Here is a 57,671-nt window from a genome sequence, read left to right on the forward strand (position 1 = left end):
CACCGCTAAAGTAAACAAGTGGTATGCAGGTTTTGTAACCGTTAAAAAACCCTACCAGTTCGAGTTTCAGTCCATACAAAATATTTACCTGCATTCAGATTTTTCAGGCTACCAGGCCATAAAAGGTGATTATAAAAACATCTACATTCTTTCAGGCGTAGCTGTTTTATTATTGGTAATTGCCTGCGTGAATTTTGTGAACCTAAGCACCGCAAGGGCATTGCAGCGTTTAAAGGAAACCGGTGTAAGAAAAATATTAGGCGCACAGCGTAAGCAACTCGTTTTCCAGTTTCTCACGGAAGCTTTCCTGTACTTTTTAATTGCCACAGCGCTGGCAACTATTATTTACCGGTTATCATTGCCTTCGCTTGAACATTTCATTGACCACCATCTTGCACAAACATTCACTGCATCTTATCATTTATTCCTCTATTGTTATGGCGGTGTGTTGCTTGTAAGTATTATAACAGGCATTTATCCTGCATTGGTTTTATCTGCCTTTAAACCAGCAGCCACTATAAAAGGCGAGTTGCTGAGTAATAGCCGCGGCAGCCAGAACATGGTGAGAAAAAGCCTTGTGGTATTGCAGTTTTCCATGTCTGTTATAGTATTAATTGCTTTGATCGTGGTGCAGCAGCAGGTTTCATTTTTAAAGAATAAAGATGTGGGCTATGATGCAAAAAACCTCTTAAGCATTGGCCAGGTTTCATGGGCGGGGAAAGGGGAATCATTTAAGAATGAATTGCTGCAAAATCCTGCTGTGGAAGCTGCCAGCATTACTTCATGGTTGCCTACTGTAGGCGCTGGTTTCATGAGCTCAGAAGTAGAAAATCCAAGCCATCCCGGCAGTAATATTAACGTATGGTATATTAATGGCGATATTGATTTAGATAAAGTGATGGGGCTTCGTTTAATAAAAGGCCGCCTGCTCAACAAAACCTATAGTGCTGATATTTTAAACCCTGATTCGCTGATGAAAATAAGAGATTCTGCACTGTATGCAAATGCAGCTAATCAGCAGTCTTCATTAATTACTGCTTATACAGCAAAGGTGTTGCAGGTAAAAGATTTAGGTGTGCCGATAAGGCAGGCCCATACAACACCAGTTGGCATCATAAAAGATTTTAATAATGAATCGCTGAAAGAACCTATGAAACCAACTATTATTATTGCAGGGCCATCGCCCGAATATGGCGGCATGCTTATAAAAGTTAGGCCCGGGCAGGAAAAACAGGTAGCGATAGCTGTTTCAAAACTTTGGCGGCGGTTTTATCCTGATAAACTATTGGAGATAAAATGGGTGGATGATATGCTGGCTGCACAATACAAGGCCGAAAGCAGGCTGCAGCAACTCTTTTCTTTCTTCAGCGGGTTAAGCATGTTCCTTGCAGCATTGGGTGTTTTGGGATTGATAATACAAGCTACTGCCCAGCGCAAAAAAGAAATAGGCATACGCAAAGTTTTGGGTGCTTCCGTTCCAACAATTGTGCGATTGTCTTCCATTGATTTTGTAAAGCTGGTTTTGATTGCCGTGCTTATTGCATCACCGGTGGCCTGGTGGCTGATGAATAAATGGCTGCTTGATTTTGCTTACCGCATACACATCAGCGGATGGGTTTTTATAATAGCAGGCACTATTGCAGTTGTGATTGCTTTATTAACGATAAGTATTCAATCTGTAAGGGCGGCGATGGCTAATCCCATTAAAAGTTTGAGAACGGAATAACAGCCCATCCAAACCTTCCCGAAGAGAAGGCCTGGCAAGCCGCTAATTATATAAACAACATTCAATTAATCGCGCTTTTGAAAGCCCCTTCCTTTAGAATGGGCCGCTTGCAGCCTGAAGCGTACAGCTTATAATTAAAATACAATCACCGTTTTACCAATAGCTTTCCCGCTTTCCTGTAAGCGATGTGCAGCTTTAAGGTTATCAGCACTCAATCCATTAAAGGTTTTATTTAATGTTGTTTTTAAAGTGCTATTATCAAATAATGCTGCAGCTTTATTTAAGATGTGATGCTGTTCTATTATATCGTTTGTTTCAAAAGTAGAACGGGTGTACATAAACTCCCAGCTAAAGGTTACGCTTTTACTTTTTAATTTAGTTAAAGCAACCGGCTCTGCAGAACCCGTGATGGATGCAATATGCCCCTGTGGTTTTATCAGTTCCACCATCGCATCCCAGTAAGTATTGGTATTAACAAAGTCGAGGATAAAATCTACATATTTAAAACCGGCGTTACGTACTTCGCTCACGAGATCTTTATGGTTCACTACAATATCTGCTCCCTGTTGTTTACACCACTCAACCGTTTCAGGGCGTGAAGCCGTTGCAATAACCTGAAGGCCGGCTATTTTTTTGGCAATCTGTATAGCAATAGAGCCCACACCGCCGGCACCACCGATAATTAAAACGCTTTTGCCTTTATCGCTCTCATTAATCCGCATCCGGTCATATAGTGCTTCCCATGCCGTGAGCGTTGTAAGCGGCATGGCGGCGGCTTCTGCATCACTTAAACGGGCTGGCTTATGGCCAACAATCCTTTCATCTATTAACTGATATGCTGCGTTACTGCCAGGCTTATTAATATCACCGGCATAGTACACTTCATCACCCTTCTTAAATAACGTAACATTATTCCCAACAGCTTCTACAATACCCGAAGCATCCCACCCAATTATCTTTGGCGCATCAAGCACTTTGTCTTTGGCGCTGTTCTGTCTTATTTTAAAATCAACCGGGTTCACGCTAACCGCTTTAATTTTTACCAGCAGGTCATGCCCTGTTGGTTCCGGAACAGGTATTTCAAAATCAATAAAGCTATCTGCTGCTTCTATGGGTAATGATGTTGTAAAACCAACTGCTTTCATATTGAATATATTTTTAAGAATGAAAAAGTTTATTACACGCACTCAAATATAACGGCAGAAATTTATTCATTATTTACCAGGCTGCCCGGCCACAGCATTACAAACACTCATTTTATGCAATAGCTTACCTTTCGCTTTCAAAAAATTAAGCCGCTATGCAAAAAAAGGTTCAGCGTTATGCATCCATTACCGGACTTAAAAAAGAAGATATGGCCTATTACAAAGAATTGCATGTTGCCGTTTGGCCAGGCGTTTTAAAACAGATAAAACAAAGCAACATCCAGAACTATTCTATTTACCTGCAGGAAATTGATGGCAAACATTTCCTCTTTAGTTATTTTGAATATACAGGTGACGATTTTAATGCAGATATGAAACGAATGGCAGAAGATCCCGAAACCCAACGCTGGTGGAAAGAAACGGATCCCACTCAAATACCCCTGCCTGATGCCGCCGCCAAAGGGCAGATATGGAGTTTTATGGAAGAGGTTTTCCACCAGGATTAACTGCATCCTTCATTCAAAACAGGCTTACCTTTAAGTGATAAGCCTGTTTACAGCCGTAATAGTTTAGTTCTATAGTATTATCTTAAACGCCACTGCATATTTGCCGGTTGTTTTATTTTGAAGTGATGCCGGAATGCTCAGTGTTGTAGAATCGTCTTCTGTTTTATACCTGATTTTTTCTTTCGGTGCATCCAGCAAAACAATTTTGCTTTTTTTATTCAATGCGATGCCTTTTAAATTAATGGCAGATGGTAATACAACATCATCCGCTTTATCATCACTCAGCAGATATACGAAAATCGTTTTCTTATCTTTCGATTGCAGGTATAAAACATTACCATCTTCATAAGGCGCTAAGGGTTTTGTGGCATATACCGCTTCTCCATGCACTTTCATCCAGGCGCCAATTTCTTTTAAACGGCTGTAGGCCGTATCGCTGTAATCGCCCAGCGGTGAAGGGCCTATGTTCAGCAATAAATTGCCGCCTCTTGATATAATACGCAGTAATAAATGAATAATAGTATTGGTGGGTTTATAATGGTCATTTGGCACATAACTCCATGAATTGCCCATGGTAATACAGCTTTCCCAGGGATAAGGTAACGGCTCTTTCGGAACCGTTTGTTCAGGCGTAAGATAATTTTCAAACTCACCGCTTACAGTTCTGTCAACCACCATCAGGCCAGGCTGATAACTGCGCGCCATTTTAGCAATGCGGGCCATATCAATATCCTGGTCGTACACAATGCCACGCTGCCATTCAATACTCTTATCCACGGTTGACAACGGCCTTACCCAGCCGCCATCAAGCCAGAGCACATCCACTTTGCCATAGCCGGTCATCAGTTCCTGTATTTGATTATAGGTATAGTCTTTAAAAGCCTTCCACCTGTCGGGATATTTTGCCGGATCATAATTTACATTCCTGTCTTTTGGCGGAAAATAAGGCCACCAGTAATCCGGCGAATGCCAGTCGGGTTTGGAAAAATAAGCGCCCGTTAAGAAACCATCTTTGCGAAATGCGTCAAAAATTTCCTTGGTTACATTAGCCCTGGCGTTTGATGAAAAAGGAGTTTTGGGTGATGTAATCTTATAATCGGTTTGCCTGGTATCAAACATGCAAAAACCATCATGATGCTTGGTGGTAAATATAACATACTTCATGCCCGCCTCTTTTGCCGCGGCGGCCCATTTATCAGGATTAAAATTTACCGGGTTGAAGGTGGTTTGCAGGTTTTCATAAGCTTTCTTATATTCAAAATAGTTTTTTGAATAGGGCCCGTGGCGCTGCGTCCAGCCTTCATCTTCAGGACAAATGCTCCAGCTTTCCACCACGCCCCACTGGCTGTACGTGCCCCAGTGCATAAACAAACCGAATTTTAAATCCTGCCATGCTTCTATCTTTTGTTCAACCAACGTATCCGTTGGCTTTACATATTTTGTATTGAAATTATGTTCCTGCGCAGTGGCGGCAAACGCAAGCAAGAGCAGGCAGGCAAACAGGAGTAATTTTCTCATGATATATAAAGTTTGAAAACTCTAAATTATAACTGGCCTGATTTAAACCTTAATACTTCAAAAGTTTTTTTTGTTTCATCAAATAACTAAATGTTTTCTGCGGGAACATACAGTTTAAAAATTTTTAACGCTTATGATTAAGCTATACCGGCCTAATATTTTTTACTTCATACATAGTTGCCGATATTCGCGTTAGAATCAGCTCTTCGTTATGCGTCTTTCTTTCAACAATACAGAAACAGCATTTGCTTATAAATCCAATAAAGAATTGCAGGCCAGCCGCTTTATTTTTGGCACTATGAATTATCCCTGGTTTTCTGCACTTGGTGTGAGGGTTACACCCTTTTTAATGAAAACAGGTTTGCCCGTGCATGGTATTATCCGAAAAACCATATTTAAGCAGTTTGTAGGCGGCGAAACGCTGGAACAAACAGCAGATGTTGCAAAAAGATTAGGCGAATATGGCGTACAGGTAATTTTGGATTATGGCGTTGAAGCAAAAGAAGGCGAAGAAAATTTTGATCATGCAAGGGATGAATTTATCCGCGTGATCAACTATGCCGCCACGCAGCCGAATATTCCGTACATCAGCGTAAAAATTACCGGAATTGCCCGCTTTGAATTATTAAAAATAATGAACTCTGCCCCGCGTTTGCGCAGCGGCATTCACGATCATGAAGAAGAAGGAGCGGAATGGGAAAGGGTGCGGGAACGCATGTATGATATTTGCGAAGTGGCTGCCGAAAAGAATATAGGCGTTTTAATTGATGCGGAGGAAAGCTGGATACAGGACCCCATTGACCGGCTTTCTGTGGAAATGATGGAGATCTTCAACCGTGAAAAATGTATTGTATATAATACTATTCAGCTTTACCGGCACGACAGGCTCAACTTCCTGAGAATGTATCACAACATTGCCAGGCAAAGAGGGTTTATACTCGGTTTAAAAATTGTTCGCGGCGCTTATATGGAAAAGGAAAGAACAAGGGCGCAGCTAATGGCTTATCCGTCGCCTATTCAGCAGGATAAATCTTTCACCGACGGTGATTATAACACAGCCGTTGAATATTGTATTGATAACATTAATGATATAGCCACTATTATAGCCACGCATAACGAGTACAGCAACCTGCGTGCCGCGGAGTTAATGGATGAAAAGGGTATTCCTCATAATCATAAACATATACATTTTTCACAGCTCTACGGCATGAGTGATAATATAACCTTCAACCTGGCCAAAGCCGGTTATTCTGTGAGTAAATACCTGCCTTTTGGCCCCATACGCGATGTAATTCCTTACCTTATGCGCCGGGCGCAGGAAAACAGCAGCATTAATGGCCAAACCAGCCGCGAAGTAATTTTAACCCGCACCGAATTAAGGCGCCGGGCAAAAGCGGCCAGGGCAGCCAAACATACCGCCAAAGCGAAACCTGCGGTGTAGTATCACAAATACCCTTCAAATTTTTTATCGCACAGTGTATTATGTCTCTGTTCGTGCTTCACCCTGTTCAAAAAGAAGGCTTCTTAACAATTTCAAATCATAATTCTTTATTCTAATTACAAAGGGCCAATTATCTTCGCGCCCAATAAAGTTCTTGGAAAGGATGATTACGAGAAGAAATATCAGGGTTAAAGTAATGCAGGTTTTATACCAGCTTGACAGTACAGATAATATTTCCGACAATGAAGCTGTGAAAATTCTTGATACACGGCTCGATCAAACGCCCCGCCTCTTCACTTATCTCATTTATTTTCTTACTGAAGTTGCCCGCTACGCAGAAAAAAATGCGGCGATAAGGGCATCCAAACATCTTGCTACTGCAGAAGACAAAAATGTAAACATAAAACTTTCGGGCAATACGGTTTTGTGGGCTATCCTGGAAAATCATTCTTACATACAGGCGATGGCCAAATACAAATTCAGCTTCGACTCAACGGAAGAATTTGTGCGCAGCACGTATGAAACGCTTATTTCAACAGAAATATATAAACAATATATTCATTTGCAAAGCAGGGATATTAAAAGCGAAAGAGATATCCTTACCTATATTTTTTCTGACCTGATGCTGCCCGAAGAAAGTTTTGTGGCGCATATAGAAGAAAACTTCAGCAATTGGGATGATGATGCAGAAATGCTTAACACGCTGATGTTAAACCTGCTGCAAAAACCTGCTGCTTTAAGCCTGCAGCAAATGCCGGATGCAGAAAAGAAAACATTTGCAAAAGAATTGCTTCAAACAACCATCAATAAAAACGAGTATATCTCCGGTTTAATTAAAGCCAGGTTGAAAAACTGGGATCCGGAACGCATTGCTGTACTGGATATGATATTGATGCAGATGGGTGTTTGCGAGTTTTTATACTTTCCCACCATTCCGCCAAAAGTTACCATTAACGAATATATAGACCTGGCAAAAGATTACAGCACCGAGCAGAGCGGTCATTTTGTAAACGGTATTTTAGATGGTATTCATAAAGACCTGGTGGCGCAAAACAAGATTTTCAAAACAGATTTTAAATCAAAAAAGGCAAATTGAGAAAGCAGTACATTTGCCCTTTAGTATGAAATATTTATTTTTTCTTATTATAACAAGCGTTGCCATTGCATCGTGTAACAGCGCTGCAGAAAGCAGCTCAAAAAATATGGAAGCTTTGCTGAAAGATTCTTCAAAGTTTACCAGCATTCAATGGCAGGATACGGCTATTGATTTTGGTGCAAAAAAAATGGGCGAGGTGGTAAATATTACTTTCACCTGCAAAAACATTGGCGATAAACCTTTATATTTAATTACGGTGCGCCCAAGCTGCGGCTGCACAGTGGCCGATTATACAAAAGAACCGATAGCGCCGGGCCAGGAAGGTAAGATTGATGCACAATTCGACACAAAAAAAAGCCATCCGGGCGATGTGCGCAAAACAATATTCATAACGGCAAACAACAGTAACCGTGCACCGCAGTTCCTGGCATTTACAGGCACCATACTGGCCGATTCTTCAGCAAATAAATAATCTCAATTTTTTAATTAATAATTCCGAACAATGACACAGATGCTTACTGTTTTTTTAATGGCTTCGCCAGATGGTGGCCAGCCAAATTCAAGTTTTTCTTTAATAATGATGGGCGCTATTATTTTAGTGTTCTGGTTGTTTATGATCCGTCCGCAGGCTAAGAAAGCAAAAGATCAGAAGAAATTTATAGAAAACCTTCAGAAAGGAGATAAAATTGTAACCATAGCAGGTATTCATGGCACTATAAACAAAATAAATGAAGACAATACGCTGCAGCTTGAAACCAGCCCCGGCAGTTATATGAAGATTGAAAGGTCCGCCATCAGCATGGAATGGACAGCGCAGGTAAATAAATCAACCACAGACGCAGATAAGAAATAAATTAAGATATTTGCTTTTTTTAAATCCGGGGTTTGTAAAAATTCCGGATTTTTTATGTTCATAAAAAACGTGCATGCTTAAAATAGGATTAACCGGCGGAATGGGCAGTGGCAAAACCACCGTATCAAAAATATTCAGCGTACTGGGCATTCCTGTTTTCTATGCTGATGAAGCAGCCAAAACTATTATGAATGAAAATGCCGCTTTAAAAGAAGGCATTATTAATTTGTTTGGTAAAGAAGCATACACAAATAATATACTGAACAGGAAATACATCTCCGGCATTGTTTTTAATGATAAGTTCAAGCTGGAGCAACTGAATGCGCTTGTGCATCCCGTGACTATTGCCGCGGCAGATGAATGGGCAAACGCTCAATCATCTGCTTATATAATTAAAGAAGCGGCTTTGATGTTTGAATCGCCTGCTGCAGCCAATCTTGATTATATTATCGGCGTATATGCACCGCAACATCTGCGTTTGCAAAGAGTGATGGACCGCGACAATGTTTTGCGGGAAGCAGTGCTTGCCCGCATGAATAACCAGCTTGATGAAACCATTAAAATGAAACTTTGCGATTTTGTTATCATCAACGATGAGCAAACTGCTGTGTTGCCGCAGGTATTGGAGCTGCATAAAAAGTTTCTGGAGATGGCAGGGTGAGAATTGCCTAATGAATTTTTGAAAACGGCACATCGGCAATGGCATATTCTTTCCAGTCTTTATAATCAAAATGCCACCATTCATACTCATATACTTTAAACCCTTCTGCTTCCATTTTTGAGCGCAGCAAATCCCGCATTTTTCTCTGCGTTGCGGTGCCGCCGGTATAATCAGCGTAAGAGCGTTCCGTCATCTCATCATAATTCCCCGTCATTTCAATTTCTTTACCGGTTTTAAGGTCGTATAAACTCAGGTCAACAGCACAGCCGCGGTTATGCCTTGAACCGTTTTTAGGGTTGGCGACAAATTTCTTTTTGTCTTCGGGTGTTACATCCCAAAAAAGTTTAGTAATGCTCCAGGGCCGGTAGCCATCGAATACCACCAGGCCGTAACCCAATGGTTTTAATGCTGCATTTACCCGCACCAATGCCTCGGCAGCCGGTCTTTGCAAGAAAGCCCTTGCTTCTTTATACATAGGTCTCCCAACAAAATTATTGCTGGTGGCATAACGTATATCGAGATGGATGGTTGGGTCTAACTTAATAAGTTCAACCAAATCCGCTGGCCTGAAATTGCCTGTTTCCTGCGGCGGCTTTGTATGGCAGCTTTCAGCAGAAAGTGATACCACGCATATAAATGCTATAAAAATAAATTTCATACGAATAATTAAAACAGCTTAGCTGTGTCCTGTTTTACAACACCAGGAACAAAGATGCTTACAAAAGAACAGGTTTTTTTATAAATGGGAATTGTGGCATGTTTTTTAAGCATCGCTATCAAATGTTTGCGGAAAATGACGGCGATGTTAATATTTATATGCAGATGGCAGCTTCTGTATATTTTTGGCAATTGTAATTAAACTGGCTTTATGCTTTATATTCCTTCTCCGGGGCGGTATGAAAATATGCAATATAACAGGTGTGGCAAAAGCGGGATATTGCTGCCAGCTATTTCATTAAGCCTTTCGCACCACTTTGGCACGATTGATATTTTTGAAGACGGCAGGAAGATCATTCATCATGCTTTTGATAATGGCATTACACATTTTGACCTTGCCAATAACTATGGCCCTGCTGCCGGCAGCGCCGAAGAAAATTTTGGAAGAATACTGAAACAGGATTTTACAGGCAACCTCCGCGATGAATTACTTATATCCACCAAAGCCGGGTATGCTATGTGGGAAGGGCCTTATGGCAACTGGGGGTCCCGTAAACATTTAATGACAAGCTGCCATCATAGTTTAAAAAGAATGGGGCTTGAATATGTTGATATATTTTTCTCGCACCGCCCCGATCCTGAAACACCGGTTGAGGAAACAATGATGGCATTAGATCACATTGTGAGAAGCGGGAAAGCTTTATATGCAGGCATTTGCAATTATGATGCTGAACAGGCAAAGCAGGCGATTGACGTATTAAAAAGCCTGGGCACACCGTGTTTAATTCACCAGTCTGAATATTCAATGTTCATGCGCTGGAACGAAACGCACCTGCCGGAAGTGCTGGAAACAAATGGTGTGGGGCGCATCGCCTCTTCATCCAAAGGATTGCTTGTACACAAAAATTTAAAGGGTATTCCTGCAGTTGCAGGCAATGCAAAGCCCACCAACTTCTATATTAAAAAGCTAAACGAAATTGCAAGGAAACGCAACCAGTCGCTGGCACAAATGTCGCTGGCCTGGCTGCTGAAAGACAAAAAAATAACAAGCGCACTAATTAATGTAACCTCAAAAGAACAGTTGAACGATAACCTCTCCGCTCTCAATAACCTCCAGTTTGCCGAAGAAGAACTTGAGGCTATTGAAAAAGTTTTGGATTAACCTGCCCCTGCATTATATAACACGTATGAAGATTTTCGCAACAATTATTCTTAGCTGCTTTTCCGTCTTTGCATTAATGGCACAGCAACCTGCATTTAATCTTAATGAACAGAAAATAGATTCGCTTTTAAGCAAAACCTATCCTGCACATTTACCAGGCATTTCTATTGGTATTGTTGAAAATGGGAAAACAGTTTATAAAAAAAGTTATGGCATCAGTAATATAAGCACCGGCAACAAACTCACAGCTTCTTCTAATTTCAACATCTGTTCCTTAACAAAACAATTTACAGCAATAGCCATACTGCAACTGCAGCAAAAACATTTACTTTCCTTAAACAATAAAATCAGCAGGTTTTTTCCTGATATGAATAAGAAGCTGGCAGATGCAATTACGGTTAAGCAATTACTTACGCATACTTCGGGCATCCCCGACCATTATGCTTACATTAATACAGCAGGCATGCAGCATGCACATAATATTGATGTATATAACGCTGTTAAACATGCCGACAGCACTTATTTTATGCCGGGCACACAATTTCGTTACAGCAATACCGCTTATTGTTTGCTTGCGCTGATAATAGAAAAATTAAGCGGCCAAACTTATAATGATTATATGGCCGAATATGTGTTTAAACCCGCAGGAAATGCAACAAACGGTTATCTGGAATGAACAGGCAACAATACAAAACGAAGTAACCGGCTATGAACGAGACAGCCTTGATAATTTAATGCAATCGGGACCTGATGAACACGTATTTTTTTCAACTGAAGGCGATGGTGGTATTTATACTTCTGTTGATGATTATATTAAATGGTTCGCTGCTTTGCAATCCGGTAAAGTATTCAGTAAAACGATTGTTGATGAAGCACGTAACATTCAATTTTTGATTGCCACAAACAAAAAAACCGGCTATGGTTTTGGCTGGTTTACAGATACGCAGGAAACGCAATGCAAAGTATATCACAGTGGCGATAACGGCGGCTTCAGAACATACAGTTTCAGCATACCTTCCTTAAACTATCTTATTGTAATTTTCGCCAACCGCAATGATATTAATGTTGAACAAATTGTTCAGCAAATTGTAAACATGCAGTTCCCTTCATTAAAAAGCTTTACACCAATAGAAGTACTTACTTCATAAGCAGGCCCGGCGGCTTTTGCTATCATCCTAATCTTATCTTTTTGTTGAATCTCTACATTTAAAACCAATAGTATTTTTGCAACCGATGAGTAAAAAGAAAATAGCCCGTTCCGTACTTGATCTTGCTGCGGTAACGGAAGGTTCAACGCCGGAGCACAGTTTTAAGAAAAGCCTTAAGCTGGCGCAATACACAGAATCTTTAGGATATACACGTTACTGGCTGGCCGAACATCATAACATGGCAAGCATAGCCAGTTCGGCAACATCGGTATTAATAGGTTATATAGCAGGCGGCACAAAAACCATCCGCGTTGGTTCAGGCGGTATCATGCTGCCTAATCATTCTTCTTTAATTATTGCCGAACAATTTGGCACGCTGGGAAGTTTGTATCCCGGCAGGATTGATCTTGGCCTTGGCCGTGCGCCGGGCACAGACCAGTTAACTGCAATGGTTATACGCAAAAGCAACAACCTGCGGGCTGAAGATTTTCCGCAGCAGGTAATGGAATTAAAAACATATTTCTCCAAAGAAAACAGTACTGCCAAAGTAAGGGCCATTCCGGGTGAAGGCGTTGATATACCCATGTGGATATTAGGCTCCAGTACCGACAGTGCGCATCTTGCTGCTTACTTCGGGATGCCTTATGCTTTTGCCGGACATTTTGCACCGGCGCAAATGCTAACGGCTTTTAATATTTATAGAAATGAATTCAAGCCTTCGGAACAATTAAAAGAGCCTTATATAATGGCTTGCGTAAATGCCATTGCCGCTGATACAGATGATGAAGCCAATTATCTTGCCACATCGGCTTACCAGGCTTTTCTTGGCATCCTGCGCGATAAGCGGCAACTGCTTCAGCCACCAGTAAAAAATATGAACGATTTATGGACTGAGGTTGAAAAAGCGCATGTAATGCAAATGCTTTCAGGCTCATTTATCGGAAGCGCTTTAACCATTCGAAAAGACATTCAAGGTTTTGTTGCGCAAACCGGCGTTGATGAACTCATGTTCAATGCGCACATTTATGATTTTGATGCAAAAATGCATTCCTATAAACTGGTGAGTGAAGTAATGCAAAGTGCGTTTGAAGTATAAACCGGTTTATTATTTTTAGCCAGGATGCATTGCGGCCCTTTTGTCCGCTTTCTGATTACACACTGTACGATACCGTACAATCTTTTGCCGCACCCGTTTTTACAGGATATTAATTTTAAATAAGTTATACAATGGCATTGTGGTTGTAAATAGCATTGCACAATTATTACCCGCCAATTTGATGTTGCATTATGATAAGAAATTTTTTAAAAATAGCCTGGAGAAACCTTGCAAGAAATAAGGTTTATTCTATTATCAACATTACCGGTCTTGCCATTGGCCTCTCGTGTTTTTTGCTGATTACATTGTATGTAATGGATGAGCTGAGTTATGATACGTATTATCCTAATGCCAAAAACATTTATCGCATTAATACAGATATACATTTTGGCAGCTCCATCCAGCATACTTCGCAAACCAGCGATATGATGGGGCAACTGCTTAAAAAAGATTACCCGCAGGTAGAAAGTTATACGCGCATTTATGTAAATGATGGCCATAAGCTCATAAGAAAAGGAAATGATTTTATTGATGAAGCACGTGTGGCCAATGTTGATTCCACTTTTTTCGACATGTTCCGGTTGCCCGCTATTGCAGGAGATGTGCAACATGGACTGGATGAGCCGAATACTGTTATCGTAACCGCATCGGCTGCAAAAAAATATTTTGGAACCACCGATATTGTTGGTAAAACCATCGAAATAAGAAGCAGTAAAAATCCTTTCTATAAAATAACGGCTGTTATAAACGATGTTCCGCATAACACGCATTTTAATTTCGATTTCTTCTTTTCCATGAAGAATGTAGATTATAAATGGGGACAGGCTTCCAGCCATAATTTTCTTACCTATATACGTTTAAGGCCAGGCGCTGACCCCAAAGCCTTTGAAAAGAATTTTGATACCTATATAGAAAAATATGTGGTGCCTGATGCAAAAAGATTTATGAACATCAACACCATAGATGAGTTTAGAAGGGCAGGCAACAACCTCGAATATTCTTTGATGCCGGTTACAAAAATTCACCTGTATTCAGATCGCAGCTTCGAACTAACGCCGGGTGGTAATATTCAATATGTATATATCTTTTCTGCTGTTGCACTGTTTATTTTACTCATTGCCTGCATCAATTTTATGAACCTCACCACAGCCCGTTCTGCCAACCGCGCAAAGGAAGTGGGTATAAGAAAAATGTTGGGAACAGAAAGAAAGGGCCTTATATGGCAATTCCTTTTTGAATCAACAAGCATGGTTTTTATTTCGCTGATAATTGCTGTTGGGGTTGTATATGCAGTGCTGCCTTTGTTTAACAGTGTGGCCGATAAACAAATGAGCATTTCAGGTTTATTTTCGCCATATATATTGCCGCTTCTTATTGCATTGCCTTTTATTGTTGGCCTGATGGCAGGCAGTTATCCTGCATTTTTCCTGTCATCCTTCAAGCCGGTTGAAGTATTAAAAGGCAGGTTGAAACTGGGCAGCAAAAGCGGCGGCTTAAGAAGTGTGCTCGTGGTGTTTCAGTTTGCCACATCCATTATTTTGATTGTTGGAACAATTATTATATACGACCAACTGCATTACATTCAAACAAAAAATCTTGGTTATAATAAAGAAGAGGTTTTAATAATAGATAAAGTATATGCATTAAGTAACAACGCGGAGGCTTTTAAAAATGAAGTATTAAAAATGCCCGGTGTTATAAGTGCATCGCTCAGCAGTTATTTACCGGTTTCCGCTTCCTGGAGAAACAGCCATACTTTTTCGAGGGATGCCGTGCTGAATGCTGAAAATGGCATTGAAATACAGGACTGGAAAACCGACTATGATTATATACCCACCTTGGGCATGCAAATTATAAAGGGAAGAAATTTTTCACGGGATTTTGGCAGCGATTCTTCCGCAGTAATCATTAATGAAACCACGGCTAAATTTTTAGGATATGCCGATCCCGTGGGCAAAAAGCTTTACAGCTCTGATGCAGATAGTGATGGTAATACTTCAGCCTATACAATTATTGGCGTGGTTAAAAATTTCAATTTTGAATCGCTGCACCAGCAGGTGGGCCCGCTATGCTTTATGCTGGGCAACAACAATTATGCAAGTTCAGCCATATTTAAAGTGAATAGTTCAAATATTCAAAGCCTTATTGCACAAGTGGAAACCAAATGGAAAACCGTTGCATCCGGGCTGCCTTTCAGCTATCGTTTCTTAAACGAGTCATTCAATGAAATGTACCGTGAAGAACAGCGTGTGGGTAAAATTGCCATTACATTTTCCGCACTGGCAATCTTTATTGCCTGTCTTGGTTTATTTGGGCTTGCCACATTTATAGCAGAACAAAGAACAAAAGAAATAGGCATACGGAAAGTTTTAGGGGCGAGCGTTAATAGTGTTGTAAGCATGCTGGGTAAAGATTTTATAAAGCTGGTGGCCATTGCATTTGTATTCGCAGCGCCGCTTGCCTGGTGGGCCATGCATAACTGGCTCAATAATTTTGCCTATCGTATTAGTATTGAATGGTGGATGTTTGCTGCAGCAGGCGCTATTGCTTTATTAATTGCATTGATAACAGTGAGCTTCCAGTCAATAAGGGCAGCGCTGGCAAACCCGGTTGAGTCGTTGCGAACAGAGTAATATTTGGGAAGGTTCTAAACTTTTCCAAAGTTATAATGATGAATATTGAATAATAAATAAACAACATTAGTCTCAAGCGCATTGCCCTTCGACCATCGCTCAAATCATTTCTGCAATCACCATATATAAGTAGCCGCAGCGCCTGCTGGTAAACTGGCCAGCGCTGTTTTATCTTTAAACTTTATATTAAAGTTTACGGCAGAAGCGCCATCATTCAATACGAACAAAACCTTTCTGCCTTCGGGTGTTTTAAAGGCTACATTATATAAACCACCTATTGCATTTGAATTAATTCTTACCGAACCTGCGGGAACAAATTTGGCTATCTGTGCAATAATGTAATAGGCTACATTTCTTGTAACGCTTCCATTGATAGTTAAAGCACCTTTGCATTGTGTGCAGCCGCCCGGCGTGTGCGGCCCGAAAGATGCATCGTTTGCAAGGTTCCATTCAAGTGCAACACGGCTCCAGTTATTCATGGAACCTACTATCACATTTTTTACATGCCACAAAAAGTCGCCGGCAAATTGCCCTTCTGATGAGGTCCATTGTTCTGTAAAATAAACATGCTTGTCCGGAAAAGCATTATGCACCGTTGATAAAGCGCTTATATCTCCGGCATATAAATGAAAGGCAGATCCATCAACATATTTCGCGGCGTCTGCATCATTCAGAACAGTCATTGGATAATCAGGCTTATCGCAATTGTGATCGTAAATAATGATTTTGGTGCTGATGTTTGCCGCAGCAAAAGCAGGTCCCAGGCTGTTTTTGATAAAGTTTGCCTGGTCGCCGGCAAGCATCAGCATGCTTGGGTTATTGCCCGGATGCAGCGGTTCATTTTGCGGCGTGATGGCATCTACCGTTATGCCTTCTGCTTTCATGGCCTGTATATATTTCACAAAATACTGTGCATATACATCATAATATTTGGTGTATAAACTGCCGCCAATACTTTTGTTGTTATCCTTCATCCAGGCAGGCGGGCTCCAGGGTGTTGCCAGTATTTTTATGGATGGATTAATAGCAACGATTTCTTTTAATAAAGCAATAAGTTCTTTATCTTTTTCAAGGCTGAAGTGCTCAAGGTTTACATCGCCGGCCACATCATCATAACTAAAAACTTCAGCATTTAAATCTGATGCGCCAATGCTGATGCGGAGATAGCTTATGCCAACCGAGTTGGATGCGCTGCCAAACAACTCCTGCAAAAGATTTGCTTTAGCTGTTGCATCAAGCGAGTTAATGGCCTGCGCACTGCCGCCGGTTAATGTATAGCCAAAACCGTCAATGGTTTGATAGGTTATTGTACTGTCAACTGTTATAGTTGAATAAGAATTAGCAGTTGCATTAAATACAACTGAAGGTTGTTGCAGCAGTAAAACAGTTTGATCGGCTTTTGTTAACCAGACGATGGCTGAATCCGGGTTAACCGCCGGTGGTTGTTCACCATTATTTGAATTGGTGTTTTTGGAACAACCTGTAAAAGTTAATGCGGCCAATAATAAAAAAATATTCATACGCATATATTTAATTTAGTTTTTAATTGGCGTGCCGGTTTTATAAAATAATAAGCTGTTATTGTTCCGGGCAATTACTAACAGCTTTTCTCCGTTAACCGTGTTTAGCCATTTTATATCGCGAACCTCTCCCTGTACATCGGGTAATATCGCTTTGGTAATATTAGTTTTTTCATCCAGAGAGAATATGGTTGGGAAAAGTGCATCATATCTTCCTTCATAAGGCATCGTTCCATAAAAGTTTCCGCCAGCTATATACATGCTGCCAGGCAATTGTGCAAAAGCAAAGACGGGCGCCTGCTGTAAATGATTGTTTAAATCTGCTTTCGTAAAGTTGCCCTTACCATCGTTTATAAAACATGCAGCGCCCAAAGTTTCAGCGCTTAATGCTGTAAAGTCTTTAAATAAATCATAGAATATATAATCAACCGTTTTACCGGCTACCTCTGCATACGTGGAATAATATTTTTGCAACACGGGCATAACTTTCTCCAGTTGATCTTTTGCAAGAAATGTATATTCTTTGCCATCAATCGTATAACATAAAAGCTGTTCAATAACACCATTACCATCAAAATCCTTCACATATAATTTCAAGGACCCGGCTTTTCCTGCCCATAGTTTTGAATTATATCCCCAGTTGCCTGCAAGAATATCCATGTTGCCATCATTATTTACATCTGCTGCAAAAACGGATTGCCATAAACCGGTTGAATGTGCAATATCTGTTGTTGTGAATTTCCCATGATCATTCATAAAAATCTTTACGGGCATCCATTCGCCTGTTACAACCAGGTCTGCCCACCCATCATGATTAAGGTCAGTAAACATTGCTGATGTTACAACACCAAGATTAAGCAGCTTTATAGTTTCATAACTTGCTTCTGTAAACTTTCCATCGCCATTATTTAAAAAAAGAAATGAATTTTGCGGCAGGCCAAAATCGTTCGCCAGCGTACTTTCAATGGTACCAATAAAAATATCCGAATCGCCATCATGATCCACATCAGCCACAGCAACACATGATTTGTTATATAACTTCTGCACCAGGAAATCTGTTTTCTTTATAAAATGGCCTTTGCCATCGTTCACATACAAACGGTCTTCAAGCAATAAAGGCGATTTGCCCTGCGGTTCGCCGCCACCGCTTATAACAAGCAGATCTTTCCATCCATCATTGTTGGCATCAAATATTACCGCGTCCATATCTTCATACGGTGCATCATGGTTGAATGTTGCTGTATCTGCAGCTTTAAATGTGCCGTCTTTTTGCTGCACCATCATGGCACCGGTATTATAGGCTGCACCGCAGGCATAAAAATCATCAAGCCCATCGTTATTAATATCGCCCACAGCAATCTTTGGCCCGCGGGTGCTTTCTTCATGTGGAATTAAATACTGCACATTAAAATCAGAAAAATTATCTTCTATATGTTTCCAGTTACAGCTAACCTGTGCTGTTACATCTTGAAGTAACGGCTTTTTGGGAAGGAAAAACCGGGCGTATTGAAATGAATCTGCAGCATTTTTTTCTTCAACAATCAAAGGTTTATTTGAAGCTATATTGTTTATAAGCTGATATTTTTGATTAGGCCAAACGATCAAAACGCTATCGATAGTTTTAATGGTGCCCAAACCAAAATGCAATTTTGTATCGCATGAAGATTGAAAGCCCCTTGTAAGCATTAACTCCCCATACTGCATTTGATTTGTATGTATGCCTGCGGAATCTGTATGCGTGAAAACATATGCTTTTGCGCCTATACCAAACTTATTCATGCCTTCTCCTTCAAAAGAGATATTGAGTGCATTTTTATTTTTTGATGTGTTCTTCAGCACAACAGCAGGCGCGTTAATGCAGTTTATAACAAGATCAAGATTGCCATCACCGTCAAGATCCGCATAAGCAGCGCCATTATAATATCCTTTCATTTTGCCGGTGCCCCAATCATTGCTTACATTTTTGAAGGAACCGTCTGCATTGTTTTTAAAAAGAAATGGATGTGAGGCGCCATCAGGCATTTTTTCCAGCGTTATTTTATCATACGCATCTGAAGTATTACGATCAGTTTTTGCAGCAAGGTCTGAAACAAATTTTACATAATCCATATCCACCGGCCGCTTTACAATGCCACTTGAAATAAACAAGTCTTTATTGCCATCATTATCAAAGTCTGCAAACAATGGCGACCAGCTCCAGTCGGTTGCGGCAACACCGGCCATTAAAGCAACATCGCTAAAACTTGCACCATCCCCATTATTCTTTTGCAAACAATTACGTGAAACCTGCTCATGGTAGCCATTTGATCTTATTTTGAAATTATACAACTCAACACTCTCATCGCTGCCATACATCTTCACTGTTTTTTCATCGGGCGGCAACATATCAACCGTCACAACATCAGGTTGTCCGTCATTGTTATAATCGGCAATATCGTTGCCCATGCTAAATCGTGAATAATGCCCGAAATGTTTGGCACCGCTTTCTGTAAATGTGCCATTACCGTTATTGATATAATAATAATCGTTCTCATGAAAATCATTGCCGATATAAATATCATCCCATCCATCATTGTTCATATCTGCAACAGAAATGCCCAGGCCGTAACTGATATCGTTTTGATAAATGCCTGCTTCTTTTGAAACATCCGTAAATTTTCCGGTTGTATTTAAATCGTTCCTGTATAAATGATCGCCTGCTTTTACATCAATATCATAACGATGGCTGGTATCAACTATATACCTGCCGGGATTTTGTTGTGATTGGTTCAAAACATAACAATCCAAATCACCGTCGTGGTCGTAATCAAAAAAAGCAGCCTGTGTGGAATAGGCTTCCAATGCCAATCCATATTTGCCTGCGCTCTCGGTAAAAGTATTGTTGCCGTTATTGATGAATAATTCATTTCTGCCTTTTAAATGATGTTCGCCGGTCATGGCGCATACATAAATATCCAATAAGCCATCACCATTCACGTCAGCCATTGCAGCACCGGTGCACCAGTCTGAAGTGCCCGCCACGCCTGCTTTCTGAGTTATATCCTCAAATTCAAAATTGCCTTTGTTCAGGTATAATTTATTGCCGGCATGATTGCTTGCCGTAAAATAAATATCAGGCAAGCCATCACTGTTTATATCACCAATAGCAACGCCGCCGCCGTTATAATAATAGAGATAGTATAATATGCCGAAAGCACGATATTCTTCAGGTTTATTTACAAAACTGATATTTGTTTTTGATGAGGATAATTGCTCGAAAACACTGCCTGAATTTTTACAGGCTGTTATCGATGCACTTATTATAAGTAAGATAATAAAACTGTTTCTGTAACTTTTAAAAGCCATTTGTTGTTATGATTTCTTCTTTACAGAAGATGAATTTTGTTCTATAAATTTTTTTGTTTCATCGGTATAGATAGCAATGTAATGCGTTCTCATTTTTGCATTTACTGTTTGTTTGTTCTGCAGTAGGAAAGCAATTGAAGTGGATTCCTGCAAGGGCATGTGGCAATCAATACAATTATTCTTTACGACGGCATTTGATAACCCTTCTATTTGTTTATGTTGATTTGTATGACAACTCATACAACGTTGTGAAAATAATGCAATATTTCCCGCTTCATTTTTGTGTGGGTCATGGCAGGTGACGCACGTCATTGTTTTGCTTAGCTGAAAACATTTGCTTGCTGATAAAACGCCCAACTGGTTGCCATGTACATCCATTAAACCTGCATTTCTTGCGGCATCACTTATTGTATAATATTTATTTAAACTGTCGCCTGCAACAAATTGAAAAGGATTTCTTTTTGCTTCCAGGCGGCCTGCATGGCATGCACCACAAACATCAAGCGATAATGATGTTGAAAGTTTACCCGGGTTAATAATAAACATCGCAACCGTATCTTCCGGATGTTTGATTTGATAAGCCACATGTTTTGCAGCGGGGCCATGACATCTTTCGCAGCCAACCGTTAATATCATTTTGGTTGAATCAAATGCAGGCGGCACATCAGGATTATAATTGATGGCTTCGGCATACGTGCTGTGGCATTCAAGACAACGTGTTGTAACAGGCCTGTTGAAAATGATAGGCGACAAAGGATAACCCGGGCTGTTTGCCCATTGATGCACCTGCGTGAAATAGGAAACCGGCAGCTCAATAATATGATCGCCAACCCACGACAAAAAGGTTTGCCCGTTTTTGCCCGATCCAATTACAATATCAAACTTCCTGCTTACCACTTCTTTGTTGTTATGATAATACACCTGATAAAAGCTATCGTTATGTTTTTCGAGTTTTACAGTTTTGCCAACATCGTACTGAAAACCGTTTTTGCCGGTAACAAAACTGCCTTTTATTGTTTGGGCCGAAGCTGTTTGCGAAGTATAAAAATGAAATGAATTAAAATAATTTTCTGTTATCGTTTTATGGCAACCGGCGCATGTTTGCGAACCGGCAAACTGATCAAAAGTTACCGTATCAATAATGCTGTTTGATACAGTTTCATGTGGATGGTTATTTTTATTTTGGTCGCTGATGCATTTTGAAAAAATTATTAAGGCTGTTATCACCAAAGTGCTTATAAGAAAGGTTCTTTTATTTTGAAAGACTTTAATCATTATGCTTATCAACAAAATTAAAAAGCTGCTTTTTTACAGCAGCTTTTTAATCAATAAAGAGAAAATATTATTCTTTATTATCGTATAAACTTTTGACATCGGCTGCGGAAAGTGCCTCGCTATATAACCTGAACTGATCAATAGCACCATTAAAATTACCCATCCATGTTTGTCCAATATCATCAGGTGTTTTACCTAAAGCATACATACCGGGGCCTCCAACAACAAGGCCAGCGAGTGAAGAAAAATCTAACTTACCGCCGTTGTTATTAAATTTTCCAAAACCGTCAGGTAAATTCGTAGGTGCAGCACCGTCAACATAGGGTGTAAGAGTTGAACTTGCTGAATCAAAAACAAACGCAAGATGATGCCAGTTACCATCTAAAACATGTGGCATCCTTTTATCAATATCAGATGTTTTTGTAAATTCAAACCACTGATCGTTCAGATAAAATTTGGCAGCAGCCGAATCTTTTGAACTTGGGTTACCTGCATCTTCAAATTCCAGGAAAATATCCTGGGCGGTCCAGATATCTTTGGAAGTTGCAAAGCCGAATGCAAACGTAGTGCCGCCACCAGCTGCATTAGGCCCGTCTTTTTTTATCCAGAAAGCAATTGTAAAACTGGTTGACGTATTAAAATCATTTCCTGAAGGATAAACAATGTGACCATCTGCATCCGCGCTCATTGCCTGGCCGGAAACGCCATCAACATAATTCACATTAGTGTTTGTGCCAAAATTTGCTTTCGTACTGTCAACATTAGTTCCATCTAAAGCAATGAAAAACTTCAGCGGGCCGCCGGGAGGATTGGCATCTTTGGGATAATCGCCCAAAGGCGGCTGTTCCATTTTCTGGCAGCTATTCATAAATAAGCCGATGAAAAAAAGCAGCGCAATATTTCTTATAATGATTTTCATATGTATAATCATTTATTAGTATTAATAATTTGGATTTTGCACCAATACGCCGCCGGAGAGATCAATAGCAGGCTGCGGAATCGGGTACCAGGCATTCCTGGGCTGATAACCTAAAGTGCCCAAAGCACTTTGTGCATCACCCCATCTTACAAGATCATAAAAGCGATAGCCTTCCATAGCAAATTCCCACCGGCGTTCATTCTTGATGGCAATACGCATCTGGCTTTGGCTGATAAACGGAACAGGTGGAAGCGCATTAGGATCGGAACCTGAATTTCTTGCCCTTGCCCTAACCTGCTCCAGCATGGCAGCTGCTGTAGCACCATCGCCTAATTCGTTGGAAGCTTCTGCCATCATCAGCAATACATCTGCATAACGAAGGATGCGATGATTGATCCAGTCTGCAGCGCCGGCATTATTTATTTGTCCCGTATAAGAACGCATAGCAGGATCGGAGTAAACTTTTTTATTCCAGTAAGGCTGATCCAGGAATCCCGACTTACCGAGCGAATCTTTATTATAAGGCGGTATGGTAGCGCCGTAACCACCTTCAGCAGAACCGCCGTCGAATTCACCTGAATATAAAACTGTCATATTCTTCCTGGGATCGGCAGCGTTCCAATCATTGACAAGATTTTGGGTGGGCACATTCCAGCCCCAACCGAGGTTCCATTCAACAGAAGCGCCACCCTGCCGTATATTTTGAGATGTGCCCCAGGCAACACCATAATTAGGTGTTCCGTTTTGGCCTATCAAAGCCTGCATCTCGAAAATTGACTCTTTACTATTTTTACCGGCGCCGCTTAGCCCATCCTTCCACACATCATAAAATTTGGGCAACAGGGCATACTCACCTGAAGCAATTACCTCCTGGCACAATTCTTTTACCCGCTGCCAGTTTTTCCTGAACAGGTATGTTTGCGCCCACAAAGTTTTCGCAGCTCCGCTCGTTAAACGCCCCGGGTATTGGGAATTGCCCTGTGCATCATTCCAGTTTAAAGGCAGGTACATGGAAGCGGTATCAAGGTCTTTATCAATCTGCGCATAAATATCATCTACCTTAGCCTTGGGCCTGATGCCATCTGCCGGGTTTGTATAGTAATAATTAAGCAGCGGCACTTCGCCATAAGCTTTTACCAGGTCAAAAAAGGAGTAGGCCCTGAAAAAATATGCTTCACCCACATTCCTGAGAGATGCTTCATCCGTTACCCCGAGAGAATCGGCAGAAAACAGTTCTTTATTTGCCAGGTAGATCATGGTATAATGATCATTCCAGTAAGTATTGGTAGCCCAATCGTTCTTGGTATATTGAAAGGTTTCAAACTCTGCATTTATTTCAGCGCCATCCGTTTGGCTGCTTCCTTTTTGTGCATCATCATCGCGAATGCTGTGAAAGTCAAGCCAGGGCAAAGATGAAAAACCTGCGAGGCTTCTTAAATTACTGTATAAACCAAAACTTTGCGCTTCCAATGTACCCTGCTTCAGGTCATCGTAAGTTGCTGACAAAGGTTTCCTGTCAAGAAATTTTTTACAGCTACCCAATACAACGCTCGTGCCCAGGGCAATTAAAACAATATAAATATTTCTCTTTTTCATATTAATGCGTTATAAAAATTAAAAGGTTGCGTTTAATCCGAATGTAACCACCATTGGTATAGCGCCACCGGCTGCATCATAACCAAAAGAAGTGGCATCTCCGCCATATTCTGCTGTGTAGCCTTTATTATGTTTCCATGTAATAAGGTTTTGTGCATTGGCATAAATCCTTATTCCTTTAATATGCAGGCTCTGCAGCATATTTTGTGAAAAGCTGTAGGACAACTGGATATTTCTCAACCTGAAATAGCTTCCGTCTTCAATATTATAGGTAGAGCCCTGGTAATTAACACGGTCTTTTTGGCTGATAATCGGTTCCCAGTTAGAAGTGCCTTCACCATGCCACCTGTTTAACTGGAAGGCGGCGTAGTTTACCCGCTGGAAAGGAGATTCCAGCGAATTCCAAACCCTGAATATTTCATTGCCATAAACGCCTGCACCATCAATATCTAATGTGAAATTTTTATAAGTAAGGCTTACAGAGGCGCCGTACATAAAATCGGGTGATGGGTTTCCTATAAACGTCCTGTCGCTGGCATCAATAACGCCGTCTCCATTTAAATCTGCATATTTTCTGTCACCAGGCCTTACTTCGCCTAAAGATGATTGGCTTGGAGATTTAATAATATCAGCGTAAGACTGGAAAATTCCTATTTGTTTATAACCGAAGAATGAGCCAATCGGGTGGCCAGGGGCTGTGCGGCTAACAGCCGTACCATTATTTTGTGAAGCCCTGTCAATAATCCCGGAAGGAAGATCTTCTGCCAGGGAAACCACTTTATTCTGCATAAAGGTGATATTACCGGAAAGGCTGATACTGAAATCTTTGGAGACACTTTGGTTCCAGGTGGCGAGGAATTCTTCCCCGGTATTGCGCAATGAACCTCCGTTAATTATTTCATCAGGCAGGCCTATAGGCTGCCTGTTTACATACGTCATCAGGTCTTTGGTTTTCCTGGTATAATAGGTTCCTTCAAAATGCAGCCTGTTGTCAAACGCATTTAACTCAATGCCAATATCTGCAGCATCAACTGTTTCCCAGTGCAGGTCAGGATTTACCAGGTAACTTGCCTGGGCTGCATTAAATACATAATTTCCGAAAACAGCAGCAATGTCTGGTCGAAGTGATGGATAAAAAGGATAAGGAAGCGGGTTACCATCAGAGCCGTTAGGCGTGCTTTGGTTACCCAATACGCCAATAGTACCATGTATTTTAAGATAATCGAATATTTTCTGGTCTGCCATAAAGTTTTCCCGGCTTATATCCCAGCCCGCGCCCACAGCCCAGAAAGCCTGGCTGCGGTTTTGAGGAGGCAATTGGGATGAGGCATCGTTGCGGAAAGAAGCATTAAGAAAATACTTGTTTTTATAACTATATAGGGCCCTTGCGAGTTCGGATACCGTTGTCCTTTCATACTGTGAACCTGTAGCCAATGTAAGCGCATCGCTTTCAAAACCATTATTCAAATACCAGAATCTTTTATCATCAGGAATGGGCAATGAACCGGGCGTATTGGATGGTTTTGCTGTGCCGCCGCGGTTAAAATTGCCAAAATAATAAGTGGTAAAACCAGCGGTTACAGTGAGCTTGTGTACCCCGCCAAACGTATTGGTGTACGTTAAAATCTCATCCTGCTGATACTTTTTATAGGTTTGATTATTCTCCTCCACCTGGGTTGACTGGCTATATAAATAAGGCGTATTATTAACTGGATTATAAGCATAATACAACGGTGTATATTTCCGGTAATCTATATAACTCTGGTCTGCATAGAAGGTGGAACGGAAATTAAGTTTGGGGGTAATATTTATATCGGCATAAATGCTTCCTACATACCTCATTTCCTGGTTAATTACTTTGTTCCAGGTGTTTTCAACTTCCAATAAAGGATTTACAACACCTGAATTTTGAAGCGCCACATCCAGGCCCGAATACAGGTTCTGGCTGATGGTATCGGTACCATACGGGTTTTGTACAACAAATGGCTGCCGGCCGGCAGAAACCTGTGGCATAACTTTTCTTGCATTATCCAATACGGAACCGGCGTCATAAGGGTTATTGGTTCTGGCTACATTCAGGTTAAACCCAACTTTTATAACCTTATTGAATTTGTATTCATCATTCACATTAACCGTCATCTTGGTTAATTTCTGGCGGATGATGATGCCTTCATCATATATGTAACCCAAAGACATACCGAACTTATTCTTCTCTGAAGAGGAATTTACACTCAGGTTATTATTGCTGAACTGGCCAGACCTTGTAACAACATCTATCCAATCTGTATTGGCGGTTAAAAAAGAATAATCCGGGGTGGGGGCATTGTTATTATCATTCTCTTCCTTAAACAGCATATCAAAGCCGGCAGCATCCACCATTTTTATTTTATTAACCAATTTTTTAAACCCGTAAGAAGTATTAAAGTTTACAATGGTTTGCCCGGATTTTGCCTTTTTTGTGGTGATTACAATAGCACCGGTTGCACCCCTTACACCAAAAATTGCCAGGGAAGACGGATCTTTCAGCACTTCAATAGACTGTATATCATTTGGGTTGAGGTAATCTATATTATCATTTAAAATTCCGTCCACCACATATAATGGATGCACCTGGCCGATACTTACCGTACCGCGAATCCTGATATCGGGCGCTGCACCCGGCGTACCATTATTTACAACCGAAAGGCCGGTAACCTTTCCCTGTAATGAAGCTACCGGGTTTGGATTGGGCTTGTCAGCAATTTCTTTACCTTCTATGGTAGAGATAGATCCCGTGAGGTCTCTTTTCTGTGCAGTACCATAACCTATAACCACTACATCTGTTAGCTGGGAAGAGGAAGAGCTTAACGATATATCAATAGTGGTTCTGTTTCCAACATTTACATCCTGTTCTTCAAAACCAACATAAGAGAAAGTAAGTACATCAGAAGAAGAGGCATTTATTTGGTAAACACCTTCGTTGTTTGTAACCGTTCCGGTTTTGGTTCCTTTTTTCTGTACAGAAACTCCCGACAACGGCTTGCCGCTTGAATCTGTTACTGTACCCGAAACGAGGCTCTGAGCCTGTGCATGACTATTCAAAGCACACAGCAGCATTATAGTAAGCATTGCTGTTATACTTAGCCAACATTTGCGTTTAAAATAACTCATATAGCTGTTCAATTTTATTTGAGAGGTTAAAAGGCCCTGGTGCAATCCACAGAAGTAATTCTTGAATTATTAATAACTTGATTCTACAAGCAAACTCTAATAAACCATACTGGATTAATAAAGAGGCGGCAGGTTTATTCGCTAACACTATTAGACACACCTTACGCAAACAGTGCTGCAAACCATTATAAATTACTTAAACACAAAGCGATTACACACTGTTTCTATAATAAAAGTTTAGCTGGAATACTTTACAATATTCTAATATTACCTAACAGTCGTTAGTAAATCTTATTTTTGTTATATGCAGTCATACGAATTTGAAAACAGGTTTCAGCAAAAGATAGATGCTGAAATTAAAATTGAACCGAAAGACCGGATGCCGGATGCTTACCGCAAAACCCTGATCCGCCAGATAAGCCAGCATGCGCACAGCGAAATTGTGGGCATGCTGCCTGAGGGTAACTGGATAAGCCGGGCGCCATCTTTAAAGCGTAAAGCCATTCTCCTGGCCAAAGTGCAGGACGAGGCGGGGCATGGCCTCTATCTTTATTCGGCCTGCGAAACGCTGGGCATAACCAGGGAAGAAACCATAAGCGATTTACATAGCGGCAAAGCCAAATATTCTTCCATTTTTAATTATCCCACCTTAACCTGGGCCGATATTGGCGCCATTGGCTGGCTGGTAGATGGCGCTGCCATTTTAAACCAGGTAATGCTTTGCCGCACCTCGTATGGACCGTATGCAAGGGCCATGGTAAGAATTTGCAAGGAAGAAAGCTTTCACCAGCGGCAGGGCTTTGATATTTTGCTTACCTTAAGCAACGGAACGGAGGCTCAAAAAGCAATGTGCCAGGATGCGATTAACCGCTGGTGGTGGCCATCGCTCATGATGTTTGGGCCGAGAGATTCGGAGAGCACCAATTCAGATCAAAGCATGAAGTGGAAGATCAAGCGCAAGACCAACGATGAATTGCGCCAGCAGTTTGTGGATATGTGCGCCGAACAGGTAAAGGTTTTAAATATGGTTTTGCCTGATAAAGATTTACAATGGAATGCAGCAAGACAGCATTATGATTTTGGCGAAATAGACTGGAATGAATTCTGGAACGTAGTAAAAGGCAATGGACCCTGTAATAAAGAAAGGCTGGAAGCACGTCGCAAAGCACACAATGATGGCGCCTGGGTTCGCGAAGCGGCAGCAGCCTATGCGGCAAAACAAGCAAACAAACAGGAAATAAAGGCAGCATAGGATTGAACTTCTATTGATTCAATGTATGAACTGAACATGTGTTTTTTTAATAGGGAAGAACGAGTTCTATAAATGATTTGTTATGCAACAGTTTTTTAAAAAATATTATTACGGCGATATACCTGATGACACTTCCGGAAGTGCTTTAAACCTTCCCGGATCTGCAAAAGATTCAGACCGCGCTTCCTGGCCTTTATGGGAAGTATTTATTCGCAGCAAACAAGGCCTGGATCATAAACATGCCGGCAGCCTGCACGCCGCAGATGCGCAAATGGCTATTGAAAACGCCCGGGATGTTTACACCCGCCGCAATGAAGGCGTAAGTATTTGGGTGGTTGAAAGCAAATACATCCACGCCTCTAATCCTGATGATGCGGAAAGTTTTTATGAGCCTGCCAGTGATAAGGTTTACCGCCATCCTACGTTTTATGATTTGCCGGAAGAAGTGAAGCATATTTGAGGTTCGTTGAAAAGTTGATTGGTTGAAACAGGGAATTAGGAATAGGGGAAATTTGTAATTTGGTAAAAAACTTGTCGATATGAATTATCGTGGCTACAAAGATCCGGAATGCTACAAGCAGGGAAGGGAATTAAAAATTTATATTTCAACACTTGCAAAAAAATTTCCAGCCTATGAAAAGTTTTTACCTGCAGCACAAATTCTTGATTCTTCAAGATCCATTGCAGCAAACATAGCCGAAGGATATGGCAGATTTACTTATTCCGACACGAAAAATTTCTTCATTATTTCAAGAGGTTCCCTAACCGAAACAATGGAACATCTTGCAACAGCCTTTGATGAAAATTATATTCTGAATGAAGAATTGAAAACAGGAGAGGAAAAATGTGAATTAGTATTCAAACTTATCAATGGCTACATCAGTTACCTCGATAAATCTAAAAGTCAAATTAAAAAACGCAATGAGCCTAATTCCTGATTACCAATTCGTTATAACCTATACCCTCCACCTCGCCGATAACGCCCTTATCCTGGCGCAGCGCAACAGTGCCTGGTGTGGTCACGGGCCAATACTGGAGCAGGACATTGCCATCACTAATATTTCATTAGACATTTTAGGACAGGCAAGAAATTTTTATCAATACGCAGCCGAACTTATTAACCACACCACTAATAAACCACTCAATTATTCAACCATTCTACCCGCTACTGAAGACACACTTGCCTACCTTCGCGACAGCCGCGATTTCAAAAACTGCCTGCTGGTGGAACAGCCAAACGGCGATTGGGCAAAAACCACATTACGTTTGTTTCTTTTTAGCAGTTATCAATATTTGCTGTACGAAAAATTGCAGCATAGCCGTGATGAGCGGCTTGCAGCCATAGCCGTAAAGGCATTAAAAGAAGTAGCGTACCATGTGCGGTGGAGCAGTGAATGGGTGATACGTTTGGGCGATGGAACAGATGAAAGCCATCAGCGCATGGAAAATGCAATTGACGAACTTTGGCCTTATATTGATGAATTATTTATAAACGCAGCATATGAAGAAGCATTGCTTAAAGAAAATATTGCGGTTGATGTTTCAGCGTTAAAAGCAAAATGGTTAGAAAAAATTTTAACCGTTTTCAACGAAGCCACTTTGCAGGTACCGCAAAATGTGTTTGTAAGAACCGGCGGCAAGCAAGGCATTCATTCAGAACAATTGGGTTATATACTTGCAGAAATGCAGTTCATGCAAAGAGCGTATCCAAATTCAACCTGGTAAGCCCTGAAGGAAGTTATTATGATTCGTGAAAAAGATATAACAGAAGATGCCATACAGCAGATATTGGAAACGGTAACCGATCCCGAAGTGCCTGTATTGTCAATTATTGATTTAGGTATTATCAGAAAGATTGAAATATTTGATGCTGTTCAAAAACCGCCTCAAGGTGGTTTAACTATTTGCATCACGCCAACCTATACCGGCTGCCCGGCAATGGATGTAATTAAAACAAACATCAGGCTTGTATTACTGGAACATGGTTTTAATAACGTTGAAATAAAAACCATTTTATCACCAGCCTGGACAACCGACTGGATGACGCAGGCCGGCAAACAAAAATTAAAAGCATATGGTATTGCACCGCCCAATATAAAACAGCAGGTTTGCACACTCGAAGCATTTCAAAAAGATGAAGCGGTACAATGCCCGCATTGCAATTCTTATCACACACATCTCATAAGCCGGTTCGGCTCCACGCCCTGCAAAGCATTATATAAATGCGATGATTGCCTGGAACCGTTCGATTATTTTAAATGTCATTAATTCGCACTTTATTTTCAAAATTATTTGACCAAATTATTTGTTTTAATTATGTCAGCTATTCTATTTGAAGTAAAGGACAACATTGGTTTTATAACATTAAACCGTCCCGAAAAACTAAACGCATTTAACCGCGAAATGGCTTTGTTGCTACAGGAAAAATTAGATGAATGCAATAACTCAAAAGAAGTACGTTGTGTTTATATAACGGGCAGCGGAAAAGGTTTTTGCGCCGGGCAAGACCTTGCCGAAGTTTCAGATTCCAGGGAAATGAATATCATTCTAAGGGAACAATTCAATCCCATTGTTTCAAAAATCCGCAAGCTCGAAAAACCTGTTATTGCCGCCATAAACGGCGTTGCTGCGGGCGCTGGCGCCAACATAGCTTTATGCTGCGATATCATTGTTGCAACAGCATCAGCATCATTCATACAGGCATTCAGCAAAATTGGTTTAATACCCGACAGCGGCGGCACATTTATGTTACCACGATTAATCGGCTGGCAAAAAGCAAGCGCTTTAATGATGACAGGCGATAAAGTAAGCGCTGACGAAGCAGAGCGCCTGGGCATGATCTATAAGGTTTTTGCAGATGATGTTTTTGACGTGGAAGCAAAGAAGCTCGCTGCAACACTTGCTGCCATGCCCACCCGCGGTTTATGGTTTACCAAGCAGGCTTTAAACTGGGCATTAAGCCACACCTGGTATGAACAGCTTTCCAATGAAGATAAACTGCAGCAGCGTGCGGCTGATACCTGCGATTTTAAAGAAGGTGTTCAGGCTTTTCTTGAAAAAAGAAAACCGGTGTTTAAAGGAGAATAGTTGAATAGCTGCGAGCTTTTAAATGCTCTCATTCACTTCTTAACGCTTTTACCGGGTTAGCCGTTGCGGCTTTAACCGCATGAAAACTTACAGTGAGCATTGTGATGATCAATACCGTTAATGCGGATAATAAAAACGGTGTTGCCGATAAGCCTGTATTGTAAGGAAATATTTTCAGCCATTTATCCATAAACAGGTAGGCGATTGGAAACGCAATAAGGCAGGAGATACCAACCAATGCAATAAAATTTCTCGTAACAAGCGGCACGATCTGCCCCACGCCTGCACCCATAATTTTTCGTATGCTTAATTCTTTCTGGCGTTGTTGTGTGGTGAATGCAATCAATCCCAATAAACCAAGACAGGTAATGGCAATGGTAAGAATTGAAAATGCTGTAAATATCTTACCACGCTTTTGATCGGCGGCATATTGCGAATCAAAATCCTGGTCGAGAAAAGTATATTGAAAAACGATATCAGGAAATGTTTTTTTCCATGCGCTTTCAATTAATTTAACAACAGGTGTTATATTCTGTGCATTCAGCTTTAGCTGTACGCTGTTGCTTACCGGCTGATAAAAAAGCATAAGCGGTGCAATGGGATTATACAATGATTGCTGGTTAAAATCTTTCACCACACCTATCACTTCAAGATAATTGCCTGAGGTATCGCCTGCAAACTTAACACGCTTGCCAATAGCGTTATCTCCCCAGCCAAATTGCTGCACCATTTTTTCGTTTACAATAATGCTGCGCAACGTATCGGAAAGGCCCGTAAAATTGCGGCCCTTCGCCATTTTCATTCCAAGCGTGTTAATATAATTTTCATCAATGGCATAATTGTTTACACCCTGTTCAACAAAACCGTTTTTTGATTGCACGGAAAACAGTTGCAGGTTAATATTCTGGCCCGGCACCGCCTGCGCCGTGCTTACTCCTGATACCTGCGGCATATTACGCATCTCGTTAGTAAACGCAGTTATTTTGCTGTGCATGTTGGGGCCATTAATTCTAAGGTTCATTACCTGTTCTTTATTAAAGCCAAGGTCTTTATTGCGCAAATATTTTAACTGGCCATATACTACCCAGGTACATATAAGCATTATCATGGCAATTGAAAATTGCACCACTACCAGCACACGTCGCAGCGTTACATTGCCTGATGCCTTTGAAAGGCTGCCTTTGAGAATGTTTACCGGGTTGAATTTTGAAAGATAGAATGCGGGATAGCTTCCACCTGCCAAACCTGTAAACGCGGCAACGCCTAATATTATCAATAATGTTTTTGGCTGCAATAATGCAGTGAATGAAATAAACTTGCCGGAAATGGTGTTGAAAGCCGGCAATAACAATGCAATAATGCCGATGCTCAATAGCAAAGCAAAGCAGGCGGTTACAACAGATTCAACAAGAAACTGTGCCACTAATTGTTTTTGCGTAGAGCCCGCTACTTTTCTTATCCCTATTTCTTTTGCCCTCCTTGCAGAACGCGCTGTGGTAAGGTTCATATAGTTAATGCAGGCAATTAGCAACATAAAAAATGCTACTGCTGCAAAGATGTAGATGTATGACATGCTGCCCAGCTCTTCCGGTTCATTATCTGTATCTGCATGCAGGTGGATGGCTGTAACGGGTATAATACCAAACCTCATTTTTATATTGAACTGCGCAAATATGGAGGCAAGGTATTTATCATAAACAGGTAATAATTTTTTTTCAAAGGCGGCTGCACTGGTATTTGGTTTAAGCAAAACATATGTATAGAAACCAAAGCCGCCCCAGTTATTGGCAAAGTCGGCAGGCAGCGAACTTCTTGAAATTAATATATTGAAAAGAAGGTGTGAGTTTTTTGGAACGTCTTTTATAACCGCAGTTATTTTATATACATCACCGTTCACGTTCTCCAGCGTTTTTCCAACATAACTTTTATTTTTTCCAAAAAACTTTTCGGCAACAGATTGTGTAAGCACCATGGAGTTTGGCGCTACCAATGCTGTTTGCGGGCTGCCCTCCATAAATTTATGTGTAAAAACTTTAAAAACATTGCTATCAGCAAAAAACACTTTGTTCTCATATAAACGCTGGTCGCCATTTTTATACATGATATCACCGCCGCCGCCTGCACCAAAAAAACGAACGGCCTCTTCCACTTCAGGATAGTCTTTGCTTAAAGCTTCCGCCATTGGAAAAGGCGTTATGGCCCATCGCATGGTGTCTTTATCGGCCTCTTTTACATAGGCATTTACGCGATAAATGCGGTCAGCTTTTTCATTATACCGGTCATAACTTAATTCGTCAATAATATAGAATATTAATAACAGGCTGAATGAAATACCAATAGCAAGCCCGAGAATATTCAAAAGGCTGTACCATTTATCTCTTTTTAAGTTGCGCAATGCAACAAGCACAAGGTTTTTTAGCATAATGAGCTTTGTTTAATTGTTATCAATTTTCATTTTTACATGTGCCTGTATAAAAAAAGTTTAATTATCCCAACGCATAAATGTACCCGTCTGCACTGCCAAAGTAAAGCGTGCCTTCATCTATCCAGATGGTTGAAAAGATGCTGCCCATTTTCAAAAACTCCGTATAAAGCGGCGTTGCATCATCTTTATATTTTTCAATAATGTCCGCCCTTATTTTATCTGAATTATCCATAAAATCATGGTAATGTTGTTTGCTGAGATCGGTCTGAAAGAGCTTTGAGACTTTGCCTGAAATAATATCGAGCTGATAAATCATTCCATCAATGCAACCAAAATAAGCAGTGCTGTCGTTTAATGATGCACTGCTGAAAACATTTAAAGGTACCGGCGTATCGTACAATTTAAACCCGTAAGTTTTTCCAAAACCAAGTATGTTGTGCGAGTCAGACATAGTAACAATTAACCGTTTTTCTGAAAGGCTTGGCACACTCGTCCAGCTTCCGGGCTGATGGTAAACCCAGTGGCCGCTGCCATCTTTTATTTTCAATGCATATACATTGTAATCCCTTGAACAAAAAAACACCGTGCTATCGTTAACCGTTGCATTAAATTGTACTTCGCCCAAAGGAAAATTATGCTCACCTATGGTATTGAACTTCCAGCGCAGCGTTCCATCTTCATTAAGGCAATAAAAGAAACCATCAAAGCTGCCTGCGAGAATTTCATCATCCGTAACAGTTGGCGATGCATGAACAATGCCACCTGTTTTATATTTCCACAAAAGTTTGCCAGACCGCTGGTTCAATGCATACAGGTAACCATCGCCGCAACCGAAATAAACGCGATTATTATTAACGGCAGGCGATGACTGGTAATAATCCCAGGCATCATAAAACTTCTCTCCTGCTGTTTTAAATTGCCATTGCTGCCTGCCGGTTGCTGCGTCAAGCGCATAAAAAATGCCATCCGTGCTTATAAAGAAAACCATGTTATTATCTATGGCAACGGATGAGCGTATTTCACCGCCCGTTTTAAATGTCCATATAACAGCGCCATTGGTTTTATTTAATGCATAAATATTGCTGTCGCACGAACCTGTAATAAGCATATTGCCGGAAAGAACAGGCGAAGCAAATACGTGGCCACTGGTTTTAAATTTCCATTTAACAGCAGGCGCATTACTTACCGGTTTTGCTGATGTAAAATTCTTTCTGTCAGGTGTTCTGCAGAACTGCTGTGCATGTACATGATTCAATAAAAGCCATGCTGCTAAAATTGCAATACATCTGTCTAAAAAAATTTTCATACCATCTTGCCGGTTGCGATTTATCTTTCAACTTACTGCGCTTTTATATTTCAGCAACAGGTAAACACATAAATGGTTGAATATTTATTTTGCAGGCAAATTACGTGAAATATAGCTGCGCGCTTTTGGCTTTACGTTAGTTAATTCATTTTCGTTTTCTCATCATTCACTATTGACTATTCACCATTCACCTCATCATTCCGTTCTCAAGCTCTTAACCGGGTTAGCTATGGCTGCTTTTATGGTTTGCACGCTTAAGGTTATAAGTGCAATCATCAGCATGCCAAAACCACACAAAGCAAATATCCACCAGCTCATGGTTGTTCTGTAGGCAAAATCTTCAAGCCATTTATGTGTTGCCCACCAGGCAACAGGCGCAGCTATTACAAAAGCAATCAATACCAGTTGCACAAAATCCTTTGACAAAATAGAAATGATATTGGCAATCGTTGCACCCAATATTTTTCGTATGCCGATCTCTTTTGTGCGTGTATTGATGGTGTACATTACAAGGCCTAATAAACCCAGGCAACTGATGACCACTGATAAACCTGTTGCCCATCCCAGTAAGCTTGCAGTACGCTGTTCCGTTTCATAAAATTTCGCAATAGTGTCATCTAAAAATTTATAACTGAAATCTTCTTCCGGGTATAAGCGGTGATATGATTTTTGAATTTGTGCAATAGTGTTTGGCCATGATGTGCCCGCAGCTTGCGGCTGCAATAAAATATGAAAGAAATAACTCCTCGAATCAAGGCTGGCAAATACCAGCGGGCCAACTTCTGCATGAAAAGACTGCTCATTAAAATCATGCATTACGCCAACAATGGGCAACCTTCTTCCATTAAAATCAAGCAGTTTGCCCAGGGCATCTCCAGGCCTGTTAAAGCCAAGCGATTTTGCATAAGTTTCGTTTATTAAAAACTCTTTAATAGTATCGCTTTGCTGTACATTTCTGCCGGCTAATATTTTTATATTGAACAACTTCAGGTAATTGGTATCGCCCCAGCGCAACTGCACGCTTTCCTTATTATCATTGGCTGCACCGGCATAGCTTATATTGGTAAAAGCAGCGCCCTCATCTGCAGGTGTAAGAAATCCCATGCTCGCCATTTGTACACCGGCCATGTGTTTTATGTCGTTCAGCAATACAGCGCGATGATCAGCCGCTGAATCAGTACGGGGAACATTAAAACTTATAACTGCATCTTTTCTGAAACCCATATCGGCATTCAATGAATAATTGATTTGCCGGCTTACCATTACAGTGGCGATAACAAAGAACTGTGCAATTACAAACTGTGATACCGTTAATACTTTTCTTATCCACGCATGCCTTGTTTCATTGCTGAATGAAAAAGATTGATTCTTTAAAACCTTGACCGGTTTGTAACCTGATAAAATAAATGCCGGGTATAAGCCTGACAAAAAACTTACAACAACAGCAAGCAACAACAAAAACAAAAAAATATAAGGCTGCTGCAACGGTTGAAATTTTAATCCCGGCGGTATGAAATCTGCAAACAGCTTCAACAGCACAGGGGCTAAACAAAAAGAAATAATACCGGCTGTTATAGTAAGCAAAAATGTTTCACCCAAAAACTGAAAGATGAGCTGCCTTTTAGAGCTGCCCATTGTTTTGCGGATGCCGATTTCTTTAGCCCGGCTTGCAGCATTGGCGGTGGTAAGATTAATAAAGTTGATGCAGGCAAGTATTAAGAGAAACGCAGCTACAGCCAGCAGTGAATATAAAGTGGGTTTATGTGCCAGCCGCTGGTTAAAGCCTGCATATAAAGCATTGAAATGAATATCGCTTAACGGTTGCAAATGAAAACGCTGGTAATTAAGTTCATCTTTATGCGCATTCTTATTGTACTTATTAAAAATATTGTTGAGCTGCTTTTCTGAATTGAGAATATTTGTGCCTGCAGCAAGTTTTACATACACGGTTGAATATGCCATCCAGTCGTTCCATACATTCATCATAAAATCGTCCTGCATATGTGTTTGCGCTATCGTGGCAAAAGAGATAAACTCAACGGCATTAATAGAAGTGCGTGCATTCAAATCTTTTACAATACCACTTACTGTAGCCGTAAAATCATCGTTATATTTTATTTGCTTACCAATAATATCATTGATATTAATGGAAGGAAAATATTGCCTTGCCCTGCTTTCTGCAAGCACCACATGAAAAGGATCTTTTAATGAAGATTCGGGTGAACCTGCAACCCACTGAAAAGGCAGCAGGGAAAAGTATTGCGGGCCGGTAAAAACAATATCGGGCTGTTTTTTAAAAACAACAGGTTGCACCGAACCGGTTTTTTCTATACTTACTTTCGCTGTTGCATCGCCCTGGAACTGCATTACAGGAACGGCGGTTTCAATGCCTGTTGCTTCATTCTGTATGGCGGCGCTTAAAGGTGCGGGCACGGCAGCAGAATGGCCATCATTACCATTAAATTTCATGTCCATTACCACACGGTAAATACGGCCTGCATCAGTTTCAGCTTTATCATAACCCAATTCAAACTGAACAATTAAAAAGATAATGAGCGCAGCGCTTACGCCAATAGATAAACCCAAAACATTGATAGCTGTAAAAGCTTTGTTGCGGGCAAATACCCGGAAAGCGGTTTTGAAGAAATTTTTAAACATAAAAAATAGTTTATTTAGCTGCGAGCTGCTTATCTCTAAAAAAAACAACTTTTAAAAGCCTGATTAATTGAATGTTGCTTATATAATCAGCGGCTTACCAAGCCTTCCCTTTGGGAAGGTTTGGATGGGCTGCTTATTCCGTTCTCAAACTTTTCACCGGATTGGCCAGCGCTGCTTTGACAGATTGAAAGCTAATGGTTATAATTGTTATCAGTAATGCTATCAATCCACTCAATATAAAAACACCCGCACCAATGCTGATGCGATAATCATAATTCATTAACCAGTTATGTAAAAAATAATAGGATATTGGTGCAGCAATCAGGCAACTTATCAATACCAATACAATAAAATCTTTTGATAACAATAACCATACTTGCTGTACAGATGCACCCAATACTTTGCGAATACCAATTTCCTTTGTACGCTGCTCTGCTACATAAGCAGCAAGCCCAAACAGCCCTAAACATGAGATAAGAATGGCAAGCACTGCAAACAAACCGGCAAGTTTACCAATCAACTGTTCAAGATTAAATTTTGCTGCATATTGTTCATCTGAAAAAGAATAATCATAAGGATATGCAGGATCATACTTATTAAAAATTGCGGTGAGTTGCGTTATTGCATCCTGCGTTTTTATGTTGGGCGATAACCTGTATAACAAATTACTTTGTGGATTTGGCTGTATATAAAACATGGTTGGATCAGCCGCTTTAAACGGCGATATCATTAATGCATCTTTTACAACACCAACTATTGTAAAGTCTTTTTCATTCTCTTTTATTTTTTGCCCCACAGGATTTTTTAAACGCAATCTTTTAATGGCCGCTTCATTAAATATTACACTTGTACTATCGTAACCGTTAGTAAAATTTCTTCCTTCGCTTAATTGCATACCAACGGTTTTAAAATAATCATCCGATACAATCATTACTCCCATCTCCACCGTTTCGCCAGCTTGTTTACCGCTCCAATAATCAATATCAGTATGCCACCAAATATCAGTTGCAGGGCTTGTAGATGTTGTAACAGATGAAACAATTCCTTTTCCAATCAATTCATTTTTTAATGCTGTATAATTTTTTTCCAGGTCACCATTAATACTTGTTTGTAGCAGCCTGTTTAAGCTGTAACCTGTCGGTCTGTTTTTAGCATATTGTATTTGCTGATAAATAATAACCGTACTAATAATTAAAGCAATGGAACAACTGAATTGTACCACGACTAAAACCTTTCTGGATAAAGATGATTTACCTGCCTGCATTGTTCCTTTTAAAACTTTTACAGCATTAAATGAAGAAAGATAAAATGCAGGTTTGCTGCCTGCAAGTAATGCCGTTATAAAAAGACAAGCGAGCATTATGAGCCAGAAATAAATATTTCCAAATGGAATAAGAATATGAGTTTTTGTTAAGGTGTTAAACGCAGGTAATGCTAATTGTGCAATTAATATTGAAAAAATAAAAGCAATTGTCGTAAGCAGAAACGCTTCGATTAAAAATTGAATGATTAAATCTTTTCTTTGTGAACCGATTGCTTTTCGCACACCCACTTCTTTTGCTCTTTTTTCTGAACGTGCTGTTGTTAGATTAATAAAATTGATACAGGCAATAATTAACACGAGTAAACCGATAACGGAAAACATTCTAACATAAGTAAGAAAACCTTCTGTGTCTTTTCCATTTATATAATTTGAATACAAATGCCACCGCTCCATGGGTTGCAGTGTAACATAAGAACTCATTGCATTAAAGTTGCCTTCTTCTGTATGTTCTATATTCCTGATTTTTGGTGCAACCTGTGCGTAATTAACACCTGGTTTTAGCTTTACGAAAATTTGTAAATTGTTATTGCCGAAACTGCTTAACCCGCCTGTTTTTATTTGCGGATTTACAGCATAACTATACGAGCTTGGAACAATATATTTAAAACTGAAACTTGCATTCGACGGCACATCTTTTATAACACCTGTTACTTTTAAATCATGCGCATTATCAAAACGCACTAATTTGTTTATTGCATCTTCATTTCCAAAAAGTGATTTTGCCAGCGACTGAGTAAGTACAATTGAATACGGTTGTTTAAACACTGTATTTGCATTGCCTTCAATGAATGAATATTGAAAAATTTTAAAGATGTCTGCACCTGCAATGGCGCCATTCACATATAATTTTTTATCACCTACATTTAGTCCGTGATTGCCTGTCCAGTCACTTTCAGCTACATACTCTATCTCCGGGATTTGTGTTTGCAATGCATCAGCCAATTTTAATGATGTAGTTTGAAATGTAAGTGTATCACCATTGCTGTTAAAGTTTCTTTGCACCCGATAAACGGATTGATATTCGGGCAAAAATTTATCAAACGAATATTGATCATACACCCAAAGACCAATCAACAATGCAACAGCCATTCCTATTGCGAGACCAGTAACGTTTAATATACTATAACCAATCGTTCTGGTTATATTTCTCCATGCGGTTTTAAAATAATTTCTAAACATACAAAGCCTCTCCTAAATCCTCTCCGAAAGAGAGAACTTTTTATAACGTTAATGATTTACATTATTTCATTTTATCATAGTACTTATAACCCTTCCCTTTGGGAAGGTTTGGATGGGCTGCTTACTCCGTTCTCAAACTCTTCACCGGGTTGGCCAGCGCCGCCTTGACAGACTGAAAGCTAATGGTGATTAAAGCAATTATTACAGCCAGTAACCCTGCAATAGCAAATATGCTCCAGCCTATATTTATTTTATAGGCAAAATCCTGCAACCACCTGTTCATAGCATACCAGGCAACGGGCGTGGCAATAACAATAGCAACAATTACAAGTTTGATAAAATCTTTTGCCAGCAATTGCATAACGCTGCCTACACTTGCGCCTAATACTTTTCTTACACCTATCTCTTTTGTGCGAACCTGTGCTGTATAAGCTGCGAGCCCAAATAAACCAAGGCATGAAATAAAAATGGCTATGCCGGCAAATATGTTGAAGAGTAAACCAGTGCGCTGTTCTGCAGCATATAAGCGGTTAAAATTCTCATCGAGAAAATTATACTTAAACGGATAGTTTGCGTTGTATTTCTTCCATTCTTTTTGCGCTGCAGCTATAGCCGCCGGTGCGTCTTTACCTGTTGTTTTAATATAAATATTTCCATAGTTAAGCGGCTGCGCATAAAAAACAGCGGGCTTTATTCGTGTGCGCATAGAGGTAAAATGAAAATCTTTTACAACGCCTATGATCGTTCCTTCTGTTTTCCATAAACGAAGGCGTTTGCCAACAGGATCTTTAATGCGCATGGTTTTTACCGCTGTTTCGTTCAATATAAAATGCATGGAATCTGCCACAGCGCCTGTAAAATTGCTGCCTTCAGCTAATTGCATTTTAAAGAATGGGATAAAGTTTTTACTGATGTTCATCGGGCTTAGCATAACCGTTTCACCGGTTTGTTTTCCATCCCACTCATTATCGCCGGTTTGATTACCAAAATCAATAATGTTTGCATTTGTAAACGTTACATCTTTTATCGCCGGCTGCCGTAAGAGGTCGGATTTAACTGCTTCAAGATGCCCTGCCATGTCTATCATTCGTATTGATAAAACGTTCTCTTTATCGTAACCTAATTGCTTTGAATTGATGTATTGCAGTTGTTTGCCAATTACAATAGTTCCCGTTATAAGTATAATGGAAAAAGTGAACTGCACAACCACCAGCACTTTTCTGAATGCAGCATTGCTGAAGTTTGCGCCTATCTTTCCTTTTAACGCTTTTGCCGGCTCAAAAGAAGACAATAATAATGCAGGATAAATGCTTGAAATAATAAGCGTGCCTGCAATAGTGCAAAGCATCACTATCCATATATGGTAATCAGCAAAATTTAAAACAATCTCTTTGGATGCCACCGTATTGAAAACCGGTATTAAACTGTAAACGAGCACAAGGGAAACGATAATAGCCACAACAAAAAGCAATGCTGTTTCTGTTATGAATTGCAGGAACAACTGTGTTCTTGCTGCGCCAACTATTTTTCTTAAACTCACTTCTTTTGCACGCAGCATGGAACGGGCCGTAGAAAGATTTACGTAATTAATACAGGCAATTACCAATATTAAAATAGCAATGATGGTAAACATGCGTACCAGGCCAATGCCACCGTCGCCATCATCAGCGCGGTATAAATGCACCTTGCTCAGCGGCAGCCATACATAACCAATGTCCGTATCATCCGGCTTAATACTTAAATGCATGTTGCGCAGTTTTTTGGCAAACCCTTCAAATGAAAAACCCGGCTGCAGCAGGAGATAAGTGTTATAATCAAAATTGCTGAAATCGTTATTGATATTCTTTCCATCCGTATTACCGGTATAATTCTTTTCAGCAACAAGGCTCATGGGAAAAATCATATCACCTTGTATGGTTGAATTTTTAGGAAAGTCTTTTATGATGCCGGTAACTTTAAAAGCATCTTTATTTTGAGTAGTTATAACTTTTCCTATGGCGTCATCATTTCCAAAAAACTTTTTGGCTGTTGTTTCAGTTAGTACAACTGAACGGCTGTCGGGGAAAGGATTGGTTGTATTTCCTTTAATGATATTAAAATCAAACATTGAAAAAAATGAAGGATCAGTAACCACGGTCCTTTCATCACTGAATACTTTATCCCCGTATTTATATAAACCATAATAATAGTTTTCCGTAACACGCACCACATCTTTTACACCGGGAATTTCTTTCTTTGCCATTTCACCTATAGGCGCAGTTGTAACTGTCCATAGCTGTCTTGCCGGGCCGGTAGCCACCATGTTTTCCAGCTTGATAATATTGGGTGCATTCTTGTGAAAACGGTCGTAACTATACTCATCCTGCACCCATAATAAAATGAGTAAACCAACGGTTAAACCAATACTTAACCCTGTAATATTGATGATAGAATAAAATTTATTCTTCACCAGGTTTCGCCAGGCGGTTTTAAAATAATTTTTGAACATAGAAAACCTCTCCCCAAAGCCCTCCCCGAAGGAAGAACCTTTTTAGATTGTTTATAATTTAATATTGTTCATATAATATAAGCCGCTCAAAAAATCCTTCCCTTTGGGAAGGATTTAGGATGGCCTCATTCCGTTCGCAAACTCTTCACGGGATTAGCTACCGCCGCTTTAATGGATTGAAAGCTGATGGTAATTAAAGCAATGAGTATGGCTGAAATACCTGCTGCTAAAAAGACCCACCAGCTTATCTCAATCCTGTATTGATAATTTTGCAACCAGTCCTGCATCATCCACCATGCAACCGGGAAGGCAACAAGACATGAAACAGCAACCAGCAATAAAAACTCTCTTGATATAAGCGCTGTAATGCCCGAAACGCTTGCACCCAACACTTTTCGTATGCCTATTTCTTTTGTTCTGCGTTCCGCTGTATAGGCCGCCAAACCAAACAATCCCAGGCACGAGATAATTACAGCAAGCGCTGCAAATATTTTTGAAAGCCGGCTTATCAATTGTTCATTCTGGAACATTTGATTGAACTGCTCGTCCACAAAATGATAAACGAAGGGATACGATGGGTTGTCTTTCTTTATTACCGCTTCAATCTGTTTAAGCGAAGCTTCAACATTTGCGCCATGCTTCAGCCGCACATATATCAGCGATGCGTCTTCAGGCTTTACGCAAAAAAACATAACAGGATCCGGCTTGCCATACATATCGCCATACATATAATCGTTCACAACACCCGCCACTGTTAAAACAGTGCCGCTTGTATCACCATCCCAATGCAATGTTTTGCCAACAGCGCTGCCTTTACACATTAATTTCTCCAGCGACTGCGTGATCATTATATTCATCTTTTTTGATTGAACACTGTCGGTTTCAACAAGGTCTCTGCCGCCCAAAATTTTTATGCCCGCTGTATGCATATAACCCGGCGAAACAAAACGCGTAGATATCAGTATCTGGTTATTGGATGTTTTACCTTCCCATGTAAGCCCGCCTGTATTATTACCGCTGTATAATGTATTATAATTAGACAATGCAAGGCTTTCAATAATGTTTGTATTTAAAAGATCGTGCTTCACCACAGCATAATTCTTAGCCAGCTCGCTGTTCATTTCAATTTGCAGCAGGTTATTTTTATTAAAACCAAGGTTCCTGCTTTTGACATGCTGTATTTGCTGGTAAATAATAATGGTGCTAATAATAAGTATAATGGATACGGAGAACTGCACCACTACCAGCCCCTTTCTTATAAAATTGGCGCTACCTGCCTTAAGCTTCAACCCTTTTAAAACAAATACAGGATTGAATGAGGATAAGTATAATGACGGATAACTGCCCGCAACCAGCCCGCAAACAAAAGTAATAGCCGCTAATGCCGCTATATGCAATGGATTATTTAAACCTAATGAAAGTTCTTTTTGTACCAGTAAATTAAACGCAGGTAATACCAGCGCCATAATAATTAAAGCAAACATTGCAGACAAAGCCGCCATGAACAGCGCTTCGCTGATAAACTGGAAGACGAGGTTTTGCCTGCCGGCGCCTAACACTTTTCGTACACCCACTTCTTTTGCCCGCTTCTCGCTGCGCGCCGTGGCCAGGTTCATAAAATTGATGCAGGCTATTAATAAAATAATCCATGCAATGGTGGTGAATAAATGCACATATGTAATGCGGCCGCCGCCGGTTTGCACACCGTTATCAAATTCATCGCGCAAATGCCAGTCGTGCAGCGACCATAAAAATGGCCTTGCTATAGATTTGGGTTCATGCTGCTGAATAAAATCATACAACAATTTATTTACTGAAGCCGCATTTACACCGGGCTTTAATTCAATGAAGGTGGATAAACAGTTGTTGCCCCAATACTGTGCCCATGATTGGTTTTCATTATACCATACATCGAATGGTGAAGCCCATTCAAAATTTACAGTTGAATTTTTGGGAATATCTTTTATAAGGCCTGTAACTATATAATCCTGTTTATTATCTACACGCACTATTTTACCAAGCACATTCTTATCTGTACCAAAAAATTTCTTTGCTGTTGCTTGCGTAATAACCATAGAATGCAACTGGGAAAAAGCTGTTTTCGCATTGCCTTCCACAAACGGAAAAGTAAACATGCTGAATAAAGAAGCATCAACATAACTGCCGCTTGCATACATTGATTTGTTGCCGATGGAAATAAGTTTTGATGACCCCCATCCACCTATTCTGCATGTATTGGCAATACCCGGGATAGCCGATTGCATGGCTGGCGCCAACGGCACCGGTGTTGAACCAAATGTTGCTGTATAAGCATCATACTTTTGGTTTTCGCGGATAAGATATAACTGGTCTTTTTTAGTATTGAACTGGTCGAAATTGCGTTCATCTTCTACCCATAAAAAAATTAAACCGGCGCAGGCAATACCAATGGCCAGACCAAAAATGTTTAAGAAGCTATAACCCTTATTTTTCCAGAGGTTTCTGAATGTTGTTTTGAACATAGATGTTTATTTCTGATGTATAATTTTAGCTTCAGGCTGTGAGCTGCAAGCTTCTGGTATCATCTTATATAATTTGTCATTACCGATTACGCACCCCTTACTATTCACCATCCGCTTTCATCACTCCGTTCGCAAGCTCTTCACCGGGTTGGCAATCGCTGCTTTTATTGCCTGGAAACTTATAGTAAGCAACGTGATAACTATTGCAACGAGTATTACCAACACAAAAACTTCAACATTTATATTCGTTCTGTATTTATCATCATAATTTTTCAGCCATTCATTCATACAATACCAGCCAACAGGAATAGCAATGGCGCAAGACAATAAAACAAGTATTACAAAATCTTTTGAAAGCAAACGCCACAAATTAAATACACTTGCACCCAGCACTTTCCTTACGCCGATTTCTTTTACTCTTTGTTCTGCTGTAAATGATGCTAAACCAAAAAGCCCAAGGCATGAAATAAAAATTGCAAGCGCTGCAATAATAGCTGCGAGGTTACCAACCAGTTCTTCGTAATCGAACTTCTTTGCATATTCTTCATCAGCGAAACGATATTCAAAAGGATAGGCAGGATTATACCTGGTAAAAACAGGTTTCATTAAAGCAAGCGCTTTCGATACAGGCATGCCCGGGTTTAACCGGATATCTAAATTGCCCACCCAAGCTTTATCAAAAATAATTGTGAGTGGTGAAATAGGCCGATATGGAGATTGCATCTGAATATCGGGTATCACTCCAATAACGGTCATTGGCCTGTCGTTCCATTTTAGTTGTTCGCCCACAGGGTTTTTTAACCGCATACGCTTCACGGCTGCTTCATTTAAAATAACTGAATTGGAATCTGCAAATCCTTTTGAAAAATCCCTTCCAGCCAGCAATTTTATACCTAATGTTTTTGTGTAATTATAAGTAGTGGTGATTGTTGAAAACACTACTGATTTTTCAACAGGCTGGCTGCCGCTCCATTCCCAGCCATTGTTGTTGCTATAGATATTTGAAGGAGGTGAATTACTTTGGCATATTGAAATAGCGGCGCCTGAACTTAAAAGCTCCTGCTCAAGCGCATCAAAATGTTTTGCAATATCATCAGACCAGTCAACAGAAATCAATCCTTTATTATTAAAGCCAATAGGTTTATTCTTTCCATATTGTATTTGCTGGTAAACGATGATCGTTCCTATCATCAACACCACTGAACTTGCAAATTGAATAACCACTAATATTTTACGCGGCAATGAACTGCTTCTGCCTGCTTTTAAATTGCCTTTCAGCACACGAACGGGATTGAAAGAAGAAAGATAAAAAGCAGGATAACTACCCGCAAGCAACCCTGTGATAATGGTAAACAAAATCATGATTAACCAAAAAACCGGATTAGCCATTTGCAAACTCATTTCTTTATCGGTGAGCTTATTGAAATAAGGTAAAACCAGCGCTACCATGCCAAGTGCTAATATGAATGCAAATGCAGACATTAACAGCGACTCATTTAAGAATTGATTGATGAGTTGTTTTCTGCCGGAACCAACGGCTTTTCGAACACCAACTTCCTTAGCTCTTTTTTCGGAACGCGCCGTACTTAAATTCATGAAATTGATGCAGGCAATCAGCAAAACAATCAACCCTAAAATGCCAAACATTCTTACATATTTTATAAAGCCGCCTGTGTTTATGCCATTTTCAAAATCGCTGTACAGTCTCCACTTGCGCATTGGGTGAAGAAATACTTCTGGTTTTATATGCTTTAATGTATTCTCATCTGTAAAATGAGCAATCACAACATCTTTAATTTTTGCATTTGCACTTTGCGGATTGGTGTTATTAAACAGCTGAACAAAAACCTGCCATGAATTATTGCCCCAATTTGCTTTGTGGTATTGTTTTATCCATGGATAAAGGATTTCCTCTAATTGAAAAGGAATTAAGTAATCAAAACTGAGCGAGCTGTTTTTTGGTTCTTTATCTACAACGGCTGTTACTTTTAAATCTGTTTGATTATCGAGTTTTATAGTTTTACCAATGGGATTGGTGCTGCCAAAAAGTATGCCGGCAGTTTCTTTTGTTAATACAATTGAATAAGGATCATGCAAAGGGTTTTTGCTTCCGTCAAGTATGTTTAATGAAAACATGGAAACGGCTTCTTCACCAATAAAATGCCCGAACTTGCTTATCTTTTTTTCACCATAAACCAACGAATGTCTTTGACCCCAATCGCACATTGCCACCGCTTTAAAATCGGGGAACTTATTTTTAAGTTCTTCTCCCAGTGGATAAGGCAATGCTTGTTGTGAACCGCGATTACCATCAAAGGTTTGGTTCATCATCACCTGGTAAATGGTATCGTAGTTTTCAAAATTTTTATTGGCTGAAACTTCATCATACATCCATAACCCAATTATTATTGCCACAGCCATGCCGGTTGCCAATCCAAGAATATTAATAATGGAATATGTTTTATTCTTTACTACGTTGCGCCATGCAATTTTTAAATAGTTTTTAAACATAATTTTAGTTTTGGCTAATAGCTAATAGCTAATAGCTAATAGCCATTAGCTGTTAGCTATTTTATTCCGTTCTCAAACTCTTCACCGGGTTGGCCACCGCAGCTTTTAAAGCCTGGAAGCTGATGGTGAAAAAGGCTATCAGCATAGCCACCACAACAGCCAGTAAAAATATCCACCAGCTTATGGCAACACGGTAAGCATAATCCTGCAGCCATTTGTACACACTGAACCAAGCCAGCGGCCAGGCAATTAATGCTGCTATTAATACATATTTTAAAAAATCTTTTGAAAGCATGCCAACAATATTATTAACCGATGCCCCCAAGACTTTCCTTATACCCACTTCTTTTATCCTGCGTTCTGCGGCATAAGAAGCAAGCCCGAATAAACCCAAACAGGAAATGATAATAGCAATGCCTGCGAGTATTCCAACAATAGTACTTACCTGCGCATCGGCCCGATATACGTCTTCAAAATGCTCATCAAGGAAATGATATTCAAAAGGGCTGTCCGGACAATTTTTTTGCCATACAGACTGAATAAATGCAACAGCATCTTTTGCCTTGCTGCCATTTATTTTTACTGACATATTACTGAAACCCCAGTCTTTCTGGTTGAACAAAAACATGGTTTCAATTTTATAATGCAGCGAATTAAAATTGAAGTCTTTTGCAATGCCAACAATAGTACCTGATGAATCAAAACCAAAATTGCGCCCCAGCAGCCATTGCATGTTTTTACCTTTATTATCTTTCAGCAGCTCTTTGGCCATTGCTTCATTAATAATGTATTCCCGTCCATTTGCGGAAGGTTCTTTTGAAAAATTTTTGCCGGCGGTTAATGGAATTTTATAGAGCGTTAAATAATCAGGATCAACAATCAGCCGCGTTCCTGTTAACTGTCGCATAGGCCCGTCGCCCTGAAATTGTATGCCCGACTGATCGAGGTGGCTGCCCAGTTCATCCTGTGCGCCTGTAACACCGGTTATTAATGAATTTGAAAGCAGGTCTTGTTTTAAAACATCATATTTTGTATAACTAAAATTATCTAATGGAACTGTTACCACCTGGTCTTTACTAAAACCGGGATCACGCTGCTGCATGTAGTTTAACTGGCGCACGGCAAACACCGTTGATATCATTAAAAAAATAGCGCTGGCAAACTGTGCAACCACCAAAGTATTGCGCAGGAACGATTTATTTCTGCCGGTTTGAACAGAACCTTTTAAAACCTTCACCGGCTGAAATGCAGAAAGATAAGCCGCAGGATACAGCCCTGATATGATGCCTATCATAATTGTGCCACCAATAATGGTAAGCAATAAAAGAGGATTGTTGAACAATGGCAATTGCAAATTGCGCTGGCTTAAATTATTAACAAATGGAAGGCAAAGTTCAACAAGCCCGATTGCCAGCGCCATTGCGATTAATGATAGAATAACCGATTCACTAATGAACTGCAAGCTTAACTGCCAGCGAAAAGCGCCCACAGATTTGCGAATGCCTACTTCCCTTGCACGCTCTGCTGACCTGGCTGTGGAAAGGTTCATGAAATTGATGCAGGCAATGAGTAAAACAATTAATGCGATGATGAAAAAAGTGTTGGTATAATTGTTATCAAATTTTTGATAGTTCAAATAATCAAGCCCGATGTCGCCGGCCTTTGAATGCACATCTTTTAAAGGCAATAAAAACAATTCATAGTTTTTCCAGCGATCATCTTCTGCCATATATTTTTTAAGATAGGCAGGAAACTTTTTTTCCAATGCAGCAGCATTGGAATTAGGTGCAAGTTCAAGATAAGTATCAAGCCAGTTGCCGCCCCAGTTATCCATCATCCGCGGGTTCCTGCTGTAAACAGTACTGAATGAGATCAAAGCATCAAACTGTATTTGGGAATTCTGCGGTATATTATCCAAAACGCCGGTTATGAGTAAATTAGTAGTATCGCCTCCGTAATAAGTTATGGTTTTGCCTATAACATTTTCATTGCCGAATAATTTATCTGCTGTGGCTTTTGTTATAATTACTGAATTTGGTTTTTGCAAAACTGTTTGCCGGTTACCATTCAGCAACTTGAAATCAAACATTTGAAGAAAGGTAGAATCGGCTAATAATCCCTGGTCAAGGTAAACACGCTTATTGCCGTTGCGCACCTGCATTTTTCTCCTCCAGCTAACCCTTGTATAATTTTGAATTTCGGGAAATTCATTTTTCAATGTTGGCCCCATAGGGAACATAGACAGCGCCACTTTTTGTGAAGACACCATACCTTCAAACTTCTGCACCTCATTTAACCGGTAAATATTTTTTGTATGAAAACTATCAAAGCTTTTTTCATACAAAACAAACATCATTATAATAATGCAGGCGGCCATGCCAATGGCAAGGCCAATGATGTTTATAATGGAATATGCTTTGCGCTTCCATAAATTGCGCCATGCGGTTTTGAAATAGTTTTTAAACATATTTGGTGTTTGATGTATTTAGCTGCAGGCGTTAAGCTTTGTGTTATCCTGAAAATTCTTTAATCTTATCCTGATCTCGGTTCATGCGGCTTTCCTGCCGAGCGAACGCATTACCTGTCCATAATAGTAATCAGACTTTATATTTTTAGCCGCATCGCCAAGTTCTTTTCTCAAGGTTTCGCTGTCGGGCATTTTATCAGCGATCTTCATCAGCATCTGAGCCTGGTAATAATCAGAACCTATCTTTCCTGCATATTGTATCAGAGTACTCCAGGCCGCTTCATCTGTAATGTTTTCATCTATCAGCCCGGAGAGTATGTTGTATTGATAATAATCACTTTTTATGTTTTGTGCTGCCGCTATCGTTTGTGCATACCGGTCTTTATTAAGCAATTTATTTTTCAGCAAAGCGCTGATGATTTCTGCTTTGTAATAATCACTCTTCATACCACCGGCTATCTTCATTAATTCCGCAAACCTTGTATCAGAAATATCGTTATTGCTTAAAAGCTTTTTTACCACTTCAGCCTGGTAATAATCAGATTTCATATTGCTTACTATTATCATTACCTGTTCGTATTGTTTTTCATTAAGCGAAGTATTGAGTAATTTTTTTACGGTTTCACTTTGATAGTAATCAGAAGAAATACTGTTTACAGTTTGCAGGTAAGCATTGGATGTAGCTTCATCGGCAAGAAAAGAACCCATCACACCATTCAATAATTCGGCTTTGTAATAATCGCTGCTGAGATACTGATTGGCTTTATTCAACAGTGTAACCATTTCATCTTTCGAAAGCTTTGTATTTTTCAGCAGGTAAGAGAGATACATCTCTTTTACATAATCGCTTTTAAAACGCTCCACTTCATTCAATACCCCCGGAATGCCTTTTTGCGCAACTATCCTTTGCACACGGTTATCTGCATCCACACCATAATCAATCAGCAATTGCACGCAATCTTCAACAAGCGCTTTATCTTCTGCACTGAGGTTTGACTTCTTATTACCATTTATGGTATATAAAAGATTGCCTTTGCCATCATCTTCCACTTCAAGCGACTGATCTTTTTTGCGATAATAGATGGAGCCTTCATCAGATATTGCCGTAATACTTTTATCGTCATCGCCCAGCCTCACATCGCCCTTAATGGTAAGCGTTAATTTTTCAGCGCTGTTCTTTACTTTTAAATTAAAAACATTGTTCAGTTTTGAGTAAGAAATCTCATTATTCTGCGCCTGTATAAACACGAGAGATGCGCAGCATAGCAGTAAGCTTAAAATAATTTTTTTCATTATTGTAGTTGATTTTATAAGTTGATTTTTAACCGTGAGCTACGAGCTTTAATTTGCTTTCTTTTTCTTATTCATATCATTACCACTATTCATCTTATCATTCCGTTCTTAAACTCTTTACAGGATTAGCCAAAGCCGCTTTGATTGTTTGAAAACCAACCGCTACGCAGGTTACCGCAAGCGCAGTTAAAACAGCTACTGCAAAAACCCACCAGCTTATGGATGTTCTGTAAGCAAAATCCTGCAGCCATTTATTCATTAACAACCATGCTGCAGGCGCAGCAATAAAAAACGCTATAACAATAAGTTTTAAAAAATCTTTAGATAATATGAGTGATATATCTTTTACAGAAGCGCCCAATACTTTGCGAATGCCGATCTCTTTAGTTTTTTGTTCTATCATGAAAGACAGCAAACCCACAAGGCCGAGTATATTAATGATTACAGACAGAAATGTGAAAAGATTAAATAACTGCTGTGTGCGTTTTTCATTTTTATATAAAGAAGCAATATGCTGATCTAAAAAACTGGTTTCAAATAATTGATCGGGATATACAGATGTCCAGGCTTTTTCAATAGCAGCTAACGTAGCAGCCGAATATCCTTTGTTTAATTTTATACCGGCGTTATAATAAAAGAAAGGAAAGTCAACCATTATTACCGGCGCCACAGCATCGTGCAGCGATGTTGTATTATAATCTTTTACCACGCCAATTACAGGCGCTGTTATATCATACATGCCAAAGGTTATATACTTACCTATCGCTTTTTCAGGAGAAGCAAAACCAAGCGCCTTTACAGCTTTTTCATTCAACACAAAAGCATAGCGCTTTAAGGAATCCGGAATTGAAGCATTAATATTTCGTTCATCATTATCATCAATCCAGCGGCCTGCTATTAGTTGCAGGTTATAGGTTTTTAAATAATTTTTATCTGAAGCTTTTACTTCCACATCAATCTTTTCAGAAGCATACTTTTCTTTAACATTAAAACTGGTAGAGGCACTATTATCTGCTATTGGCGCGCCAAGCGAAAGGCTAACGTCGCTTACGCCCGGTATGGCAGCCAGTTTATCTTTCAGCAATTGCAGTTGTTGCGGCTTATTTTCCGGAAGGCTTATATCCACCACATTATTCGTTATAAAACCCAGCGGTTGCGATTGTATAAAATTCATTTGCTTTGCCACCACCAAAGCGCCGATAATTAAAACCTGGGCCGTTAAAAACTGGAACACAACAAGACTTCTTCTTAATGTAACAACAGAAGTTTTTGGCGTTATGGTTTTATTCTTTAAAGCAGCAATGGGATTAAAGCCTGATAAAACAAATGCAGGATATAAGCCAGAAAGCAATGAAACTGCAATCCATAAACCCGCCAAAAGCAAAGCACTTTTTATATGCAGCCAATGAAGCGGGATATTCTTATCAAGGAATTTATTTAGAGGCGGCAGAAATAAATTAATGGATAAGGCAGCAACAATAAATACAAAAGCGGTAAGCAAAAAAGTTTCTGATAAAAACTGTTTGATGAGATGCGGCCTTGTTGCGCCCATGGTTTTACGCACGCCCACTTCTTTTGATTTTTTTATTGCAAGTGCTGTTGAAAGGTTTGTATAATTAATACAGGCAGATAAAATGAGGAACAAACCAATAGCGCCGATTAAATACAAATAGCTATAATTAATAGTATAAGAAGGGTTGCCGTTGGCATACAATTGATTGAAATGAATATCAGGCAATGGCTGAAGGCTGAAGGCAGTAGTGGTGCCGTCGTTATCCTTGTTAAGATGATCGCTGGCGATATTAATAAGAGCACGCTGTACCTGGCTTATTTTATTTTTATTGGATAATGCTATATAAGTAAACCCCGAAGCGCTTAAACCCCACTGATCTATTGGAAACCCGCCAATAAATTCGGGCCGCAATGATTTGTAGGAAACAATCATGTTATAAGGAAGATGTGTATTAGAAGGCGCATTGGCAATTACAGCAGCTACCTGCAGGTCAACAAGATTTAAAATTTTTATACGCTTGCCAACAGGGTTTTCATTACCAAAAAATTTATGCGCTGCTTTTTCTGTAAGAATGGCAAAGCCCGGTTCTGTAAGCGCCCTTCTTATATCACCCTGCTGCACCGTTAACGGAAAGAGTTTGGGGAAAACAGAATCCGCAAAAACGATATTTGTTTCCCGCAATTTTTTGTTATCAAAAAAAACAGGCACATCACTTTGAAAATGTATCTGAGAAATAAGTTTTTCATCCGGCAGGGCGGCCCGCAATGCCGTTGCCAGCGGATAGGGTGTGATAGGAGTATATGTTTTACCCGTTGGCCTTTCCACAGCTTTTACAATGCGGTAAATGTTTGTATCGTTAGCTGCTGATTTATCAAAACTTGTTTCATGCAGCATGATCAAACCAATCAATATGCATGCAACCACACTTATATAAAGGCCAATAAAATTCAGTGCAAAGAAGCCTTTGTTCTTTTTTATATTTCGCCACGCAGTTAAAAGATAGTTCTTAAACATACAATATCAATTTCTTATGTGAAAGCTGAGAACCTTTGGTTTAACACTCAATAACCAATACATAATATTTCATTGTAAACCTCCGCAAGACAATTGTTGAATATTAAGCATTGATTATTGAATATTTCTAAAAACCAAACCCTTAAAACATTCATTCACCCATTATTCGGTTCTCAAACTTTTCACCGGGTTAGCAACGGCCGCTCTTATTGCCTGCACACTGATAGTTAATAAAGCTATCAGCATTGCAACCAATGCGGTTATTAAAAATACCGTCCAGCTTATATGCGTGCGGTAAGCAAAACTTTGCAGCCATTTTTTCATGATGAGCCAGGCCAGCGGCGATGCTATAATAACGGCGATGCCAACGAGCTTTAAAAAATCGGTAGAAAGTAATGCTACAATGCTGGATACACTTGCGCCCAAAACTTTGCGTACCCCAATTTCTTTTATGCGTTGTTCTGCGCTAAAAGTGGCCAGGCCAAATAATCCGAGGCATGAAATAAGAATAGCAATGATGGTAAAATCACCCACAATAGCGGAGAGCTTATTTTCCGCATCATAATTTTCCTGGAAATCCTTGTCGAGAAAACTATAATCAAAAGGCTCTGATGCATTAAGCCCATGCCAGGTGTTTTGAACAGCTTTTAATGCCGCCGCCATATCGTTTGATTTGATATGCACAATGGCATAGTTAAACTGCGGCGGTGTATTCAGCATAAAACCAAAAGGCCCGATGGGCAGGTGAAGATCTTCGTAATGAAAATCTTTAACTACACCCACAATATTGAAATTATAAGTAGTGCCATTAAAAGTGGAATGCAGCTTTTGATTAACGGCTTGCTGCGCATTGGCAAAACCTAAAGACTTTAAAGAACTTTCATTCAGCACAACAGCACCGCTTGTGGTATCCTGTGCATAATAATCATCTGAAAACGTCCTGCCGGCCAACGGTTTAATATCAAGTGTTTGCAGAAAACGCGTATCAATATAATTCATCTTTACATCTTTTCCCTCCTGCATATTCTGGCCGTCTTTAAAGAAAATGTTATCTGCCACATTTGAAATGCCGGGATAATATAACGATGCACCAACATTGCTTACGTATGATTTCTTTAATAATTCATTCTTCAGCGCGCTATACATTTCTTTGGCATGACCACTGCGCAATGGAATTACTACCTGCTGATTTTGTTCAAACCCAAGATCGGCGGAACGCAGGAATTTCATTTGATTGTTGATAACAACAGATGCTACAATCAATACAACAGAAATGATAAACTGAAAAACCACCAGCGCCTTACGCAGCGTAATAGCAGAAAGTGAATTGGAAAATTTACCTTTTAAAACCTTTGCCGGGTTAAAAGAAGAAAGATAAAATGCAGGATAACTGCCCGCTATCAATCCGGTAATTACAGCTAATGCAGCAAACGCTGTAATAAGGCCAATATTATCTATAAATGACAAAGAGAGCTGTTTGCCTGCAACTTCATTGAATAAAGGCAATAACAATTTTGTAAATGCAAGTGCCAGCAGTAAAGCAGCGATACTCATTAAAACAGCTTCGCCAAGAAATTGCGTTACCAGTAATTTTTTTTGTGCGCCTAATACTTTTCTTATGCCCACTTCCGCTGAACGTTTGGCAGATTGCGCTGTGGCAAGGTTCATGAAATTAATGCAGGCAATTAATAAAGTAAACAATGCAATGGAACCAAGAATGTATAAATACGTTACGCTGCCACCGGGTGTAACATTATTCTTCACATCTTCATTCAAATGAATTTGCTTTAGCGGAACGAGGAATTGTTTTTTTGAAAAGCCCACGGCCTTTAAATCGCTGCCTGCATACTTATCAACAAATGCAGGAAATTTAGCTTCAAGGTTGGCAACATTAGCGCCAGGCTTTAACTGCAGGTAAGTAAAAAAGTAATTGTTGGTAGCAAGATTAGGCCCCTGGTTTCTTATTCTTTCTTCCATTGCGCCACCCATCATGCTCATAAAAAACCTGCCATCAATATGGGAAGGTTTATCAATGGGTTTAAACACACCGGTTACCATAAAATCATGATCGCCGTTAGTACTGCTGCTTATATGCACCACTTTATTTAAAGCCGGCTGACCGCCAAATAATTTCCTGGCAACATCTTCCGACAATACAACTGTATTGGGATTATCTAATGCAGATTGCGGCTGCCCTTCAACAAAATCATAAGTGAACATGCTGAAAAAAGTTGAATCTGCCAGGTAACCTTTGGTTTCATAAAAAGATTTCACATTGCCGCTGCCTTCATTGAATTGTAGTAAGGTTTTGTCTTCAGAAAACAGCTTGGCAATTCTTGTGGTTTGTTCTATTTCAGGAAAAACGTTTTTCATGGTTTCTCCCAAAGCAGCCGGCGTATTCGGCATTTTCTTAAAATTTCCAAGACCTATAAATTCGCTGCCAACCTGGTAAATGTTATCAGCATTTTTCTGATACTTATCATAACTTGTTTCGTTTAAAACATACAACGTTATCATTATACAGCAGGTAAGTCCTACCGATAAACCGATAATGTTGATGAATGAAAACATCTTGCTCTTCATTACATTACGCCATGCGGTTTTGAGGTAAGTTTTAAACATTAGATACGCGGTTTGATTATAGAACTTTTTATCACTACAACACATAGTAATAATTGCTTACAAGGTTTGCAACGCAAATGCCAAGGGCATAAGGAATTGTATTTTAATAATTTAGGATTGCCTAAAACGAAAAAGGTGTCCGATAATGAACACCTTTTTGTACGGCGGTGAACGTACAGTTAAAGCAAAAACCGATAGGCCCCGCTTTATGAAGTTACAGATTGTTCGCTCCGCTACCGCAGCAGTGGCAGCACTTCGCTTATATCCACATTTGATTTTTTATTGTCTATATCAATCACCACCACGTACCCTTCGCTGCTCCCGATATTGTTGATGGCATTTACAATTTTTTGCTGGTTGCTTACGGTTCTGTAACCGTCTTCACTCCAGTCTTCAAAACTACATAAGCAACCCATTGATGGCGTTTGCGGATAATAAGGCTGGTCTTTATAAAACTCAGGATCGATGGTGGTGCCGTGCATGATAATGGCGTTTCGCCCCATTTGCCCGGCATAAAAACTTTCATATATATTATTATAGTTTTTCCATGATGGCGGTAACAGGGAAGCATATAAACCCAGGTT

39 protein-coding genes (2 of these 39 cut by a window edge) are annotated in these 57,671 nt (G+C 39.9%); 18 read left to right on the forward strand and 21 right to left on the reverse strand.

Annotation, left to right across the window (positions count from 1 at the left end; genetic code table 11):
- A protein-coding gene (locus tag ACTHN6_RS09640; RefSeq protein ID WP_440435544.1) for an FtsX-like permease family protein crosses the window boundary here: on the forward strand, window positions 1–1,726 show its 3' portion. Its footprint begins 713 nt before the window's first position; only the last 1,726 of its 2,439 coding nucleotides appear in the window; its start codon lies off the left edge, out of view; its stop codon occupies window positions 1,724–1,726.
- A gap of 134 nt (window positions 1,727–1,860) precedes the next feature.
- On the opposite strand, the gene ACTHN6_RS09645 is transcribed toward ACTHN6_RS09640, so the two are convergent.
- Window positions 1,861–2,871, reverse strand: coding sequence for a zinc-binding alcohol dehydrogenase family protein (locus tag ACTHN6_RS09645; RefSeq protein WP_440435545.1), 1,011 nt, complete (start codon window positions 2,869–2,871; stop codon window positions 1,861–1,863).
- 155 nt (window positions 2,872–3,026) lie between these two features.
- On the opposite strand from ACTHN6_RS09645, the gene ACTHN6_RS09650 reads away from it, so the two are divergent.
- A complete protein-coding gene (locus ACTHN6_RS09650; protein ID WP_440435546.1) occupies window positions 3,027–3,377 on the forward strand; it encodes an L-rhamnose mutarotase in 351 nt (116 codons plus the stop codon).
- A 69-nt stretch (window positions 3,378–3,446) separates the two neighbouring features.
- On the opposite strand, the gene ACTHN6_RS09655 is transcribed toward ACTHN6_RS09650, so the two are convergent.
- On the reverse strand, window positions 3,447–4,895 hold the full coding sequence (locus tag ACTHN6_RS09655) for an alpha-L-fucosidase (RefSeq protein ID WP_440435547.1): 1,449 nt from the start codon (window positions 4,893–4,895) through the stop codon (window positions 3,447–3,449).
- 211 nt (window positions 4,896–5,106) lie between these two features.
- On the opposite strand from ACTHN6_RS09655, the gene ACTHN6_RS09660 reads away from it, so the two are divergent.
- From ACTHN6_RS09660 to coaE, 5 genes are all read left to right on the forward strand, one after another.
- Complete coding sequence (locus tag ACTHN6_RS09660) at window positions 5,107–6,336, forward strand: proline dehydrogenase family protein (protein ID WP_440435548.1); 1,230 nt, start codon at window positions 5,107–5,109, stop codon at window positions 6,334–6,336.
- 163 nt (window positions 6,337–6,499) lie between these two features.
- The gene (gene nusB / locus ACTHN6_RS09665; protein WP_440435549.1) at window positions 6,500–7,432 is read left to right on the forward strand and encodes a transcription antitermination factor NusB; all 933 of its coding nucleotides are present in this window, start codon (window positions 6,500–6,502) and stop codon (window positions 7,430–7,432) included.
- Window positions 7,433–7,457: 25 nt separating this feature from the next.
- Window positions 7,458–7,904: a DUF1573 domain-containing protein gene (locus ACTHN6_RS09670; RefSeq protein ID WP_440435550.1), complete on the forward strand. Its 447-nt coding sequence runs from the start codon at window positions 7,458–7,460 to the stop codon at window positions 7,902–7,904.
- Window positions 7,905–7,934: 30 nt separating this feature from the next.
- Window positions 7,935–8,285 carry a preprotein translocase subunit YajC gene (gene yajC / locus ACTHN6_RS09675; RefSeq protein WP_440435551.1) on the forward strand — a complete coding sequence of 117 codons (351 nt, stop codon included), beginning with the start codon at window positions 7,935–7,937 and terminating at the stop codon, window positions 8,283–8,285.
- A gap of 73 nt (window positions 8,286–8,358) precedes the next feature.
- Complete coding sequence (gene coaE / locus ACTHN6_RS09680; protein WP_440435552.1) at window positions 8,359–8,946, forward strand: dephospho-CoA kinase; 588 nt, start codon at window positions 8,359–8,361, stop codon at window positions 8,944–8,946.
- 7 nt (window positions 8,947–8,953) lie between these two features.
- On the opposite strand, the gene ACTHN6_RS09685 is transcribed toward coaE, so the two are convergent.
- Window positions 8,954–9,604 carry a M15 family metallopeptidase gene (locus tag ACTHN6_RS09685; protein ID WP_440435553.1) on the reverse strand — a complete coding sequence of 217 codons (651 nt, stop codon included), beginning with the start codon at window positions 9,602–9,604 and terminating at the stop codon, window positions 8,954–8,956.
- Between the two features lie 210 nt (window positions 9,605–9,814).
- On the opposite strand from ACTHN6_RS09685, the gene ACTHN6_RS09690 reads away from it, so the two are divergent.
- The 5 genes from ACTHN6_RS09690 to ACTHN6_RS09710 all read left to right on the forward strand — a co-directional run bounded on the left by ACTHN6_RS09690 (window position 9,815) and on the right by ACTHN6_RS09710 (window position 15,642).
- A complete protein-coding gene (locus ACTHN6_RS09690) occupies window positions 9,815–10,765 on the forward strand; it encodes an aldo/keto reductase (RefSeq protein ID WP_440435554.1) in 951 nt (316 codons plus the stop codon).
- A 25-nt stretch (window positions 10,766–10,790) separates the two neighbouring features.
- Window positions 10,791–11,441, forward strand: coding sequence for a serine hydrolase domain-containing protein (locus ACTHN6_RS09695; protein WP_440435555.1), 651 nt, complete (start codon window positions 10,791–10,793; stop codon window positions 11,439–11,441).
- The gene (locus ACTHN6_RS09700) at window positions 11,416–11,913 is read left to right on the forward strand and encodes a serine hydrolase (RefSeq protein ID WP_440435556.1); all 498 of its coding nucleotides are present in this window, start codon (window positions 11,416–11,418) and stop codon (window positions 11,911–11,913) included. Before ACTHN6_RS09695 ends, ACTHN6_RS09700 begins: the two co-directional genes overlap by 26 nt.
- 85 nt (window positions 11,914–11,998) lie before the next feature.
- Window positions 11,999–13,009, forward strand: coding sequence for an LLM class flavin-dependent oxidoreductase (locus ACTHN6_RS09705; RefSeq protein ID WP_440435557.1), 1,011 nt, complete (start codon window positions 11,999–12,001; stop codon window positions 13,007–13,009).
- 191 nt (window positions 13,010–13,200) lie between these two features.
- Window positions 13,201–15,642, forward strand: coding sequence for an ABC transporter permease (locus ACTHN6_RS09710; RefSeq protein WP_440435558.1), 2,442 nt, complete (start codon window positions 13,201–13,203; stop codon window positions 15,640–15,642).
- Between the two features lie 116 nt (window positions 15,643–15,758).
- Here ACTHN6_RS09710 and ACTHN6_RS09715 read toward each other — a convergent pair whose 3' ends face one another.
- The 6 genes from ACTHN6_RS09715 to ACTHN6_RS09740 all read right to left on the reverse strand — a co-directional run bounded on the left by ACTHN6_RS09715 (window position 15,759) and on the right by ACTHN6_RS09740 (window position 27,447).
- On the reverse strand, window positions 15,759–17,162 hold the full coding sequence (locus tag ACTHN6_RS09715; RefSeq protein WP_440435559.1) for a glycoside hydrolase family 30 protein: 1,404 nt from the start codon (window positions 17,160–17,162) through the stop codon (window positions 15,759–15,761).
- Window positions 17,163–17,177: 15 nt separating this feature from the next.
- Complete coding sequence (locus ACTHN6_RS09720; protein ID WP_440435560.1) at window positions 17,178–20,507, reverse strand: VCBS repeat-containing protein; 3,330 nt, start codon at window positions 20,505–20,507, stop codon at window positions 17,178–17,180.
- A 6-nt stretch (window positions 20,508–20,513) separates the two neighbouring features.
- Window positions 20,514–21,782, reverse strand: coding sequence for a multiheme c-type cytochrome (locus tag ACTHN6_RS09725; protein WP_440435561.1), 1,269 nt, complete (start codon window positions 21,780–21,782; stop codon window positions 20,514–20,516).
- Between the two features lie 67 nt (window positions 21,783–21,849).
- Entirely contained in the window at window positions 21,850–22,701 is an 852-nt protein-coding gene (locus ACTHN6_RS09730; protein WP_440435562.1) for a LamG domain-containing protein, read from the reverse strand.
- 21 nt (window positions 22,702–22,722) lie between these two features.
- Window positions 22,723–24,297 (reverse strand): RagB/SusD family nutrient uptake outer membrane protein, encoded by a 1,575-nt coding sequence (locus tag ACTHN6_RS09735; RefSeq protein WP_440435563.1) that lies wholly within the window; start codon window positions 24,295–24,297, stop codon window positions 22,723–22,725.
- Window positions 24,298–24,315: 18 nt separating this feature from the next.
- Complete coding sequence (locus ACTHN6_RS09740; protein WP_440435564.1) at window positions 24,316–27,447, reverse strand: SusC/RagA family TonB-linked outer membrane protein; 3,132 nt, start codon at window positions 27,445–27,447, stop codon at window positions 24,316–24,318.
- Window positions 27,448–27,751: 304 nt separating this feature from the next.
- Here ACTHN6_RS09740 and paaA point away from each other — a divergent pair, with 304 nt between their 5' ends.
- From paaA to ACTHN6_RS09770, 6 genes are all read left to right on the forward strand, one after another.
- Window positions 27,752–28,699: a 1,2-phenylacetyl-CoA epoxidase subunit PaaA gene (paaA, locus tag ACTHN6_RS09745; RefSeq protein ID WP_440435565.1), complete on the forward strand. Its 948-nt coding sequence runs from the start codon at window positions 27,752–27,754 to the stop codon at window positions 28,697–28,699.
- A gap of 82 nt (window positions 28,700–28,781) precedes the next feature.
- Window positions 28,782–29,159: a 1,2-phenylacetyl-CoA epoxidase subunit PaaB gene (paaB, locus tag ACTHN6_RS09750; RefSeq protein ID WP_440435566.1), complete on the forward strand. Its 378-nt coding sequence runs from the start codon at window positions 28,782–28,784 to the stop codon at window positions 29,157–29,159.
- 79 nt (window positions 29,160–29,238) lie between these two features.
- Entirely contained in the window at window positions 29,239–29,637 is a 399-nt protein-coding gene (locus ACTHN6_RS09755) for a four helix bundle protein (RefSeq protein ID WP_440435567.1), read from the forward strand.
- Window positions 29,621–30,424, forward strand: a complete 804-nt coding sequence (gene paaC / locus ACTHN6_RS09760; RefSeq protein WP_440435568.1) for a 1,2-phenylacetyl-CoA epoxidase subunit PaaC — start codon at window positions 29,621–29,623, stop codon at window positions 30,422–30,424. Before ACTHN6_RS09755 ends, paaC begins: the two co-directional genes overlap by 17 nt.
- Window positions 30,425–30,442: 18 nt before the next feature.
- Entirely contained in the window at window positions 30,443–30,967 is a 525-nt protein-coding gene (paaD, locus tag ACTHN6_RS09765) for a 1,2-phenylacetyl-CoA epoxidase subunit PaaD (protein WP_440435569.1), read from the forward strand.
- A gap of 48 nt (window positions 30,968–31,015) precedes the next feature.
- Window positions 31,016–31,786 (forward strand): enoyl-CoA hydratase-related protein, encoded by a 771-nt coding sequence (locus tag ACTHN6_RS09770; protein ID WP_440435570.1) that lies wholly within the window; start codon window positions 31,016–31,018, stop codon window positions 31,784–31,786.
- 28 nt (window positions 31,787–31,814) lie between these two features.
- Here the strand turns inward: ACTHN6_RS09770 and ACTHN6_RS09775 are convergent, their stop codons facing one another.
- The 12 genes from ACTHN6_RS09775 to ACTHN6_RS09830 form a co-directional block, all read right to left on the reverse strand.
- Window positions 31,815–34,208, reverse strand: a complete 2,394-nt coding sequence (locus ACTHN6_RS09775; RefSeq protein WP_440435571.1) for an ABC transporter permease — start codon at window positions 34,206–34,208, stop codon at window positions 31,815–31,817.
- 64 nt (window positions 34,209–34,272) lie between these two features.
- Complete coding sequence (locus ACTHN6_RS09780; RefSeq protein WP_440435572.1) at window positions 34,273–35,517, reverse strand: beta-alanine-activating enzyme beta-propeller domain-containing protein; 1,245 nt, start codon at window positions 35,515–35,517, stop codon at window positions 34,273–34,275.
- A 195-nt stretch (window positions 35,518–35,712) separates the two neighbouring features.
- Window positions 35,713–38,175, reverse strand: a complete 2,463-nt coding sequence (locus tag ACTHN6_RS09785) for an ABC transporter permease (RefSeq protein WP_440435573.1) — start codon at window positions 38,173–38,175, stop codon at window positions 35,713–35,715.
- 133 nt (window positions 38,176–38,308) lie between these two features.
- Window positions 38,309–40,678: an ABC transporter permease gene (locus ACTHN6_RS09790; RefSeq protein WP_440435574.1), complete on the reverse strand. Its 2,370-nt coding sequence runs from the start codon at window positions 40,676–40,678 to the stop codon at window positions 38,309–38,311.
- A gap of 121 nt (window positions 40,679–40,799) precedes the next feature.
- Entirely contained in the window at window positions 40,800–43,166 is a 2,367-nt protein-coding gene (locus tag ACTHN6_RS09795; protein WP_440435575.1) for an ABC transporter permease, read from the reverse strand.
- Between the two features lie 125 nt (window positions 43,167–43,291).
- Entirely contained in the window at window positions 43,292–45,667 is a 2,376-nt protein-coding gene (locus ACTHN6_RS09800; RefSeq protein WP_440435576.1) for an ABC transporter permease, read from the reverse strand.
- Between the two features lie 120 nt (window positions 45,668–45,787).
- Window positions 45,788–48,178 carry an ABC transporter permease gene (locus ACTHN6_RS09805; protein ID WP_440435577.1) on the reverse strand — a complete coding sequence of 797 codons (2,391 nt, stop codon included), beginning with the start codon at window positions 48,176–48,178 and terminating at the stop codon, window positions 45,788–45,790.
- A 61-nt stretch (window positions 48,179–48,239) separates the two neighbouring features.
- Entirely contained in the window at window positions 48,240–50,645 is a 2,406-nt protein-coding gene (locus tag ACTHN6_RS09810) for an ABC transporter permease (protein WP_440435578.1), read from the reverse strand.
- An 81-nt stretch (window positions 50,646–50,726) separates the two neighbouring features.
- A complete protein-coding gene (locus ACTHN6_RS09815; protein ID WP_440435579.1) occupies window positions 50,727–51,938 on the reverse strand; it encodes a hypothetical protein in 1,212 nt (403 codons plus the stop codon).
- A 97-nt stretch (window positions 51,939–52,035) separates the two neighbouring features.
- A complete protein-coding gene (locus ACTHN6_RS09820; RefSeq protein ID WP_440435580.1) occupies window positions 52,036–54,465 on the reverse strand; it encodes an ABC transporter permease in 2,430 nt (809 codons plus the stop codon).
- A gap of 162 nt (window positions 54,466–54,627) precedes the next feature.
- Window positions 54,628–57,087: an ABC transporter permease gene (locus ACTHN6_RS09825; protein ID WP_440435581.1), complete on the reverse strand. Its 2,460-nt coding sequence runs from the start codon at window positions 57,085–57,087 to the stop codon at window positions 54,628–54,630.
- 233 nt (window positions 57,088–57,320) lie between these two features.
- Window positions 57,321–57,671: the final stretch of a hypothetical protein gene (locus ACTHN6_RS09830; protein WP_440435582.1), read on the reverse strand. It continues 906 nt past the right edge of the window; the window shows 351 of its 1,257 coding nt (coding positions 907–1,257); its start codon lies off the right edge, out of view — the gene reads right to left on this strand; it ends in the stop codon at window positions 57,321–57,323.

The organism is Parafilimonas sp. (assembly GCF_051953455.1).
Classification (GTDB): Bacteria; Bacteroidota; Bacteroidia; order Chitinophagales; family Chitinophagaceae; genus Parafilimonas.

Bases quoted from the DNA above. Each gene is read 5' to 3' on its own strand.
- ACTHN6_RS09655 (WP_440435547.1), bottom strand. From the start codon at position 4,895: ATGAGAAAATTACTCCTGTTTGCCTGCCTGCTCTTGCTTGCGTTTGCC.
- paaB (WP_440435566.1), top strand. From the start codon at position 28,782: ATGCAACAGTTTTTTAAAAAATATTATTACGGCGATATACCTGATGAC.
- ACTHN6_RS09715 (WP_440435559.1), bottom strand. From the start codon at position 17,162: ATGAATATTTTTTTATTATTGGCCGCATTAACTTTTACAGGTTGTTCC.
- ACTHN6_RS09770 (WP_440435570.1), top strand. From the start codon at position 31,016: ATGTCAGCTATTCTATTTGAAGTAAAGGACAACATTGGTTTTATAACA.
- ACTHN6_RS09755 (WP_440435567.1), top strand. From the start codon at position 29,239: ATGAATTATCGTGGCTACAAAGATCCGGAATGCTACAAGCAGGGAAGG.
- ACTHN6_RS09700 (WP_440435556.1), top strand. From the start codon at position 11,416: ATGCAACAAACGGTTATCTGGAATGAACAGGCAACAATACAAAACGAA.
- ACTHN6_RS09810 (WP_440435578.1), bottom strand. From the start codon at position 50,645: ATGTTTAAAAACTATTTCAAAACCGCATGGCGCAATTTATGGAAGCGC.
- ACTHN6_RS09735 (WP_440435563.1), bottom strand. From the start codon at position 24,297: ATGAAAAAGAGAAATATTTATATTGTTTTAATTGCCCTGGGCACGAGC.
- ACTHN6_RS09710 (WP_440435558.1), top strand. From the start codon at position 13,201: ATGATAAGAAATTTTTTAAAAATAGCCTGGAGAAACCTTGCAAGAAAT.
- yajC (WP_440435551.1), top strand. From the start codon at position 7,935: ATGACACAGATGCTTACTGTTTTTTTAATGGCTTCGCCAGATGGTGGC.
- ACTHN6_RS09645 (WP_440435545.1), bottom strand. From the start codon at position 2,871: ATGAAAGCAGTTGGTTTTACAACATCATTACCCATAGAAGCAGCAGAT.
- ACTHN6_RS09775 (WP_440435571.1), bottom strand. From the start codon at position 34,208: ATGCTAAAAAACCTTGTGCTTGTTGCATTGCGCAACTTAAAAAGAGAT.
- ACTHN6_RS09825 (WP_440435581.1), bottom strand. From the start codon at position 57,087: ATGTTTAAAACTTACCTCAAAACCGCATGGCGTAATGTAATGAAGAGC.
- ACTHN6_RS09650 (WP_440435546.1), top strand. From the start codon at position 3,027: ATGCAAAAAAAGGTTCAGCGTTATGCATCCATTACCGGACTTAAAAAA.
- nusB (WP_440435549.1), top strand. From the start codon at position 6,500: ATGATTACGAGAAGAAATATCAGGGTTAAAGTAATGCAGGTTTTATAC.
- ACTHN6_RS09805 (WP_440435577.1), bottom strand. From the start codon at position 48,178: ATGTTTAAAAACTATTTAAAAATTGCATGGCGCAACGTAGTAAAGAAT.
- coaE (WP_440435552.1), top strand. From the start codon at position 8,359: ATGCTTAAAATAGGATTAACCGGCGGAATGGGCAGTGGCAAAACCACC.
- ACTHN6_RS09660 (WP_440435548.1), top strand. From the start codon at position 5,107: ATGCGTCTTTCTTTCAACAATACAGAAACAGCATTTGCTTATAAATCC.
- ACTHN6_RS09705 (WP_440435557.1), top strand. From the start codon at position 11,999: ATGAGTAAAAAGAAAATAGCCCGTTCCGTACTTGATCTTGCTGCGGTA.
- ACTHN6_RS09690 (WP_440435554.1), top strand. From the start codon at position 9,815: ATGCTTTATATTCCTTCTCCGGGGCGGTATGAAAATATGCAATATAAC.
- ACTHN6_RS09780 (WP_440435572.1), bottom strand. From the start codon at position 35,517: ATGAAAATTTTTTTAGACAGATGTATTGCAATTTTAGCAGCATGGCTT.
- ACTHN6_RS09820 (WP_440435580.1), bottom strand. From the start codon at position 54,465: ATGTTTAAGAACTATCTTTTAACTGCGTGGCGAAATATAAAAAAGAAC.
- paaA (WP_440435565.1), top strand. From the start codon at position 27,752: ATGCAGTCATACGAATTTGAAAACAGGTTTCAGCAAAAGATAGATGCT.
- ACTHN6_RS09695 (WP_440435555.1), top strand. From the start codon at position 10,791: ATGAAGATTTTCGCAACAATTATTCTTAGCTGCTTTTCCGTCTTTGCA.
- ACTHN6_RS09800 (WP_440435576.1), bottom strand. From the start codon at position 45,667: ATGTTCAAAACAACATTCAGAAACCTCTGGAAAAATAAGGGTTATAGC.
- ACTHN6_RS09790 (WP_440435574.1), bottom strand. From the start codon at position 40,678: ATGTTTAGAAATTATTTTAAAACCGCATGGAGAAATATAACCAGAACG.
- ACTHN6_RS09795 (WP_440435575.1), bottom strand. From the start codon at position 43,166: ATGTTCAAAAATTATTTTAAAACCGCCTGGCGAAACCTGGTGAAGAAT.
- paaC (WP_440435568.1), top strand. From the start codon at position 29,621: ATGAGCCTAATTCCTGATTACCAATTCGTTATAACCTATACCCTCCAC.
- ACTHN6_RS09815 (WP_440435579.1), bottom strand. From the start codon at position 51,938: ATGAAAAAAATTATTTTAAGCTTACTGCTATGCTGCGCATCTCTCGTG.
- ACTHN6_RS09740 (WP_440435564.1), bottom strand. From the start codon at position 27,447: ATGAGTTATTTTAAACGCAAATGTTGGCTAAGTATAACAGCAATGCTT.
- ACTHN6_RS09670 (WP_440435550.1), top strand. From the start codon at position 7,458: ATGAAATATTTATTTTTTCTTATTATAACAAGCGTTGCCATTGCATCG.
- ACTHN6_RS09720 (WP_440435560.1), bottom strand. From the start codon at position 20,507: ATGGCTTTTAAAAGTTACAGAAACAGTTTTATTATCTTACTTATAATA.
- ACTHN6_RS09785 (WP_440435573.1), bottom strand. From the start codon at position 38,175: ATGTTTAAAAATTTCTTCAAAACCGCTTTCCGGGTATTTGCCCGCAAC.
- ACTHN6_RS09730 (WP_440435562.1), bottom strand. From the start codon at position 22,701: ATGAAAATCATTATAAGAAATATTGCGCTGCTTTTTTTCATCGGCTTA.
- ACTHN6_RS09725 (WP_440435561.1), bottom strand. From the start codon at position 21,782: ATGATTAAAGTCTTTCAAAATAAAAGAACCTTTCTTATAAGCACTTTG.
- paaD (WP_440435569.1), top strand. From the start codon at position 30,443: ATGATTCGTGAAAAAGATATAACAGAAGATGCCATACAGCAGATATTG.
- ACTHN6_RS09685 (WP_440435553.1), bottom strand. From the start codon at position 9,604: ATGAAATTTATTTTTATAGCATTTATATGCGTGGTATCACTTTCTGCT.